Origin of the sequence: Ensifer sp. 22460, from assembly GCF_052044935.1 — a bacterium.
GTDB lineage: Bacteria > Pseudomonadota > Alphaproteobacteria > Rhizobiales > Rhizobiaceae > Ensifer.
Genome location: NZ_JBQENZ010000013.1, coordinates 56,421 through 108,315, shown reverse-complemented (window position 1 = coordinate 108,315; position 51,895 = coordinate 56,421). Strand labels below are relative to the sequence as shown.

Here is a 51,895-nt window from a genome sequence, read left to right as displayed (position 1 = left end):
GGTTCATCCTCAATTTCTGTGATTCAGTGGCAGCATTCTCGCCCTCATCAGTTGTGGGCCGGCGCGACCGTACATTGCTCGCTTCAGCATCTTGAGGCGGTTGATCTGCCCTTCGGCTTGACCGTTGCTCCACGGGAGTTCGATTGCATTTTTGACGGCATCAATATCCCGGCGCAAAACGCTGGCGAAACGCATGATTGCCGTGAGCTCGGTGTCGATGGCATCGTCGATCCATTCATCCAGCGCGTCCGGGCTCCTGCTGCGCAAGATGCCGTTGAAGCGCATGGCCAAGCCACGCATTATGGCGAACGCTCGAGAGCCCTGCTTCAATGCATCGACGTTTCTGGCCTGGCGATCTGTCAGCAAGCCGCGCGGCTTTATGCACAAAGCGGCTGCCACCACAGACGAGATCATATGGCCCGTGTCAGGATCGCGGACGGGTTCTGAAACATCCGTCTCCGGAAGCGGCTCGTCGGGTTGAATGTTTTCGACCTCACGCCACACCTTCAACAGGCGCTCCAGATTGGAGCGGCTGCCCGTGTAGCCGCGGTTCTTGATGTCGTAAAACAGATGGCGCCCAATGCGGTTTCCATTCCTCCAGCATTCAGCCAGAAATGTTTCAAAATACAGTGGCGATGTCGGATTCAATGTCGCTCGGTTTCTGTCTCGAGGCGCATTGGAAGTAAGCCAATTCGCGATGCTGCGGCGCTCGTATCCGGTCCGCCTTGCAATCTCGCTGTAGGTGAGGCCCTGCTGCCGCAAAGCTTGAAACGTGTCGAATATTTCCTGACGAGATTGCCTGTGCGCCAAGCGGGCACGGCGCTGCTGTGACCTGGCGCTGGCGATAGCATCTTCAGAGAGAATGGGTCTAACATTGGCGTGACCGTACACGCTCATCTGTTCCTTGATCGCCTCCCTGAGATTTTGGACCAGATGAAAACGGTCAGCCACCTGGAGGGCCTGCGGGGCGCCCTCTCGGGCTGCCTGAGCATACAAACCACAGCGATCTCGGCTCACGACCTCGATCGTCGGACGTTCTTGCAACCAAGATTTTGCGCTCTCGACGCTGCGGTCCTCCAAAACATCGACGACCGAATGACGCTCAAGATCGACCATGATCGTCCCGTACCGCGAGGAATGCCGCCAGCTCCAATCATCGATGCCCACAACCCGAATAGTGTCTTTTTGCGTGGACGCCGGATTATCGCGCTTCAATTGCCGCAAGATCGTGTCGTCGCTGACCGGCATGCCAAGCCGATGCAGCAAGTGCTCACCTGGGCGACCGCCCATCCTGTGGCCAATCAAGCCCACAATCTCAGCCATCCGTTCAGTTCGTCGCATGTAGGGTGAAGCAATCTCAGGCAACCTGTCGGTGAAGGTTCGTCGCCCGCATTTCCGGTGTCTGCACTGCCACCGGTTCAGTGCGAGCTCGATTTTCACAACTTGACCTTGAACAGGCAAGTCCTGGAGGCGGCGGTTGTGCCAGCCGTGGCGATGCCGGCTTTGCGTTCCACAATCCGGGCAGATACCGACAGGTTTCGCAGCGGCAGAAACAACCCAGTTTTCTTCATCTTGAACGGTAATACCCAGAACCTTGACCCCTGGGCCGGGTGACCATTTCAATTGCGCTCGCATCCCCGCAGATAGCAGTCGAGGCGCTAACACTCTGTTAACCACAGAAATTGAGGAAGAACCCGGTTAAATGCAAAACGACACCAGTCTCCGATGGAGGCGTCCGGTTCGTACCGGACATCGGTCGCCGATCCCCTTCGGGCACAAACATCGCGTTCGTATTCATCCCGCCCCACGACGCCTGGCGCGACGTCGATCTGGGCCGCGGCCGAGCGCTGCACCGGTTTGCTCATGGCTGACCTCGAAAGTTCATGACGGATGCCCTGACGTATTGCGGGATGTTGAGGTAGGCTACCCAAGCTTCTCTACCTTTGTGGCCGCGCAACTTCACCTCGCTCGTCAGCGGATTTTCCGCCGGGTTGCCACAGTCGGGAACAATATGGATCGCGTGAACAATCTTGTTGCAGGCTTCCCGGAAGCTGAGCTTTTGCGAGCCTTTGTCGCCGAGCACATCCGGTTCCAGATCTCCGCATGCGACATCGGCAATTTTGCGTGCTTCGGCCGAGGATCCCGACCGCACGGCGTCCATATGCTCCAGCTGAATGCGGTTGGCGATCGCCGTGCCGATCAGCAGATGGATGATTTCATCCGCGAACAAGTCGTTCCGCATCAGCCGGAGAGGATCCTCCCGATCGTCGCCGGTCAGGTCGAAAATCCGCTCGTCGCCGGCGAACACCAGAAACAGCCGGTAGACGTCTCTCAATGCGGTCGCGGCGTTCAGTTCGAAATTGTTGCGGCCGCTCGGAACCATGCACTCTCCTATCTATGATTGGGATTACGGATCTTCATTTTGGGAGTCGGGTGGCATTGCGTTTACGCAATTTCGCCCGTTCCCCGGCAATTTTCTCAAGCTCCGGGCCGGTCATTGTTTGAAAAGAGTGATCCACAATAACCCACTCGTCCCACGGTGCCGGCTCATGGGCCGTGATCGTATGCCCGGGCAAAAGTTCGCTGACCGCGTTTCGAACGTCTTTCGCGTCGGGATCTTGTATCCAGTGCCGTCCAACAGCTTTAAGGTCATCTACGGCAGCCTCTATCATCGCCGCTCGTTCCTCTTCGGTCATTCGTCGTCTCCATATCTATGATAAAGGACATTATCACATATAATCAGGGCCTTGGTGTCAATCGGTCTACAGGTCTTCGGTTCGTATCCCTTCAAGGCGAAAGGATCGGAGATATCCGGACTGAGCGGCATGTTGCCAGCTTCCAGTCGTCTCAAGCGGATGGAGAGTAAAGCAGTCGACATCGATGATAATTCAGCCTCGAAACGCAATGCACGCCGGGGCGGCTTGGTAACAGTTGAATAAGGTATTGCCGTGGTAGAATTTGCGAGATATGCGCTCGGCGAGCATTGGGTCGGGCGGGTCGTGGATTTGTTGACCTCGCAACTTGGTTCGTCGTTATAGAGCTTCCAACCGCCCCCCTGTTTCGCCTACGTGCACATTTTCATCGTGCACAGAACATACTGAAGGTGATTGCCGCCTTCCTATTCACGGCGGTCTTGATCTGGGCCGTCTGGCAAAAGACGGACTCTTCTCCACCGTTTGTGGTCAAAACCCTGTGCAAGGCCATCGTCGGCGTGAAGGTCGAGAGCGCCAGTGGACAGCGCGTCCTGCCGGGCATCACTGATATCCCCGAAACGCGAGCATGGCGCAACGGTTGCGCAGACTATCTCTCGCAGCCTGAGTAGCATCAGAGCTCCACCCTCGCGCCGCATGCAGCTCAGCCTACACCTGGCCCCTCAACCGTAGCTTGAGGAAAAGATCGGCCCTCGGTATGCTGCTCCGGTAAGGAATGTGGGGTTAAGGCATGCGAATCGAATACCTTCAAATATCAAATGTCCTGAGCTTTCCCTATCGCGCCGATATGGGCCAGGCCGATAAAATAGAATTTGACGATGGTCTAAATATTATTATCGGCGAGAATGGCTCCGGAAAATCGACAGCCCTCGAAATTGTCAACTTCCTCTTCCGAAGGGTCATATATCGTCAGTTCAGCTTCAATCGTGAGCTGTTCGGACGCCGCTCAACCCTTGCACCAGATAATCGGCGGCAGATTCTGCAGCCCGCCAATCACACCAACATCAACGGTTTTCGGCTGGACGCAAACTGGGATACCGAAGATCAAGAGCAGCGCATTCGCATAGCAGTGCGACTCGACGACATCGACCGGCAGAACATTGCTCATATCAGGGCTTACTTTGATGAGCTTACCCAAACGCTTGGATCATACTCTACTTATAATTTCAACGCCCATGGCGAAGAGCGCGATACGTACGTTATTGATGCCATTTTGAACCGTGCTGCGAATAACTTTTCGGTTCAGCTACAGGGTGGAGAACATGATTTTGGCTTCACATATCTAACCGACTATCACCTCTTCAGAGAAGCCATTTCACTTCACAATGCACTTACGCGCGGGGAGCCGATCCCACCGCTCTATGAGAGCTTCACGCTTATCGGTAGCTATCGCAACTACCACGCGTTTCAGCCCTCAATCTCCCTCAGCAGCGCGCCGGCGTCGCAGCAAATTCAGGACATACGGAATCAAGATTTTAATCGTAGCCTCAACGCCACCGACAGCAATGAACCGCCAGTGTTCGCGCTCGTGCGGCTGCAGGTTGCTGAGCGCCATTTCAACCTCATTTCAGAGGCAAAAGACCTTGCGCAGTGTGAGCAAGAAGCGAATGATCTTCCTTTTGTGAGGTCGGTCAATGAGCGACTGCGCGTGGTAAATCTGCGCTGTCAAATAAAGCTTCTGGACCAGCGGACATGGCAATACAGCTTTGAATTCTACGACACCCGTCGCAACAAGCCAATCGGCGACATTAACAGCCTGAGCGCGGGTCAAAAAGCGATTATCCACCTGGTGCTCGAGGCGTATGGGAGGGGTGAGCTGAAGGGTGGCGTCGTCATCATTGATGAACCGGAAATCCATTTGCATTATCAATTTCAGCACGAGTATCTGCAGGTACTGCGAGAGCTGAACCGAACGCAGAACTGCCAATATATTCTCGTTACTCACTCGGAATCGCTCATCAATTCGAGCACCATAAGTTCTGTGCGCCGGTTTGCGCTTAATGCAAACGGTCACACGTCAATCTTCTCGCCATCACTTTCCGCAGATGAAAAAAGCCTCATACGCATTCTTGACAACTCCCGGTCCACTTATGCTTTTTTCTCGAAAAAAGTTCTTCTGGTGGAGGGCGACACCGACCGCTATTTCTTCAGGGCGCTGCTCCAGGAGAGGCACCGTCTGCTCGAACAAGAAATTGCGGTTCTCCATGTCGGCGGAAAGAGAGAGCTGCCGAAGTGGGGCAGTCTGTTTTCAAGCTTCGGCCTCCGCGTTTACGCAATCTCAGACTTCGATTATATCGTGAATTTGCATTATCCCGCCGACAACGGTGTTCTCCTACGAACGGCTGAACAAATCGCCGCATTCAAACAGTCACACTTAGATTGGGAAGGTCATATAGACGCGTCGGCGGCAGACGGCATGTTCGTCCTTCGCGAAGGCGACCTCGAAACATACCTTGGTATTGGGAAAGATCTTAGTCATGTGATCGAATTCTGCCAAAATGGTCTTGAGTTATTTCTGGCAGACGATACTTCCAGCAAGAGCCGCGAAATACGGTCTATCATCGATGCAGTCGCTGAATAATGGAATGACGCCGAGACGCGACAAGGAAGTAAGGGGCGACGTCAACTTCGCCCTACCAAGCCCGAAAGCTGAAATGCGCTTACGGCCCCATGTCATCCGTCCGACGCTTGCGTATCCGAGGTCCGCTTTGAGGCGCAACGCTGCAGTTTACAGACTTAAGCGTGGACGTCGCTTTAGGGGCGGACAGAACCGTGCTCCCACGAACCCGCTACGGCTTGTTGCTGTGATGTTCACGGTTTGGGCTTTCAAGATCGCATAATGTATCGGGCCTTTATCAACCAAAGACAGCGACTGCTGATTTGACGATGATGCCACCATACTGGCTTCTGCGCATTTGACGGCCGGTAGCAGCGCGAAAGATCTGCAGCAGTTGCAGCGCCGGCGGTACCCGTGACCACATTGTTTTCATGCGTTCCACGCCATTTCGGCTTTTCCGCACAGCCTGGCCAGTCACAATGCGCTGTGACCAGCGGAAACCGATCTCGTGGAAATACAGGTCGGCGTGCTGCGGGCTGATATGATGAAAGACGCCCGCAATTGTGCGACGAACGCGGGAATTGAAACCTTCGACCGAATTGACATGAACGGCGTCACGAACGTATTCGCGGCTGGAATGCTTCACAGTGTCATGCCTGGCATAGTTCTCGCCAAGGGCTATGAACGCTGTCGCCTCATCGCTCATCAAGTAGGCGTCGGGATCGATCTGCGCTTCGGCGGCGCGCGCCGCTGCACGTAGCGACAGACCAGTCACCACCGCAGCACGCGCGTCACCGGCCGGAGTGCCGGGTGTGACGTCATCTGGTCGCTGCACGATCACCATGACAGGCGTCTTCTGGGTATTCGGTAGACCTTTTCGGCCTCGTCCAGGCGGTGGATCGTCCGGATTTATTCTCGGTCGCCCACCGAGATGAAAATGGTCGATCTCCACCGTGCCATCAAGCATGCGCTCGCGCGCCGCCATGAGACGCAGCGCGTGTCCCATCCGCCAGGCCGTGGGTTGGCTTACCCCCAGAGCCTCGGCCAGACGCACCGAGGACAAACCTTTATCCGACTGCAGAATAGTGGAATGCAGCGGCGTGTGTGTCGTCACCGTAAACTGGAACCGACACTCGCCGCTGGAGCATTGATAGAGACCCGGACGCGCACGCCGCTTGCCCATATCGCGCCCGGCGATCGCGATCGAGCGCTTGTAACCACAGGCGGGGCAAACTCTTCCGGCCGGCCACACCATGCTTTCTAGCAATCGCCGACACTGCTCCTCATCGCGAAAGGCCACGATCATATCTTCCGCGGTCCGAATGTTGGTAAGCGCTGCAAGCATCGTTTCCGACATTCTCATCTCCTTCGGATCATCCCCGAAGAATCGCACGGCAATCCCTAGACAGCAAGGTTGTTGCTGTCTTTTGTTGATAAAGGCCCAGATCGCATAATGTATCGAGTGGAATGGCCGGCCCGATGTAAGTTTAACCGGTCGATAAGTTTAAGCAGCGGTTGTTCCAACCTTGGTTGTTGCCGCAAAAGCCGCAGCTGATGTGGCGCTACAGGTTTGCTATGTGGTTGTTCAGTCGTCATTGACTGAAACGGTTTGCTGGCAGCCCGTAGGTGCCCGGCCGCAGCGCGAAGACCGCACCCTCATGTGGGTTGCGAGCAAGATGCTCGTCGCTCATCGTGAAGCGCGCCGACGTGACAAACAGGGTTTCAAATTGGGGGCCGCCAAACGCGCAGCTCGTCGGCCATGAACATGGCAGGTCGACAACGCGATCTATCCTACCATCGGGCGAAAATCGGACCACACAGCCGCCGCCTGCGACGCGGCAGTTCCAAATGAAGCCTTCAGCATCCATACAGGAGCCGTCCGGAAGACCCCGATCGAAGCCCGAAAGGATCGATCGCCTGTCGTGAAGCGCCCAGGAATTGGCATCGAGCGCATAGCTGTAGATCACATTGTCTTCCGTGTCTGCCGTGATGAGCCGGCCATTGTCGGTCCATATTAGCGTGTTTGTAATTCCGAACCGATCATCCGAAACCGAATGCAATGCCCCGTGCGAATACCGGTAGAGTCTCCCGGCTTTTGCAGTTGTCGCCTGGGGCGTGTCATCGGCTGCGATATTGTCCTGCATCGTGCCAATCCAGAAAGCCCCGTCTGGTCCGACGATGCCTTCATTCAGTCGATTGCCCGGAAACTCTGGTTCGATCTCGGTCACGACATGAAGCCCACCTCCAAATTCCCATAACGCGATTGATTTCCGCAATCCGACGATCGCGCCGCCGTCGTTGCGAAGACCGATTGAGGTGATCAGGTCGGGGAAACTCCACTTTTCATGCTTGCCCGACCTGGGGCAGAGCCGATGGATCGATTTTCCGACGATGTCGACCCAGCAAAGCTTGTTTTGCCGCTCATCCCATACGGCACTCTCTCCAACGACGTTTTCCGCCGCGAATGCCACGTCAACTTCGATTTTCATAAGCCCTCCGAGCTGTTCTCAAATTGGTTCTTGACACACAGCTTGTCCATAAACTATGACTCGGTTCAATTCAACCTGTCCGACAGGTTTTATCAAACTGGGAGACGAAAATGAGTTTAACTCCAGTCGACGAAGAACAGTTTGCAGGAGGCAATCTCGTCAGCACCGCGATCGGCGCTATCACCCAGCACATTCGGGAGAACGAACTTGGTCCGGGCGATCGACTGCCGAGCGAGGCCACCCTGTCTAAGGAACTCAGCGTGTCCCGCTCGGTGGTGCGTGAGGCTTTCAGGTCGCTTGCGACCATGCGGCTGATTGATCTCAATGTCGGGAAGCGTGCCACGGTGGCTCAACTCGACCACGGCGCAATGTCCTTGATGATCGAGCATGGCGTGCATACGGCCCAGATCAACATCAACCAGGTCTATGATGTACGCCGAACCATAGAAATGCGGACATCGACGCTGGCTGCGCTTCGTCGAAGCGACGCGGAAGCCCACACCATCCTTGCCCATGCAAGAGCGATGGAGACAAATTTCGCGGATGCGGACAAGGTTATGGAGAGTGATCTCGCCTTTCACCTGGAGATTGCTCGCGCCTCCAAGAACCCGATCTTCTCGATCATTGTCGGCGCATTCCAGGGGGTCTCCCGCCAGACCTGGCCGATCGGGTGGCGCAGCCGCGCGTCCGACGCCGACCGGCACGCCATGAACCAGATACATATCGACTTGGCCGGAGCAATTCTGGCTGGCGACCCCCAAGCCGCCAGCCAGCTCATGGCCCGCCATTTCGACGAAAGCGCAAAAGCACTGCTCGCGGCTGGAATCGCATAGGGGAAAACCTGATGAAAATTACGAGACTTGAGACGGTCCGCATCGCGGAACGGCCGAACCTGCTTTGGCTGCTGGTCCATACCGACGAGGGGTTGACGGGGCTCGGAGAAACCTTCTTCGGCGCAGAAACCGTCGAGACCTACATCCACGAGTACGTCGCCCCTCGTGTCATCGGGCGAAACCCGCTGCAGATCGATCTTCTCGCATCTGATCTGGTCGGTTATCTCGGGTTTCGCTCTTCCGGCGCCGAGGTGCGTGGAAATTCGGCATTCGACATTGCGCTCTGGGATATCTTCGGAAAGGCGACGGGCCAGCCGATAGCACAGTTGCTCGGCGGCTTCAGCCGCAATGAAATCCGCACCTACAACACCTGTGCGGGCACGGAGTACATCAAGAAAGCAACCGGTCAGACGACCGCAAACTACGATCTGTCGTCCGCCGGCGCCCGCAACTACGACGACCTCAACGGCTTCCTGCATCGCGCCGACGAACTGGCACTGTCCCTCTTGGAAGAGGGCATTACGGCGATGAAGATTTGGCCGTTTGATATCGCGGCGGAAAAGTCGCGTGGTCAGTATATTTCGATGCCCGACCTGAAATCGGCGCTGGTGCCGTTCCAGAAGATCCGCGACGCCGTTGGCGATCGCATGGACATCATGGTGGAGTTCCACTCGATGTGGCAGCTCTTGCCGGCAATGCAGATTGCCAAGGCGCTCGCACCGTACCAGACGTTCTGGCACGAGGATCCCATCAAGATGGACAGCCTCTCCAGCCTCAAGCGTTATGCAGCCGTCTCGCCTGCGCCGATCTCTGCATCGGAAACATTGGGTTCGAGGTGGGCTTTCCGAGACCTCCTGGAGACCGACGCTGCTGGCGTGGTCATGCTGGATATCAGCTGGTGTGGCGGCTTGTCGGAGGCGCGCAAGATCGCGGCGATGGCGGAAGCGTGGCATCTCCCCGTGGCACCGCATGACTGCACCGGGCCGGTCGTTCTTTGCGCATCGACGCATCTGTCGCTCAACGCACCCAACGCGTTGGTCCAGGAGAGCGTGCGGGCCTTCTACAAGACTTGGTATCGCGACCTCGTTACGGCGCTTCCGGAAGTTCGAAACGGGATGATCACGGTTCCGCCAGGGGCCGGTCTCGGCATGGAGCTTAATCCCGAGCTCGAAAAGGCATTTACGGTGTCCCGTCGAACTTCGAGCGGGGGCTAAGACCGGGTTCTTTCGCAATTTTGCAGCTTAAGGAGGAGCAAGCATGCGAACAGTATTGATTGGGAGTGCATTGGGGTTGGCGCTTTTTGGTTCGACCGCGCTCGGCGCGTCGGCAGAACCGTTGAAGATCGTCTTCACGCATCACTCGTCGGCTTCAAACACATTCTGGCAAGCGGTCAAAAAAGGTTACGATGACGCATGCGAGAAGATCGGCGCAAATTGCCAGATGGTGTTTACCCAGACCGAGGGTTCGGTTGAGCAGCAACTCTCCAATATGGAAGCTGCGTTGGCGAGCAAGCCTGACGCCCTTCTGACCTCCATCGTCGATGACAAGGCGTTTGACGACGTCATCGCTCGGGCCGCCAAGGACGGCGTGGAGGTCATCGGCGTCAACGTCGACGACAGCGAGGGGGCGAAAGGAAACGCGCGGGTTGCTTTCGTCGGACAGGGTTTCCGGCGCGCCGGATACTCCCTTGGGAAGGCCATGTCCGAGAATTTTCCGAAGGAGGGACCGATCAAAGTGTTGGTCGGAATTTCCGCGCCCGGCCAGAACTGGTCGGAGGCACGCGGGCAGGGCGTCATGGATTTCCTTACGGAACTCAAGGCCGCGAACCCCGGTCGAGAAGTGTCCTGGGAACGGATCGACAGTGGCACGGACCTTGCCGTGACATCAGATCGTGTCGGCGCCTATCTCAATGCGCACCCCAACACCACCGCCTATTTCGATACCGGATTCTGGCATGCCGCAGTGGCAAGAGTTCTGAAGGATCGTGGGGTCGCGCCGGGTCAGGTGCTTCTGGGTGGCTTCGATCTGGTGCCCGAAGTCGTCCAGCAAATGCAGACGGGCTATGTTCAGGTCCAGGTCGATCAGCAGCCATACATGCAAGGCTTCATGCCTGTAATGCAGGTCTATCTCGCCAAGAATTTTGGCCTCGCCCCGGCTGACATCGATACGGGGCAAGGGATCGTCCGCCCGGCTGATGCCGACAACATCATGGACCTTTCAGCACAGGGCCTGCGGTAGACGCGTTTCTGCGAAAATCGGAGGGTTTTCGCAGAAAGAGCCTGTTGATGGAAGCATGTGCTTTGCGCGTCGAACACGGCGCGCAAAGCAATGAATTTGGCCGGCAGGCCCGCGAGATGGGCTGCCCTGCCGCACGGGAGCATGCGATGAAAAGAATGCTGAAAATCTACATGGAGAAGCCGGAACTCGCGGCGCTCCTTCTCCTCTTTCTGCTCGTAGTTCTCTTCCAGATCCGGTCTGGAGGCGTCTTCTTGAGCTTTGAAAACCTGCGAGGCTTCTTTGGGATCCTCCCGGAGATGGCGCTGGTTGCCATCGGTGTCACTATTTTGATGATCTGCGGAGAATTCGATCTTTCTGTCGGCGCCGTTTTCGCGCTGATGCCGATGACGATGGCTGTCTTGATGGCCAGTGGGATCTCGTTCCCGATGGCACTAGTCGCGGGCCTTCTCGTTTGTGTAGCGATAGGACTGCTCAACGGCTATTTGACCATCCGTTTTGCGATCCCAAGCTTTATTACCACGCTTGGCATGATGTTTGTGGCCAGATCGCTTACGGTCGTCATCTCGGGGGGCTTTCCGCCGCTCTTGCCGGCCGATCTTCCCACGTGGCTCTTCACCAGTTTTGTTGGGCCGGGCCAATTGTTTCGTATGTCGTTCATCTGGTTCCTGGTCATTGCCGTTCTGGTGTCGCTGCTCCTTAGCCGGACAAATTTCGGCAACTGGATCAGAGCGACCGGCGGTTTCCTACCGGCAGCCGATGCCCTTGGGATCCCGACTGCGCGCGTCAAAATAGCTTGCTTCATTCTTTGCTCGGTGCTGAGCGGCTTTGCCGGGCTCATTCAGGTGCTTCGCCTCGGGTCGCCACTGCCTTCGATCGGCGAGGGCATGGAACTCCAAGCGGTTGCCGCGGCTGTCATTGGTGGTACCGCGCTCAATGGTGGTGTTGGGGCCGTCTTCGGCGGCATCATTGGCGTCATTCTCATTCGCGTGATCGACAACGGTCTCATCCTCAGTCAGGTCGACGCCAATTGGTTCAAATTTGCGATCGGCTCGCTGACGATCTTCGCGGTCGTCGCCAACTCCTGGCTTCGCAAGCGGGCAAAATCGATCAAGGTGGAGGTCTGAGCCATGAACGGTCCTATCGTATCCGTCCGGAACCTGCACAAATGGTACTCAGGCGTTCATGCTCTGAGAGGCGTCTCAGTCGAATTCGCACGCAATGAGGCCGTTGGACTGATCGGCGACAACGGCGCCGGCAAGTCCACACTCATCAACATCCTTTCCGGCGTCCAGAAACAGGACGAGGGCAGTATCTTCGTCGAGGGAAAAGAGGCTGCGATATCGAGCCCGCGCGACTCCATGCGGCTCGGGATCGAGACCATCTATCAGTACAACTCCATGGTCCCGACCATGTCTATCGCGCGCAACCTGTTTATTGGTCGCGAGCCGGTGAAATATTCGCTCTTCGGCCTCGGGGTTCTGGATTTGCGCAAGATGCGCGAGGAAAGCGTCCAGGCCATCGCAGACGTCGATCTTCATCTGCGCTCACCTGACGCCTTGGTCGGCGAACTCTCAGGCGGGCAACGACAGGGGGTCGCGATCGCCCGTGCCATGCATTTCAAGTCGAAGGTGATGATCCTCGACGAACCGACGAACCACTTGTCGGTCAAGGAAACGAACAAGGTCATCGGTTTCGTTCGTTCGTTGAAGGAACAGAATGTTACCGGCATCTTCATCAGTCATAACATGCATCACGTCTTCGAATCCTGTGACCGGGTGGTCGCCATGGCGCGTGGGCAGATTGTGCTCGACAAGCGTGTCAGCGAGACGTCGATCGACGAAGTCCAGTCCGTACTTTGAGGGGAACGCAGATGAAACCACTTCAGGGAAAAGTGGCGCTTGTCACGGGCGGCCTTGGCACACTCGGTCGAGCGCAGGTCCGCAAGCTCACAGCGGAAGGCGCCACTGTCATCGTGCTCGACCGTCCTGGCCTCCAGGTAGATCTGACGGAAAATCTCGGCGAAAACGCGCGCTTTCTCGGATGCGATCTGAACGACCTCGCGAAAACCGAGGATCTCATCCGGTTGGAGGCCGAAGCCTCAGGCGGCATCGACATTCTGATCAACAATGCCGCCCTCATAATCAATAAGCCGTTCCAGGAGTTCAGCTTGGCGGAGTACGAGGACCAGATCCGCGTCAACTCGTCGGCTGCGTTTGCAGCCGTTCGAGCCTGTGCCGACCTAATGAAACGCAAAGGCCGCGGCAAGATCCTCAACTTTGCTTCCATTACGCTCAATGGCCAATGGGACGGCTATGTGCCCTATGTCGCATCGAAGGGCGCAATGATCGGGCTGACGAAATCGTTGGCCCGCGAACTTGGACCGTTCGGGATCAACGTCAACGCGATTTCACCGGGAGCGGTGGTTTCTGAAGCAGAGAACCGGGTATTTGCCGACCGGCTTCAGGAATACAACGACTGGGTCCTCGAGCGGCAATGCCTCAAAACACGTGTTAAGCCTGAGGACGTCGCGGAGCTCGTCTATTTCCTTGTCTCACCGGCTTCGGACATGATTACCGGACAGAACTTCGCCATCGACGGCGGTTGGTAGATGATTGTCGAGCGGATCAATGTCGAAAACAGCAAGGCGCACTTGCAGCTAATCCCGACACTTGGCGGTGGTATCGCACATCTTGATGTACGGCATCCGTCCGGCGCATGGCTTCCTGTGTTCAGGCCGTGGAATGGCCGAATGGAAGATGGTCCGTTCGAACTGGGGTGTAATGTGCTTGTTCCATTCTCGAACCGCATCTCACGAGGCGGTTTCGAATATGAAGGTGTGTTTCATCCCATTCCAGCCAACCTTGTCGGCGAGCCATTCCCCATTCACGGGGACGGCTTCCAGCGGCGCTGGCGATTGCTTGCTCGCAGCTGCGAAACCGTCGAACTCGAATGCGATGGGGAGATCGGTCCATTTCGCTATCGGGCAAGGCAGGTCTTCACTCTTGGGCCCGAAAAGCTGGAAATAAAGCTCACGGTTCAAAACTTGTCAGGCCAACCACTACCCTTCGGCATCGGGTTCCATCCCTGGTTTCCGCGAAATGCGGGCACTCGGCTGCAATTTCGCGCCACGGAGGTATGGCTGGAGGACAGGGAACACTTGCCGACAGGTCGGCGAAAGCTTTGCGAAGTCCCAGATTGGAATTTCGACCAAGGGCGGGTGTTACCTGACCAGTGGATCAACAACGCCTTCGGCGGGTGGGCTGGAGAGGCGGTCATCATGCAAGGAGAGGGAGCGGTCTCCGTTAGGATCTCGGCCTCCGACAATCTTGCTTATGCGCTGATCTATTCGCCGGACGCCAAGGCGGACTTCTTTTGTTTTGAGCCGGTTTCCCACCCAGTAGACGCACATAACCTCGTGGGCCGGCCAGGCCTGAAGATACTTGAAGACGGCCAGGAGCTGACTGGTTCAATGAGTTTGGAATGGGAAGAGACAAATGGAACTCGATAGGAGCGGCGCCTTCGTCGGTCGTGTGTGGTTGTCGGAGGAGAAGGGGCCGGTCCTGGTGACAGTCAGGGCCGGCGTGGTGTTCGACATCACGACAAAAGAAGCGCCAACGATGCGTGATCTCTTGGAGATGGATGATCCTGTCGGGTTCGCCCGGGCACGAGAGGGAAGGGCGATCTGCGAGCTGGCCGAGGTTCTCGGGGCAGCTCCGAGGGTCTCCGAGGCGCCCCGGCTACTCGCGCCATGTGATCTTCAGGCAATCAAAGCCTGCGGCGTGACATTCGCCCGCTCGATGCTCGAACGGGTGATCGAGGAGCGGGCCGCAGGAAACCCCGACCTCGCCTCCAAAATCCGCGAACGCGTGACGGTGCTTGTCGGGGACAGTCTGCGCAACCTCAAGGCTGGTTCGCCGGAAGCGGCCAAGGTCAAGGAGGCCTTGATCGAAGAGGGCGTCTGGTCGCAGTACCTCGAAGTCGGAATCGGTCCTGACGCCGAAGTCTTCACCAAAGGGCAGATTATGTCGGCAGTTGGGTATGGTGATGAGGTAGGGCTGCACCCGATATCGAGGTGGAACAACCCGGAACCTGAGGTCGTCCTCGCCGTGGATAGCAAGGGCTGGGTAAAGGGAGCGACGCTCGGCAACGATGTGAACTTGCGCGACGTTGAAGGGCGTTCGGCGCTTTTGCTTGGTAAAGCCAAGGACAATAATGCCTCCTGCGCGCTCGGGCCGTTCATTCGGCTGTTTGATGAGAGCTATTCGATCGACGATGTGCGCAATGCCGACCTCGATCTGCGGATAGAAGGCGAGGATGGCTATGTGCTGATGGGCAGGAGCTCGATGAAAGAGATCAGTCGCGATCCACTCGATCTGGTACGTCAGACCATCGGCGCCCATCACCAATACCCCGATGGCTTCATGTTGTTCATGGGCACGCTGTTTGCTCCCGTCGAAGATCGGGACGTCCCGGGCCAGGGCTTTACTCACAAGCTCGGTGATGTCGTGACAATCTCAAATGCCCAGCTGGGATCACTGGTCAACACGGTGCGATTGTCGACCGAGTGCAGTCCCTGGACTTTTGGTGCATCGCACTTGATGCGCAATCTTGCGGCGCGTCAGTTGATCTGAATGGAACCGACCATGACATTGCATCAGAACCTGATTGCCGGCGAATGGGTCGGCGGTGACGGGGTTGCCAACATCAACCCGTCGAACACCAATGACGTGGTGGGCGAATATGCCCGTGCGTCTGCTGACGACGTCAGCGCCGCGATCGCCGCTGCCAAGGCGGCATTTCCGGCCTGGTCGCGCTCCGGCATCCTCGAGCGCCACGCGATCCTGAGGAAGACCGCCGACGAGATCTTCGCGCGCAAGGACGAGCTCGGCAGGCTGCTGTCGCGCGAGGAAGGCAAGACGCTTGCCGAAGGCATCGGCGAGACCGTGCGCGCCGGCCAGATCTTCGACTTCTTCGCTGGCGAGTGCCTGCGGTTGGCCGGCGAGGTGCTGCCCTCGGCGCGGCCCAATATCGGCGTCGAGATCACCCGCGAGCCGGTCGGCGTCGTCGGCATCATCACGCCCTGGAACTTCCCGATCGCCATTCCCACCTGGAAGATCGCGCCGGCGCTTTGTTACGGCAACACCGTCGTCTTCAAGCCGGCCGAGCTGGTGCCCGGCAGTTCCTGGGCGATCGTCGACATCCTCCATCGTGCCGGCCTGCCAAAGGGTGTGTTGAACCTCGTCATGGGCAAGGGCTCGGTCGTCGGCCAGGCGATGCTCGATAGCCCCGATGTGCACGCCATCACCTTCACCGGCTCGACCGGCACCGGCAAACGCGTGGCGCTCGCCTCGGTCGAGCACAATCGCAAATACCAGCTGGAGATGGGCGGCAAGAACCCCTTCGTCGTGCTTGACGATGCCGATCTGTCCGTGGCGGTCGAGGCGGCCGTCAACTCCGCCTTTTTCTCCACCGGCCAGCGCTGCACCGCGTCGTCGCGCATCATCGTCACCGAGGGCATCCACGATCGCTTCGTGGCCGCAATGGGCGAACGGATGAAGGGGCTTGTTGTCGACGACGCCTTGAAGGCCGGCACCCAGATCGGCCCGGTGGTCGATGAGAGCCAGCTCAACCAGGACACCGACTATATCGCCATCGGCCGCCAGGAAGGCGCGAAGCTTGCCTTCGGCGGCGAGCTTCTGAAGCGCGACACGCCCGGCTTCTACCTGCAGCCGGCGCTGTTTACCGAAGCGACGAACGCCATGCGCATCAGCCGGGAAGAGATCTTCGGCCCGGTCGCATCCGTCATCCGCGTCAAGGACTACGACGAGGCGCTGGCTGTCGCCAACGATACGCCCTTCGGCCTGTCGTCGGGCATCGCCACCACGAGCCTGAAGCATGCGACCCATTTCAAGCGCAATGCCGAGGCCGGCATGGTGATGGCCAACCTGCCGACGGCCGGCGTCGATTTCCACGTGCCGTTCGGCGGCCGCAAGGGCTCGTCCCACGGCGCGCGCGAGCAGGGGCGCTACGCCGCCGAGTTCTACACCACCGTCAAGACGGCTTACACGCTCGCCTAAGGGGTGATGTTTCGGGGAATTGAACCATTTGGACTTCCGCTTTCATTTTCCAGTCAAGGAAATGCGGGACCTACGGTTCGATTCCCTTCAAGGCGAAGGATAGGGGGAGCGTCTTAATTGGGGCCGGAGGCTGACACTGCACTGCGATGACACGCAACGCGAAAAAGCAGACATGTAAGCGCTCGGCGCCAAGGTCTCCTTCTCTCAAACCAGGATCTGATTGCGCTCCTGAAGCTTGGCCCGGAATGCGGTAGGCCGGAAAACTATCTCGACGAGCGCATTTGGGACATCGTGGTATCGTTGCCCAGATAGCTTGCGGCCTGGCGTGTGCGTTCGCCTTCCACACATCCGTCTTTCATGCCACGACCTCCACGCGCGCTCCGCACAACTGCACGTACTTGTGCCGCGTCAACCAAAGCGCGAATATCACCTTGAGGTAAGCGGTTTTCCTGCTACTTTGATTGTGTTGGGGGCGGAATGTTGGACACAGCAGAAAATAATGACGGCGCGACCGAGCCGGCAGTAAAGGTGAAGTCTGTCGCCGCCACTATCCTTGGCGAGTTTTTTGATGTCCTGCAGGCAGAGGAAGGCTTCGAGGAAGTGACCCCCCGGCTCCGCAAGGTCGTCCTCGAAGACGGCGTCTTAGCCGAGCCTTCGATCCGCGCCGCTCTGTTTCCTGACGCATCATGATCCGGATCGACAGGATTCATATCAAGGAATTCCGCGGCATTCGAGAGCTGACGCTCACCCTCAAGGGTCAGAACTTCGCGGCTTGTGGTCCAAACGGAACCGGCAAGAGCGGCATCGTGGATGCGATCGAATTCGCTCTCACGGGCAATATCTCGCGCCTAGCCGGCACTGGGACCGGCGGTCTGTCCGTCAAGGCTCACGGCCCCCACGTCGATAGCCGCAACAAGCCGGAGGCTGCATCGGTTACACTCGACGTCATCATCCCATCGCTGGGTAACAAGAAGGCGCAGATCAGCCGGTCCGTCAAAACGGTAAACGCGCCGCAGATCAAGCCCGCCGACAAGGACGTTATAGCCGCCTTCGAGAGCGTGAACCTCCATCCAGAATTCGTCCTCTCGCGCCGCGAGCTAATCCGGTACGTGCTTTCGGAGCCTGGAAACCGGTCAAAGGAAGTTCAATCGCTATTGCGTCTCGACGATATCGAGAAGTTGCGCGGCGTCCTGCAGAAGATCGCAAATTCCTGCTCCAGAGACCTGCCTGGCTTCGAACGGTCGGAGAATGACTCCGTCACCAATCTGCTCGCTGTCCTCGACACGCCACAGCTCTCCAAGAAATCCGTTCTGGATTCAGTCAATCCTCGTCGCGAAATCTTAGGTCTTGCACCGCTTACCGACGTGGACGCCGCTACATCACTCAAGGATGGCTTGACGACCGCCACGGCGACTGCACCTGGGCGCGTTCCCAAGGTTCAGGCGACAGTCGACCTCGCGACGCTACGGGAAGCGCTGCAGGCGCTCCAAACGGATCCCTTCAAACAAGCATGCGCTACGGCTGAGGCAAACGCGGCCGAGCTCGGCAAGGACGCGGATAGCATCGATGCTCTGTCTCGTGAATCCCTCCTGAAATCAGCCCTGGAGCTCTATGATGGTTCTGCTTGTCCGGTCTGCGATACCCCGTTCGAGCCGGACGCGTTCACTGGTCATCTGGCTGGAAAGCTCGCGCATCTTGAGGATGTGAGCAAACGACGCGCTGCGATCGAGGCGGAACTGAAGCCGATCCTCGATACGGTGCACGCCGCGGGCACGGCCTTGAACATCATGATCGAGCACGCCGGCTTGTTCTCACCGAAGATCGACGCCGGCGCGCTCGTTGAGTTCAGGCTTGCTCTTCGCGCGCGATATCAGCAGCTCCAGAAGCTCCTGCCGCTCAACGACACCCGTGCGATCCTAACCATAGCCCACAGCGTCCCGGACCTGGAGCCGTCGCTGGCCGCGCTGGCAACTGCGATTGGCGCAATTCCGGAGCCTACCAAGCAGGATGCGGCGCGCGACTTCCTTGTCCTCGCGCATGAACGACTGGATACCTATCGAAAAGCCCGGCAGAAACACGCGGCCGGCCGGGTTCGCGCAGATCGGGCAATGAAAGTCTCGGATACCTATGGCACCGTGACCACGGGCGCTCTCGAAAAAATCTACAAGGACGTCGAGACGGCGTTTGCGAGCTACTATAGCAAAATCAACGAGGACGATGAGAAGGCGTTTTCGGCGAAGCTGATCCCCTCCATCGGAAAGCTAGGCTTCGACGTGGACTTCTATGGTCGCGGCCATTTTCCGCCCGGCGCCTATCATAGTGAGGGTCATCAGGACGGGATGGGGCTTTGCCTCTATCTCGCGCTCATGAACCACCTGCTCTGCCAGAACTTCACGTTCGCCGTCCTCGACGACGTCCTGATGTCGGTCGACTCTGGACACCGACGTCAGGTCTGCACGCTCCTCAAGGAGATGTTCCCGAACACGCAGTTCATTTTCACGACCCACGACGAGATCTGGTTGCGGCATATGAAGTCGGAGGGTCTGATCAAAGGCCGCAACTTCGCGCACTTCAGGACCTGGACCGTGGATCTCGGACCGACCGAATGGGACGATCGCGACGTCTGGACCGAGTTGGAAGAGCATCTCGTCAAAAATGACGTACGAGCTGCGGCGGCGCTGCTGCGCCACTACCTCGAGCACTTCGCCAAAGAGGCTTGCGACCGTCTGCGTGCGAGCGTCGAATTTCGCGGTGACGCCCAATTCGCGCTGGGCGATCTTCTCCCCAACGCGACCAGCACGTTGGGTGACCTGCTGAAAAAGGCCAAGTTCGCGGCCAACTCCTGGAATCAGAAGGATGTTGTCGAGCGGATTAGCGCGATCGAGGCGGCTTACACCGAGGCGAAGGCCAAGACCGGCTACGACAACTGGCAGATCAATACGGCCGTTCATTTCAACGAGTGGGCCGACCTCCAGAAAGCGGATTTCACACCTGTGGTCTCAGCGTTTCGCGGGTTCACCAGTTCGTTTGGCTGTACCACCTGCGGCGAGATGTATTTCGTGGCTCCCGATCGCGGCAAGAAGGAAGCTTTGCGCTGCGGGTGCGGAACCTTGAACCTCAATCTCTTGCAGAAGGGCGGCTAACTACAGCCGCCCGCCGATTCGCGGACAAACCACGATATCTAGCCATTTCTCGCTCGCAGTTCGTTTGTCTTCACTCATGGTTCACTCGTCCGGTTCGTCGGCACGGAAATCCAACTCCGAAAAGTCGGCCGGCGTGTCGCAGTTGAGGCAATGGTACATCTGGGAGGCGTCCTGGAAGTGCATCCCGCAGAAGGGGCAGCACTTGATCAACGTCAGCCCTGCGAGCCTTGTTGCTGTGATGTTCACCCTTTGGGCCACAAAGATCGCATAATGTATCGAGTGGAATTGACGCCTCTCATGCCACCGCCTCGAGCGACCGAAACCCGCGACCTTAGCGCGCCAATCGCACTCCCGGACCGCCGTCCGGTCCGGGACCGCTCTCAAAGAAGATGACGCCTCGATCCTCGTAGACGCGTTTAATCGCCTCAACGGTCACAGGTTGGGGTCCTCTCGGCCCCGCCTCATCTTGCTCAACGCGGCTTACTGTATTCGCCGTGACCTTGGCCAGCTCAGCGACTTCCCGGACACCGAGCTTCAGAATAGCACGCGCAGCTCGAGCTTGGGCAGGATTCACGGAGACCTCGTATTTATTTCGATACACGGTATTGACAAATACCCAGACGCTATATAGATACACTGCATCGATATCTCCTTCAACGATTCCGCGTTGTTCGCTGGGCGTAATTCGTCCTGCGCGAACGCTTGCCCTGTTAGAATGTCGGAGCGTTAAGATGGAACTTCGCCAACTCTCGTTCTTCGTTGCGGTTGCCGAGGAGCTGCACTTCAACAGGGCAGCGGCGCGGATGTGCATCGCTCAGCCGGCGTTGAGTTCGCATATTCAGGCGCTGGAGAAGGAGCTGGGTGTACGACTGCTGGAGCGATCGACGCGCAGGGTCGAGCTGACGCGGGCAGGGGAGGTGTTCTATGACCGCGCAGTCCGGATCATTGGCGATGTCGGACTATCGGCCGAGGTGGCGCGCTCGGTCGCCGGCAAGGCAGCGCGGACGATCAAGATCGGAACCGTCTATCCGGCGACGACCGGCGTGTTGCCGGCGTTTCTGGCGCGCATCGGCCGGAAGTTTCCCGATGTCGCTTTGCATGTGAGGAGCGGCTCGACCAGCGACATCATACGCTCAATCGAAAACGGCCAGATCAATCTCGGCTTCATCCGTCCGGTCGAAAACATCGGCTCGTTGCGGTTCTTCTCGATCGCGCATGAGCGCTATCTGCTGGCCGTCGAAAAGACGAGTCCTCTAGCCCTTCGAAGCGAAATCGACATCGAGGAACTACGCTCGGAAAAGATCATCGCCTTTTCCCGTCAGAACCTTTCTTACTCGGAGCGCTATTTCTCCGAGATGTTCGAGACACACGGTCTGAACGGCAACATAGCCTATAGCTGTGATGACACGTTCTCGCTGGTGTCGCTCGTTTCCGCGGGGCTTGGCGTTGGCTTTGCACCGGAGTGGACGAAGGATCTGCCGAACCGCAACTTCGAGCTCCGGCCCGTGCGCGGTGTCGATCTCAAGATTGGTCTCGGCGTTGCTTGGAACAAAGAGGATCCAACGGCGTCTCGCGACGACATTATCGACATTGCCCGGTCGCTGGCGCGGCCGGGCAGGTGAGTTAAACGGCCGAGATTGCTCGTGTCGCATCAAGAGCGAAACTTGACGCCGGCGGCAGAAGTTCTGCCGCCGGCTACCCAGCCGCTCGGGAGGTGTAACGTTACCAGCGGCCAGATTGCGAGGTATGCTCATTCAGCCGAAAGGTGCCTTTGGAACCATTCCGCGCTCTTGGGGATCAACACGTCGTCGACGGTTTGGGTCGCAGTGGCCGCATTCCAATCGTGGTCGGAATCGATCTCGACCAGATCCTCGACCCCTTCGTGATAGTCGAGCAGACTTTGACCGGCGGCCGGCTGAGGCGTTACAATCGTCTCACGCTTTCCGACGATCACTCGGAGCGGACCTGGGTATTTGCCGATGGCTCCGACCGGCGTGACAGTAGGCAATTCCTTGAAGAAGGCCGCTTTCATTTTGGTCTCGCCGCCCCAGGAGAGTTTCGCCGTCACGATTGCGTCCGGCGATTGCGCGAGCGCGCTTTGAACAGTTTCGCGACCCATGATCGTGGCGTAGGTCGAAAGCGGGTTCGTCACGGGAGCCCATAGCACGACAGCGGAGGCCTCGGGTCGTTTCGCCGCCAAGTGGCTCCCTACAAGACCGCCCTGGCTGTAACCCAAAATGCCGATCTTACTGTTATCGACTGAGCTGAGAGCCTGCAGATAGTCGAACGCAAGAACAGCATCTTGGATCTGCCCGGACAACGTAGTCTCTTCCCACTTTCCGTCGCTTTCGCCGGAGCCGTGGAAATCGATGCGTAAGCTGGCAATGCCAACCTCGGCCAATCGCTCCGCGGTGTATGCAAACAAGCCGGTTTGAGAAGATGCCATCGGGAATTCGTCCTTCTGGCCAGTGAATCCGTGGAGCATCAAGACCACCGGTGGGTTTGCGGCACCATCGGGCAAATTGAGTACTCCGACTATTCCGCGTCCGCCGTTCTCGATGCGAACTTTGTTCTCCGCTGCAAGAGCGCAGGTCGCCGCAAGCGTGGCGGTGACCGATGCAACGATGGACAACCAATTCATTCCCACTGCTCCTCTCAGAGTGATGCATTGCTTCGTCGAGCATCAAACTGAACGCGTGGCGAGACTTCGACAATTTCGCACAAGACGGCTTGGTGACGCTGATAGACGCAATTCGCGCGCACAAAGATGCGCGCTTGCGACCACAGCAGTTTGCGTCAGCTTGCGCCACGTGTTTGCAGAGTGCGAAGTTGCTCTCCATTCCTTGATTGCTAGAAGATCGCCTGCCGCAGAGGCACTAGCTCGCCGAACACCCTCCATTGTCGAGCAACCTGGTTTTTTGTTTAACTGGAACCCCAAAATGATCGGCAGCAGTTCTCCCTACGCGCGCTTGTGAGATCGAGGCGAGTTCGCTGCGGTCTCTTCTTTTTTGCGGGTGGTATCGGCATCGGTGGCTGGGCCGCGAGCCTGCCGCTGCTTTCCGCCAAACTGAACATTGACAAGGGGGAACTCGGCGCTCTTTTGCTGTGCTTTGCTCTGGGCGCGATCGCAATGATGGTGGACATCGGGCGGGTCAGTGACCGGTTCGGCAGTAGCCATCTGCTTAGTCTCGGCGGCAGCGTAGTATTTGGCGTCTCGATCCTGACGGTCCCCTTGGTCGATGGGCTGCTCTACGTGGGTGCTCTTATCGTGGTTGCAGGCGCGGGTTTCGGGACGCTCGATGTTTCCATGAACATCGAGGCTTCAGAAATCGAGCGCGGATCGGGTCGCCACCTGATGTCGTCGTTTCATGCGATGTTCAGCATTGGCAACATCGTCGGTGCCTCCTTGGTTGGCGTAGTCGTATCCTTCGGTGGCCAGATCCACGAGTGTTTGGGAGGGGCTGGGCTCCTTGTCGTCATGACTGCGCTCATCTCTCGTCTCATCGGCCACGAGGCGAGCGGGAAAGTGATGCCGGCGGCCACAAACACAGGCCCCGCGGGAAAGCCGTCGCTCAGCAGACAACAAAGGGTACTGGTACTGACGTTTGGTGCCATCGGCTTTTTGGCCTTTCTTGCGGAGGGAGGCATTATCGACTGGTCCGCGGTATACATGGTGGGAACCTTGGGTGCCTCCGAAAGCGTCGGCGCGTATGCTTTTGCGGTGTTCTCGGCGTCAATGGCACTTGGCCGGTTGCTCGGGGATTTCGTCACGCAGCGGGTGGGGCACGTGAGCATCCTCAGAATTGGTGGGGTTGTCTGCGGATTGTCGATTCTTGCTATGCTCATCGCTCACAATGTAGTGGTTGGCATAGTGGCGCTGGCCATTTGCGGATTTGGTGTCGCCAACATGATACCGGCCGTGTTTGCATCCGCGGGGAAAATTGGCTCGCAGGCTACCGGACGGGCGATGTCGATTGTGACCACTCTTGGATACAGTGGTCTGCTCATTGGGCCTGCCTTGCTTGGATTTATTGCTCAGATTTCCAGCCTCACCATCAGTCTTGCGCTTGTGGCTCTTTCTTTTGGTGTCATCTCCGTAGGCACGGTCTACCTCAAGCGCTTGACTGCGGAGTTTCAGCCAGAGATGAAGGGCACGAAGCACTACGCCTGATGGGGCGTTTCAATGGCATGCCGCCGATGGAGTTTGGCACCAGCCTCCTCGAGCATCCGGCTCAGCAGCGCACCAATATGGGGCTAAAAGAGCGATCCTGGCACACTCTGGGCAACCTTTGCATGACGCGTGGCACTCTCCACCCTATCGTTTTTTGCCGGGTGCGCGGGGCGACGGCGCTCGAAATTAGGCTCCGGATAGGTGTGTTGGGGGTCAATCCAGGATCATTCGCTCCATCAGCGTCTTTAGGTCCCGCGCCACATTGTAGCTGTTGTCTTGATGCTGCCGATTGCAGAACAGTTCGCAGCTCCACCAGCCGCGATAGCCCGTTGCCTTCACGGCATCGACCCAACTTTGGAGGTCGAGAACTCCATTTCCCGTAGGCACGTCGCGTAGCACAGCTTCGTTTGGGAGCCCTCCAGTGTAGGGGAGGGAGTCGCAGACATGCACGCCATAAATGAGATCCTTATCCAGACGCGCAATGCGCTCTGGCGTGTCTCCGGAGGTGTACGAGTGCCAGAAATCGATGACCAAGCGGACGTTGTCCCGTCGGCAAGCCTCGATGATCCGAAGTTGGGCGTCCATTGTATTGAGCGGCGTCCAGGAGAGAGATTCCAGATAGACAATGAGCCCGTGCTCTGCCGCAATGTCAGCGACGGCGCCTAAGTTCTTCGCAGTCAGCGTGATCTGGGTATCCCTCGGCACATCGATCAGGCCACGATAGAGTGTGGGGTAGCGTTGAGCAGAGCCAGGTTCGAAGGCCCTTAGATCGAGTGGCCCAGTAATTGCTTCGATGCCCTTTGCTCCGATCGCAACCGCAAGCCTGCAGAGGTCTTCCGCCTCCCGCAGCATCTCTTCCCGACCGACTTCCTGGCGCTCAAGGTCGATGAGAAAGCCAATGCCAGGAACTTCAAGGGCTTTCAGACTTGCCTTGAGATCGTCCTGTGTGAAGCCGGATTTCAGAAATGCCGCGATTTTCGATCCCGACGTTTCGAGGCCGTCGAAGCCAACTATTTGAGCGATATCGATATCGATCGAGAGCGTGTTGAACTTCGAAGCCATGGAGTGAAATATGAGCTTGTCTCGGCTGGCCATGACTCTGGTTCCTGTTGTTGAATTGAACGGGCTATTTGGATTGGACGGGTACGGTCCGCTGGCGCTTGTTCGAGGCTTGGATCGCCTCCGCCGCCTTCAGGGCAATGACGTTGTCATCGCCTCGACAAAGCCAGTCGGAAGAGGTTCGCGTGGAGGCGAGAAACCCCTCGATCGTGGTTGCATGTAGTTCCCTTTCCCTAACGGGCACCAGTTCGTTGCGCGCGTTTGCGCGCCGCGTCAGCGTGCCCGCCCTGCCGTTCAATGTGCCCTGCGCGATCAAGGCCCCTTGATCGCCGGCCAACATGACAACGCTCTCGATTTCTGCGGTCGTGTAGCTTTCGAACGCCTGGAACATCGCTCCCTCAGACATGCGCATCGCGTATGAGATTTGCTGCCGGCTTTCGCCGTTCGGCGCCGCGGACAGCGCTGAGACTTCGACGGGCTCCTGTCCAGTCAGGAAGCGCGCCAGGTCGACGTCTTCGACAGAGACGTCGAGCAGCAGCTCCCCTTGCCGTGACATTTCCTCACTTCTTCGGTTTGGTGGGGAGTGATAAGGAGCGCCACGGACGATCAAGAGCGATTGAAGTGTCCCGATATGCCCCTCCATCATGAGGCGCCTCATCGTCTGATGGACGATTGAGGCCCGAGAAGGCTGATTTACCGCCAGCGTCACTCCTGCCGCCCTGCACCGCGCAACCAATCCGCTTGCGATTCGGCTGCTGTGGGAAATGGGAGCGTCGCAAAGGATGTGTTTCCGCGCTTCCGCGGCCGCCGATATGTAGTGCTTCCGACGATCTCTGGCGGCGCTCACGTAGGCGAAATCCACGAGCGGGTCGTTGAGCGCCCGGCTAGCTTCTGTTGACGTTTGAGGGATCCTCAGGTCTTCGGAGAAGAATTTGGCATATTCCTTGTTTCGGCTGACGACCCAACGAGCTTCATGGCCGATCGATCGGATCGCGGCCACCATGTGCTCCGTGGCTATGGTGCCAGTCCCCATCACCGACCATCCTGGTTTTCTCGAAGAGGTCACCGGCGTTTCCTTCCGTTGCTGTGCAGAGATTGGCCGGAAGAGTGCTTGTTCACAACTTCGCAAGTTGTTGAAGTCCTTCTCAAGATGAAGTATACTTCGCTTCATGTTGCTTCACTCTTTGAGGATGAGTCTGGATGGAACACTTGGGGAGAGACGCAGCGGCGCTGGCAGCAAACCTCCGCACGCTGTGCGAGCGGCATGGGTCTGTGGCTGCAGTATGCCGGAAGATTAACGTCAACCGGCAGCAATTTAACAAGTATCTGTCCGGAGCTCACATTCCTTCTGCCGCAAATCTAAGGATTATCGCTAACTATTTCGGTCTCAGCGTCCCGATTTTGTTCGCAGATCCGGATGAGTTCCGCACGCTCGTTGACGGGAATTTTTTCCATGCGATGCAGACTGCGCGGCAATTGCCTGAGTTCTCGCGATTTGTTTCCAACATGATCGTTGAGAGCAAAGCGGACCACAACGATATTGTCGGTATCTACGATCGCTACCAGTATTCCTCCATTTACAAGGGCTTTGTGCTGCGATCCGCGTTCTGTATCTATCAGAACAAAGAATTCCTGCAGCACTACTATGTAGAGAGATTTCCAAGTTTCGACGATCCAAGAAAAACAGAATACGTCTTCAAATACTATGGCTTCTGCTTTCCGGTGGCCGATCGTTTATTCACGGCCGATTTCGAGGGAATTCAGTCAAACGAATTGACGTTTGGCGTCTACGCTCAGGTTAAACGCAACGCGAAGAAGTTCATGTTTGGGATTTCGAGCGGGATTGCAGCAAATGTTTTCCGCCAGCCGTATTCTACCAAGGTTGCTCTTCATTACCGCGGTCCCGGTCTGCTGCGCCGCGAACACCTGAAGAACCTCACGGTTATGGATCGCAATGATCCCGCAATTCCGCGAGAAGCGCTTCAATATCTGGGGGATGGCTCTGATATGATCCAGATGAACTGACGCTCTCAGCGCGCCAGTTCGTTCAGTCTCGATGAATGATGATCTATGGGTGAAGCTCGATCGCGAGCCACACGCTGTCGGTGTCGGCGTAGTAGCGATGCCAGGGATACGTCCATTCGTTGTGGCCGGTCACCCGGCAGAAGGGATCGTGCGAGTATCCAATCGGCATCAGGACGTCCTCATAGATGGTCGCCTGATCGCGATGCTTGAATTTCTGCATCCGGCCAATGCCATGGATCTGCGTATGGGTCTCAAGGAACGGATGCTCGTTGTGAATGAAGCAGTCCGTATCGCCCGGCGACCACCACAGATTTAACTTCAGGGTGAACTCCTGGGGCTCCTTCGAGGTCGCGCGTTCGTTAGTGAACACGCGGGGGTCCAGCGAGACCTTTCCGATCTCATCCTGCGCAGAGATGTACAGCGGGGTATCGCGGGGAAAGCTGCGGATGCGATTTCCAAGCCAGTCCCAACCCCGGAACATGCAACCGCCAAGATTTGTAGGCTTCACGACCTTGATGAGGGCGGCGCGTTCGGCGGACTTGATCTTTCCGCCTTTCAGCCATGTCGATTTCCAGGCCGGCACGATCGTAGGGTGTTCATCGCCTGTGACCATGACCGTCGGGCTCAGGTTGACGACCACCGCATCGTGCACGTCGTAGTCAACCGCATTCTCAACGAGCTTCGCGACGATGAACTCATCTGCGAAGGCAAGGTTTCTGGTCGCGTTCTGCACGTCGGATGTCCTTCCAAGCATTTAGATTTTTTACAGGAAGCCACATCGCATTTCGTTACATAATTGCGCGCCTTTATGAATCTGTACGCGTCTTGAAGCGAACTCCGCGTCATATTGCGAAGTGCTTGGTTCCTCCGCCAAGCGTGCGATCGGTTGACAATGCTCTCTCGCTGGGCCGGCGGCCATGCAATTCGGCGATTATCGTATGAGGTTGGCTTTCCCCCCGTTGGGTATTTGATGCACTTGGAAACCACGAGTGCGTCACCCTGCGTCGGTGATTCAACTCCTGCGAACTTGAAGCTTCAGCCGTCTGGTCGAGAATAGTGCCATCGTTGGGGCGGGTGCTTACTTCCAAAAGCCCTCCCGTTGAGAAGCATAACAATCAGAGGGTCGATCAAATGAAGCTCACAGGTGGCCAGGTAGTCGCGAAAGCGCTGAAGGAATATGGTGTTGAATATGTCGCCGGTGTGCCTGGGCATGGCATTTGGTCGCTGTTCGATGCCTTTTTGCAGGAAGGCTCTGAGATCCCGTTCATCCAGGTGATGCATGAACAGAGCGCGGTGCACATGGCTGACGGCTACTATCGCGCATCGGGCAAGCCAATGGCCTGCTCAACCTCGGTTGGACCGGGTGCCGCCAATACCATCATTGGCCTGGCAACCGCCTATTGTGACTCGACGTCGCTGTTTTACGTCTCCGGCTCGCCGCAGACCTATATGCATGGCCACGGCACCATGCAGGAACTCGAACGTCAGCAAGACAACGCCTTCCCGCGCATCACCGAACAGGTAACCAAGCGCGCTTGGCAGGCCAATTCCGTAGAGGTGCTCCCGAGCATCATGCACCGCGCTTTCAGCGAGATGCTTACTGGCCGTCCCGGACCGGTTCACGTCGAAGTCCCGATGAACGTCCAGGTCGAAGCGGCCGACGTCGCCATTCATCCCCTTCAGAAGCGCTTGCCGATCGGCGTTGCCTATCCCGATCCGAAGGCGATCGAGGCTGCTGTAAAGGTCCTGCTTTCCGCCGAGCGTCCGGTCATCGTGGCCGGCGGCGGTGCGATCACTTCGGGTGCGTCCAAGGAGTTGACGCGTCTCGCCGAAAAGCTCGGGGCGGCCGTCTCCATTACCTGGAACGGGAAGGGCGCCATTTCCGAGGACCATCAGTTGTTTGTCGGTGCGGTCGGCCAGACGGGAACGACGTGCGGCAACAAGGTGACCGCCTCTGCAGATGTCGTGGTATCGGTTGGTTGCCGGTTTACCGACTGGTCTGCTTCGTCCTATGCGAAGGGTGTGTCCTTCTCGATCCCTTCAGCGAACCTGATCCACATCGACTTGGATCCGCGCGAGATTGGCAAGAACTATGAAACCGAGGTTGGCATCGTCGCGGACGCGAGGGTCGCTCTTGAGGCTATCCTCGCGCTGATTTCCGACACCGATAGCAAGAAGATGATTTCGCGCCGTGAAACGTTCTTGGCCGACGTCCAGAAGGCAAAGGCGGATTGGCGCGCCCAAGTTGAGCCGCGGGAAAACAGCCGCGAAACCCCCTTCACCTCCCAGCGGCCGCTTATGGCGCTGCGGAAGGTGCTCGACAGGGATGGTATCGTCGTGGTCGGCTCCGGTAATACGCAGGGCTCCGTCAAGCAGAGCTTCCCGGTTTACGAACCCCGCACGCACCTCACGTCGGGCTCGTACTCGCCGATGGGCTGGGCCGTGCCCGCGGCGCTCGGCGCAAAGCTCGCCTGCCCGGATCGCCAGGTCGTAGCCATCGTCGGCGACGGGGATTTCATGATGTCACTGCCGGAAATGGGCACTGCTGTCATGAACGGCATCAACGCGGTCTTCCTTGTGCTCAACAACCAAGGATACATGTCGATCCGCGGCGGGCAGCGGAAGTTCATGGGCCGCCACATCGCCTCGGAATTCAATCACCACGCTGGAAACGGCGCGCCGTACTCGGCCGATATCGCGGCTTCTGCCCGCGCATTCGGACTGGCGGCCTGGAAGGTCGAAAGGGACGAGGATCTCGAAAGCAGCCTCAAGGCAGCTCTCGAGTGCGGCGGCCCGGCGCTCGTGGAGGTAATCGTGTCTCGCGACGCAGCCGGACCGTTCGCCACCGGTTGGTGGGACTTCCCGTCGCCTGCCTACTACGAAAAGGAACAGGCTGCGTACGCAGAGATGCGTGCACGTGAGCAGCATCTGTAAGTAACTGCAAAGGGGTGCGTGCCCTAGCGCGCACCCCGCCCATTCCATCCACATCCCCTCGGATCGCGGAGCATGGTGCTTCCGCAAACGAAGAGCTATTGTCATGATACGACACATTAAAACCGCGCAAGCTTCGGTCACCGGTAGCACCGATAGCGCAGTCACCAAGACCGTAGAGGCCCTGCTTGCAAAGGTGGAGGCTGGTGGCGACAAGGCGGTGCGCGAACTCTCCGTGCAGTTCGACAAGCTCGATCGCGAGTCCTACCGCCTGACAGAGGGTGAAATTGCCAACTGCATCAATTCGCTCACAAGGCAGGAGCGCGAGGATCTCGACTTCGCGCAGGAACAGGTCCGCAAGTTCGCGGAGGCGCAGAAGGCCGCGCTGCTGGATATCGAAATTGAATCGCTCCCAGGCGTAATCCTCGGTCACAAGAACGTACCTATCCAGAACGTCGGTTGCTACGTTCCAGGCGGCAAGTACCCGCTGCTGGCATCAGCACACATGACCGTTCTCACCGCCCGCGTCGCCGGATGTGAGCGGGTGATTACCTGCGCTCCTCCGTTCCAGGGGAAGCTCGCCGAGAAAATTGTCGCAGCCCAGGCGCTCGCGGGTGCCGACGAGATCTATTGCTTGGGTGGTGTCCAGGCCATCGCGGCAATGGCCTATGGGACCGAGACCATTGCTCCCGTTGATATGCTCGCGGGGCCTGGCAATGCCTACGTCGCCGAAGCCAAGCGACTGCTCTTCGGCAAGGTTGGCATCGACCTGTTCGCCGGTCCGACGGAGACGCTTGTTATTGCCGACGACAGTGTCGACGGCGAGATAGTGGCGACAGACCTTCTCGGCCAGGCCGAGCATGGAGCCAACTCTCCAGCCGTACTCATAACCAACTCGGAAAAGCTTGCCCGTGAAACGCTGTCCGAGATCGACCGTCTCCTCAAGATTTTGCCGACCGCGGCGGTCGCTGCCAAGGCCTGGGAAGACTACGGCGAGATCATTTTCTGCGACACTCTCGAAGAGATGGTCGAGGAAGGCGATCGGGTCGCTTCCGAGCATGTTCAGGTCATGACGAGTGACCCCGACTACTTCCTGAACAACATGAAGAACTACGGCGCATTCTTCCTCGGCGCACGCACGAACGTCGCTTTCGGGGACAAGGTGATCGGTACCAACCACACCCTGCCGACCAACAGGGCCGCCCGCTACACAGGCGGCCTCTGGGTCGGGAAGTTCCTCAAGACCTGCACCTATCAGAAGATTCTCACCGACGAGGCGTCCGCCATGATCGGTGCATACGGCTCGAGGCTCTGCCTCATGGAAGGCTTCGCCGGACATGCCGAACAGGCAAACATCCGTGTTCGTCGCTACGGCGGAAAGAATGTCGGCTACGCGATGCCTGCCGACCCCAACTAATGAGTTCGCCCAAGAGCCTGTGAAAGGCCGGCGATTTAAACCCAACCAGAGAGGAATGTCTAATGTCAAAGTTTTTCTCCGCCCTCATCGCTGCGACGATGCTTGTTCCGGCGGGAGCACGCGCAGAGGGGTCGATCGAAGTTCTTCATCACTGGGTCTCGCAAAGTGAAGTTGACGCTTTGAACGTGATCCGCAAGGACCTTGAAACCAAGGGCTTCCAATGGAAGGATTCCGCCGTCGGCGGCGCAAGCGGCGCGAACGCGCAGCAAGCTCTGCGTGCTCGGCTTACGGCGGGAAATCCTCCGGGGGCGATGCAGTTTCTCGGTTGGGAAGGCGTGCAGTGGGCAGAGCAGGGTGTCGTCCGCGACCTGAACGATCTCGCCGCAGCAGGTGGCTGGCGCGAAGCGCTCGCTCCGCAGCTCCTGCCTTTCGTGACTTCGGGCGACGCCTTCATCGCCGCGCCGATCAACATGCACCGGCAGAACTGGGTCTGGGCCAACAAGAAGCTCTTTGACCAGGCCGGAGTATCGGTTCCAAAGGATTGGGCAGAACTCATCGACGCGGGCAAGAAGCTCAAGGAAAAGGGCGTTGTCCCGATCGCAATGGGTGACGAGCCCTGGCAGATCGGCATCATCTTTGACGCCCTTCTGTCGGACATCAACGGTCCGGAGTTTTATCAGAAAGCAGCCATCGATCTGAACCCGGAGACGCTCGCCAGCCCCGAGATGGCAAAGGTGTTCGACACGTTGCGCGAAGTGCGTGGTCTCGTCGACAACAACTTCGTTGGCCGAGACTGGGCCGTTGCCACGGGCATGGTCATCAATGGCGAAGCCGCCATGCAGTTCATGGGCGACTGGGCGAAAGGCGAGTTCCTTGCAAAGGGCCTGAAGCCGGACCAGGACTTCTACTGCTTCGCGACGCCCGGCCAAGTCACCGCTTTCCAGTACATCATCGACAGCTTCGGCATGTTCACGGTGAAGGACGAAAACCTGCAAAAGGCCCAGGCCGCACTTGCCGAAACAATCATGGACCCAAAGGTCCAGAAGGGCTTCAACCTTATCAAGGGCTCCATTCCTGCACGTATCGATGTGTCGGTCGACGAGTTCGATGATTGCGCAAAGCTCGGCTACAGCGAGCGGACGGCGGCGATCGAGAAGGGCAGCATGCAAGGCGCCATGACCCATGGCTTTGCCGCGAAGCCGGAGTTCGCCGCGGTCTTCAGCGACGTTGCCGCGCAGTTCTTCGTTGGCAACATGAGCTCCGAAGACGCGGTCAAGATGCTGGTCGAAGGCATCGACAACGCCCGCTAACCCGAACTCACCTTGAGAGCGGGCCGGGGCGTGACAACCCGGCCCGACCATTGAAATTCGCCATCGGAGCAGATCCATGAGCGCCTACAAGCGCATGTCCTCACGATTGGCCAGCTGGCTTCCGCGCCTTGTCGTTGCTCCCAGCCTGCTGATCGTCGTCATAACAGTCTACCTGTTCATTCTTTGGACTGGGCTGATTTCCGTCACTTCCTCGAAGTTCGTGCCCGTCTACGACTTTGTGGGCCTGGAGCAGTATGTGCGTCTTTGGGCGACGCCGCGGTGGCACACCGCGGTAGCCAATCTGTTCATCTTCTCCGCGCTGTTTCTGGCGCTATCGACGGCTCTTGGCCTTCTCCTGGCCATCCTGCTCGATCAGAACATCCGCGCTGAAGGGGCCTTGCGGGCGATCTATCTCTATCCAATGGCGCTATCGTTCATTGTGACCGGCACGGCCTGGAAGTGGATCCTGAACCCGGGGCTCGGAATACAGAAGGTCGTCAATGACCTCGGCTGGGAGACGTTTCGCTTCGACTGGATCACCGATCCCCAAATGGCGATCTACACAGTCGTAATCGCCGGCGTCTGGCAGTCCTCGGGTTTTGCGATGGCCATCTTCCTGGCAGGACTGCGCGGGGTCGATAACTCGGTCATCAAGGCAGCGCAGATCGAAGGCGCGAGCCTTCCGCTCATCTATCGCCAGATCATCATTCCGATGCTGCGTCCGGCAATGCTCAGCGTCATCGTGCTGTTGAGCTACATCGCCATCAAGAGCTTCGACCTGGTGTTGGCGCTGACGAATGCCGGGCCGGGTGCTGCTACCGAACTGCCTTCAACCTTCATGTTCGCTGCCACCTTCCGTCGCAACCAGATGGGAGTGGGGGCTGCTAGCGCCGTGATGATGCTCATGACGGTCGCGGCCATCATCGTGCCGTACCTCTATTCCGAACTTCGGGAGCGCAACAATGGCTGAAGCACTTTCACAATCCGGAAAGGCGCGCCTGGGACGGTTGGTGGTCTACGCCTGCCTTCTCACTGTAGCGTTGCTCTACTTGATGCCCTTGTGGGTTATGGTGGTGACGTCTCTCAAGTCGCTCGACGAGATCTACGCAGGCTCCTTTATCGGCCTTCCGAAGACCGTGACCCTTGACGCCTGGCGCGCCGCCTGGTCGCAGGCCTGCATCGGAACGGAGTGCACCGGGCTTAAGCCCTACTTCGTGAACTCGCTGCTGATGGTGATCCCCTCGGTAGTCCTTTCAACGGGCATCGGCGCCATCAATGGCTACATCCTGACGAAGTGGAAGTTTCCCGGTGCAAACTTCGTGTTCGGCCTGCTCCTGTTCGGCTGCTTTCTGCCTTACCAAGCGGTCCTGATCCCGATGGCACGCACCCTCGGCCTACTTGGGCTCGCCGGAAGCATACCGGGCCTGATCTGCGTACACGTCGCCTATGGCATCTGCTTCACGACCCTGTTCTTCCGGAACTACTTCGTATCGCTTCCGGACGAATTGACCAAAGCAGCGATGGTGGACGGCGCGGGCTTCTTCCGGATTTTCTGGAGCGTCATCCTTCCGACGTCGATCCCCATCATCGTGGTGTCTTGCATCTGGCAGTTCACCCAGATCTGGAACGACTTCCTCTTTGGTGTCTCGTTCACATCAGGGGCAAGCAGTCCGATAACGGTTGCGCTCAATAACATCGTCAACGTGACGACCGGGCGCAAGCAATACAACGTCGACATGGCAGCTGCCATGATCGCCGCGATCCCCACCCTCTTTGTCTACATCGTCGCTGGACGCTACTTCGTCCGCGGGTTGACCGCTGGCGCTGTGAAAGGCTGATACCATGTCTACTCTTGAAATCGATCGCGTTCGCAAGGCCTACGGGAGCCTCGAGGTTCTCAAGGAAGTCTCGATATCGATAGGCACCGGTGACTTCCTGGTGTTGCTCGGCCCTTCCGGCTGCGGAAAGTCGACGCTTCTCAACATGATTGCCGGACTTGAAACGATCAGCGGCGGCGACATTCGCATTGCTGGGAAGGTCGTGAATAACCTGTCTCCGAAAGACCGGGACATCGCCATGGTGTTCCAGTCCTACGCGCTCTATCCCACGATGACAGTGCGCCAGAACATCGAATTCGGCATGAAGATCCGGGGGCTGTCGCAAGCGGAACGGGATAGGGCCGTGAAGACGGCCGCTGAGCTGCTGCAGATCACACATCTTCTCGACAGGAAGCCGTCACAACTTTCGGGCGGGCAGCGGCAGCGCGTCGCGATGGGGCGGGCCATCGTGCGGCAGCCGAAGCTGTTTCTGTTTGATGAACCGCTGTCCAATCTTGACGCGAAGCTTCGCGTCGACATGCGGACGGAGATCAAGCGCCTGCATCAGCGTCTTGGCACGACCATCGTCTACGTGACGCATGATCAGATCGAAGCCATGACGTTGGCCACGCGCGTCGCCGTCATGAAGGACGGTGTGGTTCAGCATCTGGATGAGCCACAGTCCGTCTATGACCGCCCGGCCAACGTCTACGTGGCGCGCTTTGTTGGCTCGCCAGCCATGAACATCGTCCCGGGCGTTCTGGAAATGCAAGGTCAGAATGTGACAGCGGTAGTGGACATCGCCGGCAAGCCGTCTGGAAGGATTTCGGGCATTCCGCTGTCGGCCGAAGCGGCGCGCAAGTACGCCGGAAAGAAGGTCCTCATAGGCATCAGACCAGAGAACTTCTCAATTGCTAACGGCGGGGCGGGCGCAATGCTCTCCGTCAACGTCGACGTTGTCGAACCGACGGGTCCGGACACACTTGTCGTCTTCCATCTTGGCGGGGTCGAAGTCACGGCCCGGTTGCCGCCTAAGCAAGCCGACGCTGGCCGAGAAGCCACCTTATCGATCGACACGTCCAAGATTGTTCTCTTTGACGCAGACACCGAAACTCGCATCGATTGAGTGAATGTAATGACACAGACCGCTGACATCGTCATCATTGGGTCGGGCATCGGCGGCGCATCGCTTGCTTACAGCTTGGCACCGTCTGGCAGGCGCATCGTTATCCTCGAGAAAGGTGACTTCTTGCGTGATGCCCCGCAAGCCAGGGACGACATAGAGATCTTCCAAAAGGGCTTTTACCGCAACACCGAGGAATGGTACGGGACAGACGGACAGAGCTTCCTGCCTGGCAATTATTACTACGTGGGCGGAAACTCGAAGTTCTTCGGCGCGGTGATGTTTCGCTACCGCGGGGAGGATTTTCTTCCACGAAGCCATATGGACGGGGTATCACCGGGCTGGCCAATCTCTTACGACGAATTGTCACCGTGGTATGATGCGGCGGAAGCTGTTTTCCGGGTGCGCGGAAGCACCAACGACGATCCGACGGAGCCGCCTCACGCTAAGCCTTACGGCTTTCCGCCTGTTCCCGACGAGCCGGCAATAGCTTCCGTGCGCAGGCGACTTGAAAAGGCGGGTGTTCATCCGTCGCCCCTGCCGCTTGCGATCGACATCGAGGCATGGCTACGGCGAGCGAAAACCGGATGGGACGCGTTTCCGAATACGGGAGATGGCAAGATCGACGCGGAAGTCGGGCCGCTTTCGCAAGCGTTGTCGTATCCCAACGTCACCCTGATCACAGGGGCGAACGTATCCCGACTGGAAACAGACGGGAGCGGAAGCAGGGTCGAAGCTGCGGTTTTCACAAAAGATGGGGTGGAGCAACGGATTTCGGCAGGCACCTTCGCGGTGGCTGCTGGGGCGGTGCAATCCGCGGCTCTATTGCTTCGATCGGCGAACGGCGCCCATCCTACGGGTCTCGGCAACAGTTCCGACCAACTTGGCCGCAACTTTATGAACCACAACACGAGCGCGATGCTGACGATTGATCCGTTTGCGCCCAACACTAGCGTCTATCAGAAGACGATCACCTTCAATGACTTCTATAACGCAGACAATGATCTCGGTTTTCCGCTCGGCAACGTTCAACTGCTTGGGCACATCACCGGTAACATCCTGAAGGCCAATTTCCCGGTTCCGGCTCCTGCCTGGTTTACCAGGGTCCTTGCGCGCTACGCCTACGGCTGGTTCCTGACGAGCGAGGATCTGCCGAATCCGGAGAGCCGGGTGATGGTCCGCGACGGCCGAATTGTCATGAATTGGGTTCGCTCGAATATGCGGGCCCACGAGGCACTGATCAAGGAGACCCGCGCTGCCATGCGAAAGGCGGGCTTTCCAATCGTGCTGACACATACGTTTGGTCGGAAAACGACGTCTCATCAATGCGGCACTGCACGCTTAGGCAACGATCCGAAAACTTCAGTCGTCAATTTGGATTGCCGCAGCCACGACGTTGAGAACCTGTACGTCACCGATGCCTCCGTTCTGCCGACGTCGGCTGCAGTAAATCCCGCGCTTACAGTAGCAGCCCTGGCCATCAAGGCCGGCTTTTCCATCGCGAGGTGACCCTGATGTCGTTTTCTGATTGGGTATCAGCGCGGTTGGGAATATTGCCTCCCGAGCCAGACGAACTCTATTCGTACGACTACATCGTGGTCGGCGGGGGATCGACGGGATGTGTCATTGCCGCTCGCTTATCTGAGGATCCGAGCGTGAACGTCTTGCTGCTCGAGGAAGGCCCCAGAGACCTCAATCCCTACATCCATATTCCTGGTGCGTACTACAAAACAGCCCAGGGCTCGCTTCTGAAGCGCATCCCATGGGAACCGATGCCCGAGCAAGGCCGCACTGCCCATCCGACCATGGTACAGGCAAGGGTCCTCGGCGGCGGAAGTTCCGTCAACGCAATGATTTACATCAGGGGCGTACCCTCGGACTATGACCAATGGGCCCAAATGGGGGCGGATGGCTGGGCCTATTCCGAAGTGCTGCCCTATTTCAAGCGCGCGGAAAACAACAATCGGTTCTGCAACGAAGCGCACGGCGTGGGCGGTCCGCTTGGCGTATCCGATGTGGACTACATCCATCCTTTGACGCGCGCATGGCTGCAAGCCTGCCAACAGGCTGGCCTGCCGTACAATTCGGACTTCAATTCCGGCGACCCGACTGGCTGCGGCCTGTACCAAATTACCGCTCAGGATGGCCGCCGCAGCTCGGCGGCAATCGCCTACCTCAAGCCAGCCCGCAACCGCCGCAACTTGCGTGTTGAAACAGGCTCGACCGTCACTCGAGTAATCATCGAGAAGGGACGGGCGGTGGGCGTCGAATGCATGCGCGGTAAACACAAGGTCACGCACAAGGCGAAGCACGAGGTGGTTCTCTCAGCCGGCGCGATTGCGACGCCGAAACTGCTTATGCTGTCGGGCATCGGGCCAGCCGAACAGATTCTGCGCCAAGGCATAGACGTTCACGCCGACCTGCCCGGCGTTGGGCAGAACCTGCAGGATCACATCGAAATATCACTCGTATACCAACTCAACGGCCCGCACAGCTACGACAAGTACAAGAAGCTGCATTGGAAGGCGGCGGCCGGATTGAACTATGCGCTGTTTCGAAACGGCCCGGCCTCCTCGAACCTCATCGAGGGAGGCGCGTTCTGGTGGGGAAACAGGAACGAAACGGTTCCCGACATTCAGTACTTCATGGTGGTCGGAGCAGGTATCGAAGAGGGCGTTGACGCAGTGCCGGGCGGCAACGGCTGCACTGTAAACCTCGGGCAGATAAGGCCGAGATCCAGAGGCGAAGTAACTCTCGCCAGCTCGGACCCGCTTGCAAATCCGCGCGTCGCTCCACGGTACTTCTCGGATCAATACGATCTGGAGGCGATTACTGACGGGACGATGGCCGCGATTGATATCATGTCGCAGCCAGCTATCGCGAAATACGTGGCAGCGAGGCATACTCCACAGTCGAGAATGAAGACGCGCGAAGAGATCAGGACTTTCTGCCAGCAAGATGCGCACGCAGCACTGCATCCGTCAGGAACGTGCCGGATGGGCAAGGACGAAATGGCCGTCGTCGACCCCCACCTCCGTGTACGTGGCATTGAAGGTCTCCGCGTTGCAGACGCTTCAATCATGCCAACACTTATCTCCGGGAACCCGAACTCCGTTTGCATCATGATCGGTGAGCGGGCGGCAGACTTCTTGCGAGCCTAGAGGTTCTCGGCGGGCCTCGTCGGTCTCTGGCCGGGGACAGGGGCTCTGTGCGACAAGTCGGCTGTCCGTGGGGCAGTCTGTCCGCTTCGCCGAGACACGTTGGGCGAAGAACTTCCGAGTTATGCCCGGGACGGGCCGCGACCGACTGGACGCGCCGTCTCCATCACGCGGCGGAGATCTCTGCGAGCACCCCGTCGCCACTTATTTCACCGCAGAGCAGGATTGTCTTTCCACAGAGTTCCAGCGGCAAGCTCGGCGTACCCTAGATTGTAGACTGCCCGCATGTATTCGGTATTGAACGGGTCGGACATCGAATAGGGGAGTTGGACGTCGATGGACGCGAGATGGAAACGCGCCCCGGTCAACTTGGAATAATTGTAGAGGGCCATCAGCGCGCCCTGTGTCTGCGACTTCACGAAGATCGAGTACGCCCTTGCGATAACGGACAGCGTTTTGTCTGGTGTGGTGGCAAATTCCGGCATCAGCGCATTGTTGACAATTACGTAGAAGTTGACGCTCTGCCGTCTGGATGGCACGAGGCTCTTGTCGCTCGCCAAGAGAACCTGCGGAAGCATTAGGACCTGCGAAGCGGAACCGCCATCCGAATGCATCTCCTTGAATTTGCGCCCAGTCGACTCGGCCTCGATCATCACCGCAGGGTAAATGCCGGGGATACTCGCCGACGCCACCAGAACGTCCTGAAACAACTTCAACGCCTCTGGGCGACCACTGTCGGCGATGGCACCCATGTTCCAGATGACGGCCCGCTGTGTGTCAAGGTTGGTCGTTAGCACGAAAAGGCGGCGACCTTTCCGGTGTTCGACCGCAACCTGTGCCAGGATCGTGGGGGTAATGATCCGCGCGACCATCCGCGTGAGCGGATCGGAACTCAACAGGCTGGGACCCAACACTCCAGCTAGGCTCTTGCTTGCAGCGAGACCCTTCGCAACGCCACTCGTGTACAAATGCACCAGTGTGCCGTCATAGGCGGACCCGAGGAACGCCAGCGGTGCGATGAGGGCTCCTGTGCTCACCCCGGTGACGATGTCGAACTTAGGGCGGGTCTGCGCAGCGCTCCACGCAGAAAGAACGCCCACACTGAAGGCTCCGCCCGAGCCGCCGCCAGAGATCATGAGGACGTCGAGGCCACCCGGCTTAACCGCAGGTGCCCACTGCTCGCCATTGTTGGGAAACTCACTGAACTGGGCGTCGAGGTAGCTGCGGATCTCGCCGTAGCCGGTGATGGAGGCCTTTGCTGCCTCCTTAGCGTCAACGGCTCGGTCCAGCGTCTGCATGCAACCAGTGAGGAGGAGGGCGGCCGGAGCCACGACCATCAGCAGTCTGACCATATCGGCCGCCAAACGTGTGGCGGCCATGACCACCGCAAAAGCGGGCACTAAGCCGAAGTCACCTCGACCACGGAGAATTTCTTGCCGAGCCGTGATCATCTTTGGGCATAACCTCGGTTCGTTGCGCCGCGCTCGAAGGCGATAGGCTCGCGAACGTTGGGTGGGTCGGCTTCCGGCGCAGGGAGATCGTTTACAGGCTTTGTCAATCGTACAAGGCGTTTGACTACCTCGACTCCGTCGTCGATGAGCGTGAAGATTATCGGAATGACAATGAGGCTAAGCAGCGTCGATGCTATCACACCACCAATCACCACAATTGCCATCGGTTGCCGGAAACTTGAATCGCCACCCGTCAAACTGAGTGCGACAGGAAGCATGCCCGACGCCATGGCGATGGTGGTCATGACGATGGGACGCGCGCGCTTGTGGCAGGCGTCTATGAGAGCATCGAACCTGGACATGTCCTGACGGCGCGACATGATTGCGTACTCGACGAGGAGGATCGAGTTCTTAGTCACCACGCCCATCAGCATGAGCAAGCCGATGACGACCGACATGGAGAAGCTCGTTCCGGTTGCCACCAATGGAAGCAGTGCGCCACCGATCGAGAGCGGAAGGGCCATCAAGATGGTGAACGGCTGCAGGAAGTCATGGAAGAGCAGAACGAGTACCGCGTAGATGCAGAACACACCGATCGCCATTGCCAGGGCGAAACTCTGCATCATCTCTGAACTGCGTTGGAGTTCGCCCTGCTGCACCAGGGCCACACCCGCTGGCAGGTTCTGGAGGGCGGGAAGCCCCATCGCCTCGCGATTGACATCTCCCAGGATGCGGCCGTTCAGCTCGACCGAAAGAGTGACGTTGCGCATTCGATCAATGCGGTCGATCTGCGAAGGGCTGCCGCCGATACGGATGTCAGCGATCGATCCGAGATCGACGCTACCACTCGTTCCGACCACCCTGATATTCTTGATGTCGTCGAGAGTGGTGCGTGCCGCGGGGGCGAACCGGACGACTATGGGGACCTGCCGCTGCGGCAGATTGAGCTTTGGCAAGGCTGAAGAATAGTCGCCGCTTGTGGCCACGCGCACGGCCTCGGCGATGGAGCTCGATGTCACTCCCAGGGCCGCTGCCCGTGCGAAATCGGGCACAATCTGAACTTCTGGAGCCTGCCTCGACGCAGACGACGTCACCGCCCCGATGCCGTTCAGCGTCCGTAGCTGTTCCTCCACCACCGTGCCTACACCATCAAGTACGGTGGAATCGTCACTGGCTAGCGTGATGTCGAGCTTGGTTCCGGATGCTCCGCCACCGGTTTCGACACGGATGCCGGGGAGGACCGAGAGAGATTGGCGGATATCCTTTTCGACTTCCGACTGCTTCCGGCTCCGCTCCTCGATCGGCGTCAACGTGACAACAAGCGTGGCGGTGCCGACACTGCTCGTCGTTGTAGCATCAGGACCGCCCCCGGAGGCCGCCGAGCCGACCGACGCAAAGACATGCGTCACTTCATCGATCTTGCCGACGATGTCAGCCGCCTTGCGGGTTGTGGCTTCTGTCTGCTCGATGGTTGCGCCGGGCTGCAGAGTGAGCGTGACTTGTGTCCGAGCTTCATCGGCGGCGGGCAGGAAGCCCGACTTCAGGAATGGAATGGCAGAAAGTGACAGCGCAACGACGGCTGCCGTCAAGCACATCGAGATCTTCCTGTGTCTTAGCGCCGCCTTCGCGATGGCCATGTAGACGCGCATGATGCGGCCATCCTTCTCTTCAGTCGGATGGGCCTTCATGAAATACGCGGCCATCATCGGTGTCAGTAGCCGGGCGACGACGAGCGATGCGAGCACGGCCACTGCCGCGGTAACCCCGAATTGTCGAAAAAGAAGTCCTGGAATGCCGCTCATGAAGGCGGTTGGCAGAAAGACGGCGACGAGCGTAAAGGTGGTCGCGATCACAGCTAGCCCGATCTCGTTGGCGGCCTCGAGCGCGGCATCGAGTGGGCTCTTGCCCATCTTGAGGTGACGGGCGATGTTTTCGACCTCAACGATAGCGTCGTCAACGAGAATACCGACCACGAGCGACAGAGCCAGCAACGTCACGATGTTGAGGCTGAAGCCGGCCAGATACATCGCGAGAAACGTTGGAATGACAGACAACGGGAGCGCCACGGCCGACAAGATCGTGGCGCGCCAATCGCGAAGGAAGAGCCAGACGACGACGACCGCAAGGATTGCCCCCTCGAACAGCATGTGCATCGAGCCGCTGTAGTTGTCGAGGATGGGGCCGACTGTGCTATAGGCCTCGTCAATCCGTACGTTGGAGTGCGTTGCTGCAAACTTCCGCATCGCCGCTTCGACGTCAGCGGCAACCCCTGTATCGGAGAACCCGTTCGAGCGTTTGATCTCGACCGCAATCACGGGTTGGCCGTCGAGGTAGGCTGCGGATGATCGGTCCGCAAAGCTGTCTGCGACAGATGCGACCTCGTCCAGGCGAACTTGTTGCCCGTTGGCGAGGGGAATTCGAAGTTCTTTCAGGTCGTCGACAGAAGGCACGGCACCCAGTGTCCGCAGCGTCTGACGGGTGCCGCCGATCTCTCCGAGACCTCCCGAGGTGTCCGTTTGGACCGACTTCAACTGCGCTGATACGGTGGCCGCGGTGACCCCGAGCGATGCCATGGTCGTAGGAGCGAGATCGACATGAACCTCGCGGTCGATCCCGCCAACACGGCTGACCTGTCCTACCCCCGGCACGGACAGGAGCGCCTTCGTCATGTCGTTGTCGACAAACCAGGATAGCTCCGTCTCGTTAAGATCTGCAGAGCGGATCGCGTATGTCACCAAGGCCGCGCTCTGCACGGTGACCTTGGTCACGCTCGGCGTCTCCATCTGGGCGGGCAGGTCAGCCTTGGCACTGTCCACGGCATTGCGAACCTCGTTCAGCGCCTCTTCACTGTTCTTCTCCAATTTGAAGGAAACCCGAATCGAGACTGTGCCGTCGGTGACCGTCGTCGTGATGTGGTCGAGGCGGCTCAGGGAAGAGAGATTATCCTCGATTACGCGGGCAACTTCCGTCTCGAGTTGCGTCGGCGCTGCACCGTCTAGCGAGGCGACGATACTGATCGTCGGAAGGTCCATGTCGGGGAAGTTCTGGACCGGTAGATCCTTGAATCCCAGCAGTCCGCCGACGGTAAGCATCGCGAACAACAATATCGCCGGAACAGGGTTGTGAATGGACCATGAGGAGAAGTTCATCAGCGTTCTCCTGCGATGGTCACAAGGGCGTTATCCGAGAGAAACGCCCCGCCTGCCGCCACGACTTTCGCTGACTGCTCCATGCCGGAAACGATTTCGACTTCGTCGTTCCTGCGCCGCCCCGTTTCGACACGCACCCTTCGCACGCGGTTGTCCTTGTCCGCTGCAAACACGTAAGTTATCCCGTCACGGAAAACGATTGCCGTCTCGGGTACCGTGAGGGCCGGTGTGAGCTGGAGCTCGATGCTACCAGTCACATAGAGTCCAACGCGCGACTCGAGGTCGGCGGGAAAAGCGACGTAGACGATCACGCGACCGGTGCCGGTGCTGACCAAGGGGCCAACGAGCCTCACCTTGCCTTGAATGCGCCGTCCACCAGGCCCGCGGATCTCAACGGACTGTCCCTCTGTGATGCTTGCAAGGTAGTCCGCCGACACTTCGGCCTGCCACTCCACCCGCTGTTGGCGGACCAGTCGGAATAGCTCCGTGCCGGTCGACACGACCGCACCGAGATCGGCGGTGCGCGAAGTGACAAGTCCGTCGTCGACGGCCGTGATGGTCGTCTGATCGAGCTTGATCTTCTGGCTTTCGAGGGCCGCCTTTTCTGATTCAAGGCCTGCAATTGCAGTTTGCTCGTCGGTCAGCCGCTCGGCGATCTTTTCGTCAGAAAGCGCCCCGGAAGGGCGTAACTGCCTGGCGCGATCCGCATTCGCCCTGGCTTTCGCCAAAGTCGCCTTGGCGGTTTCGACTGCGGCCTCCTGCTTGCGAATATCTGCCCGGACGGTGTCCTGTGAAAGGCGGACAAGGGTCTGCCCCTTTGTCACAACGGAGCCGACGTCGACCAGAACTTCGGTTATGCGAAGGCCGCCCGTCTCGGAGGCTATGATTGCTTCTTGCCAAGGCTTCAGCCAGCCGCTTGCAGGAATTGTCTCTGGCCATTCTCGCTGTTTGGGAATCACCAAAGAAACGGTGAGGGTGGGGGCGGCGGGCTGATCCGCCCCTGCACTGCTGCTGAACGGCAACAGGAGCGCCAAGCCAAAAATGGCGGAGACAGAGACAATCGGCTTTCTCAACGATGCTTTCCTCGTGGTTTGCCGCATCCGGAGAGCCATTTCAACTCTGCAACCGATGCCACCGCGCCACGAGTAGCGGGACGAACGTAAAGTGCGGTCAAGTTAGTGTTAAGCTAAGTAAAATTCGGCCTCAGACCTGCATTTGTGCGATATGAGTGACCGGGCTGAATGACGGGCAAAGGTAAATGAACAAGGTTCTCCTCATCGACGACGACATCGAGCTGACGACACTTCTGCAGGAGTACCTGACGGAAGAGGGGTATGATGTTGCAACGGACACGGACGGCCGCGCAGCTATTGCGGCTGCTGCTGGCAACGCGGTGGACATAATCGTTCTGGATATCATGATGCCGCGGATGAACGGGATCGAGGTGCTGCAGAGGATAAGAAAGCTGAGTCAGGTTCCCGTCCTCATGCTCACTGCCAGGGGCGACGACGTCGATCGGATATCCGGGCTGAACCTCGGAGCGGACGACTATGTGCCTAAGCCCTGTTCGCCGGGAGAACTCGCGGCGAGGTTGCGGGCAATCCTGCGCCGAGCAAGCCAGCCTTCGGTCAACGCATCTACCGACACGCTCAGAGCGGGACATCTCGCGATGCATCCAAGCAGCAGAACCGCCGAGTGGCGCGGGAAGCCTTTGGATCTCACCGGAACGGAGTTCAGCCTGCTCGAGGTTCTCGCCCGCAACGCTGGCCAGCTTGTGTCGAAGCAGGACATCTCGAGGCGGGCCTTTGGAAAGCCGCTGACCCCGTTCGATCGTCGGATCGACGTGCATATCAGCAGCGTTCGCCAGAAGCTTGGACTTAGAGACGACGGACAGCCCTGGATACAGTCGGTCCGTGGTCAAGGCTATCAACTGCTTCTGGACTGATCCATGCCCCGGCTTTTTTGGAAGTTTTTCGCGACCATTTGGCTAACGCTCGCGACAACTGTCGCGGTCATCATCCTAACGGTCTACCTCTTTCAGATCCCGCCTCCCGCGGGGGAACAGGAACACCAGGAGCGAACCGTCATCCTGAACCTTACGGCGAGCGTGCTGACAAGAGATGGCGAGGATGCCGCCGAGCGCTTCGTCCGCACAAGCGAGGACACCGTGCCGGTCGGCCTCACGCTCTTGAAGAGCATGGACACCGGTGCATGTTCGGACGAGACCACGGCAGACACGAGATCCGTCCTGAAGGACGGACGTTGCTACCACATTTCTGTTGCCGCTCACGCAAACGTCGTCTTTGACTATCTTGCACTGTCAATGCCGTGGATCGCGATATTCATCTCCAGCACGATTTCAGCCGCTGCGCTCGCCAGATATCTTATTCGCCCTGTCGTTCACCTGCGCGATGGCCTGAGCGCCCTCGCGCATGGCCGTTTCGAGGTCCGTATCGGGAACGAGATGGCTGGGCGCAGGGACGAGGTCACCGCGCTTGCGCATGATTTCGACTCCACTGCAGCCCGGCTGCAGGAGCTTCAGGATGCACAGCAGAGGCTCTTTCACGATGTGTCCCATGAGTTGCGCTCGCCGTTGTCCCGATTGCAGGCCGTCGTTGGTGTTCTTCGACAAAGCCCGGCAAAGCTCAATGTGATGCTGGATCGAATGGACCGGGAGGTCGAGCGGCTCGATGCGCTCGTCGGCGAGGTCCTGACGCTAGCGCGCCTGACAGCCAAATCTACCGCCCCTCTGAAAACGCAGACCTTGGATGTCATTGACCTCCTCAACGAAATCCTGAGCGACGCAGCATTCGAGGCACAGGCGCGAAACATTTCGATCACCAAGAGCGTTGATGGCGTCTTCCCTGCCGAGGTCGAAGGCGAACTGATATACAGAGCGATGGAAAACATCGTCCGCAATGCCGTCAAGTACACCGCTGACCAGTCGCGGATATCGGTTTCATGCGCGACGACCGCCGACATTCTCAAGATCCGCGTGGTGGATCAGGGGCCGGGCGTCATACGAGACGAACTCGAGCGCATTTTTCAGCCATTCTCCCGCGGGAACGATGCCGGGCCGAGAGGGGGATATGGTCTTGGCCTCGCGATCGCACGGCAGGCAGTGGAGCGGCACGGCGGGCGAGTCTACGCCTCGCTGCCGGAGACAGGTGGTCTGGCCATCACCCTCGAACTCCCCCGCAGGCCGACCCCTCAAGGTCCGTCGGGCGATCAAAGCCCGATCCATACCAATTGAGCTGGGGGGACCCGGCGAGCCGCAGATGGTGCCTTTTAGATTTTACCCAACTTTACACTGCCTTTACGGCCATTAACGCTGGCAGCGCTAAAACCTGAGCCACGATCACGACTCAGAGATTTGGCAAATGACGTTCGGCCTCCAGATACCCGAAATACCTCCGCGCGCAGTGCTCTGCGTGATACTTCTGTCGTCAGTTTCCTCCTGTGCAAACGTGCCATTGCAAGCAGGAGCGACGCTTGGATCCTACGCGGGGATGACAAAGTCAGGCGGCGCTCTGACGAAGGCGAATCTCCGCGTCGATGCATCGCCGCTACTTGCTGCGCAGACGGTGCGGATCGTGCCGACGGCGGCGCAAGTACGCAGCGCCGGAGCCATCGGACCCGAAGACTTCGCGCTTGTCACCAACAATATCGACCGAGCCCTCTGCACCGGTCTCAGCGAACGGTTCAAGGTCGTGGCGGCGAACCAGCCGGCAGACCTGATCGTCCGCGCGACGGTCACAGATATCGTCAAGACGAACCGGGCGGCTGCGGCGACCTCGACGGTTGCGTCCCTCGGTGTCGGTGCGGTGTTCGCCGTTCCAGTTCCGAGGCTTCCGATTGGGCTCGGCGGTCTTTCGGTAGAGGCCGAAGCGGTTGGCCAGGACGGGTCGCAGGCGGCCGCCATGGTCTGGGCGCGCGGTGCGAACATGCTTACGACAAGGGCGCGGATATCTATGATTGGGGATGCCTATTCCCTCGCGTCCGCGTTCGGCAACGATTTCGCCCGCATGCTCGTCGCTGGCCGTGACCCGTTTCATGGATCAACGACCGGGCTGTCATTGCAGAAGATGAAGGCGTCCCTCGGCGGTGATCCCAAATACGAGGCCTGCAAGGCATTCGGATCCGCCTCCGGTCTGAAAGGGGCTGTTGCCGGCCAACTCGGTCTACCGCCAGCCTGGACCGACAAGGGTGCCGAACCCGTCCAGGCAGCACATGCGATCGGCGCGTCCGCTGCGGTCGCTGTTCCCAACGGCATGCTGGCAGCTCCATCTCAAACCAACCAATAGAACCCTGAAAGGATATCGCATGAAGACGAATCTCAGGCTCGCAGCCATGTGCGCCGCAATTCTTGCCGCTGACGTCACTTTTGCTGCAAGCGCCCCGACGTTCCTGCAGTCCCAAGAAGTCGCGGCCGTGTTAGCCGATGGCCAGCCGTGGTCGGCGCTTACACCGGATGGCAAGGCACTTAAAGTCACCCTCAAGACTGATGGTACAGGAAGCATCCGCGGACCTCTGCCCTTTACGCTTTCTGTCACCTGGGTTGTCAGCGGCGAGACCCTCTGCATCGACGGCAGGATGGGGAAGCGGTGTCTGCGGTTTAGCAAGGTCTCCGGCGGCCTGCAGGGTTGGGACGGCAACAAGCCTGATCTGAGGTTTAGCCGCTAGCGGCATGGGACCAAAAGCATTGCGTCCCATGAATTCCGAGAAAATCTATGGTGATCTCGATGAAGTGCACAACGATCTTGATGTCGCTGTCAGTTACGCTGGCAAGCCAGTCGGGTGCGGTGGCCCAGGTCCCGCCTCCCGTTCTGCTCCCGCCGCCTGTGTTGCTCCCTATTCCCGGGCCTCCCGCTCCTCCACCACTTTTAGTGCCGCCGCCACCGCCGGACTATGTCCAACGATACGATCTCGACCGGTGCGCGTATGGCCATCGCTACTCAGCCGACAACGGTAGGTACCAGCCTCAGGATGGCCCTCGAGGGCATTGCTCCTTCCCCTGAAAACGGAGCGGTGAGAGGCGATGAGGCGAAGCCGTCGGACCCCACAAGCTTTCACGGTACTCCCTCGCCGTGGAGGCGGAGGGGGTCGTGACCCGCGCTCCGGCAGGACGCCTGCACCCAAACCCGTTCATGGCCAACTGAGAAACGACGACATGAGAAACCGCCCCGCAAGGCGAATTTTGCTCTCCTTCAGGAACAAAGCGCTGAAGACCGTGCTCGGTTTCTTGGGGCTCTTGCTGATTGCGGGCTGCGTGGTTGGCCCTGACTACGAGCGACCTCAGCTTGCCGTTCCAGTTCAGTGGGGAAGTGGCAAGCCACAGAAACCAGCCAAGCAGCCTGATTTATCGAGGTGGTGGCGACAACTCGACGATCAGCTACTCGACAGTCTGATCACCGAGGCCGTCGGAGGCAATCTGGACGTCGCTGTTGCCAAGGCTAAAATCCGTGAGGCGCGTGCAACCTATCGGCAACAGCAGGGGGCACTCCTTCCTGCGGTCGAGGGGGCCGCGTCGGCAACGCGCACGCGTTCGGGGGCGTCGGTTGTCGGCTCTGAGCCGACCGTCTACAGCCAATATCAGGCTGGCTTTGATGCGAGTTGGGAACTCGACCTCTTTGGGGGAAATCGGCGCGCCCTTGAAGCGGCACGGCATGGCGCGGAGGCTGCCGAGGAAGACCTGCGCGACACGCTGGTCACGCTCGTTGGAGATGTCGCGTCCTACTACGTTCAGGCACGGGAATACCAAGCACTCCTTGCGCTCGCCCGGCGGTCTTCCGAATCCCAGGTGCAGACCGCAAGGCTGACACGAGAGCAATTCCGGGCCGGCGAGGCAACCGGCGTTGACGATGCCAAGGCGAACGCTCAGGCTCTCTCTACCGCGGCCGACATACCAACGTATCAAATCTCCTACGCCCAGGCCGTACATCGCCTCAGCGTCCTCCTCGGTCAGCCACCTACAACGCTGGAGGCGAGGCTGAATGGTGGTGGTCCGGTCCCGTTGCCGAAGGAGCCCGTTGCGACGGGGATTCCGGCCGATGTTCTCCTGAATCGCCCGGACGTACGCTCAGCAGAGCGGAACCTCGCGCAATCCACCGCGAAGATTGGGCAAGCAGAGGCTAACCGCTACCCGTCGATCAGCTTGACGGGAAGTATCGCATCCTCGGCGTTGAGTCCGAGCGACTTGGGCAAGAAATCGACGCTCGGTTGGAGTATTGGCCCGACCCTCGTTGTGCCGATCTTCCAGGGCGGGCAGCTCAGGGCGGCCGTCGACGTCGCAAGGGCCCAGCGTGACCAATCCTACGTCGCCTACCAAGCCGCTGTACTGAAAGCTATGGAGGAGGTCGAGAACGCGATTGTCTCGCTGTCCCAGACGCGGACGCGCTATGCGAAACTCGGTTCCGCGACCGCATCGTACCGCCGGGCCACTGATCTCTCGCGTACGCTGAATGAGGCGGGTGCAGCCGATTTCTTCGATGTTCTCGATGCAGAACGCTCCGTTTATGCTGCCGAGGAAGCGATGATCCGCAGCCGCGCGGACATCGCCGCTTACTTCATCGCCCTTAACAAGGCACTCGGCGGCGGCTGGGACGGCGGCATCGACGTGTCAAAGCCCGCCGTCGTCGATGTCGATGCGCGGCCCCGCCTCGCGCACTCCAGGCCGAAGGTAGGCGGCTAGACTTGCATGGACTCCACATGGCCGCGGTTGACTAGCCGGGCTCTCTCGATTGACGCGCCCTGTTTGGCCACGGCGGGGTAGAAATGCACGATGGTGCATCATTGTTTGCTCCATATTGCATTAATACGCACACTCGTGCATATGTGAGCAAAGATTCATGCAGCGAGGTTACAAAAATGAGTCCAACCACTGTGGTTTTCGACATCGGCGGCGTGTTGATCGATTGGAACCCTGCCTATCTCTATCGCAAGCTCCTTCCAGACGATGCGACCGTTTCTAAATTCCTAGCCGAGGTCTGCACATCCGCTTGGAACGAGCAGTTCGACGCGGGTATGCTCTTCGCCGATGGAATTGCCGAACTCAGCGCTCGCTGTCCGGAACACGCCGAGTTGATAGAGGCGTACTGGAGCCGCTGGCACGAGATGTTAGGTGGGGAGGTGGAGGGAACGCCTCAGATTCTGGCGCGACTGAAATCGGCCGGTGTGCCTGTTCACGCAATCTCCAATTGGTCGGCTGAGACTTTTACACGCACGCAATCGATGTTTCCGTTTTTAAACGATTTCGATGTTCTGGTGGTTTCCGGACGGGAGCGGCTCGTCAAGCCAGACTCAGCAATCTTCGATCTGTTCTTGAAGCGTGCAGACGCGCGTGCGGAGGATTGCATTTTCATCGACGACAATCCCGCAAACATTGCTGCAGCGTCGAGACTCGGATTTCAAACCGAACATTTTCAGACTGCTGCCAAGCTAGAACTCAGATTGACAGCCCTTGGTGTTCTTGCCCCGCTCGAGGAGATCGCGGGATGAGCCCCGAAAAGGAGGAACTGGCAGCCCTTTCACCAGTTGAACGTCAGGCCATCATTCTGGAAAAGGTCAATGCCTCCGGCCGCGTAACGGCTGTCGCGCTGGCTCAGGAATTCGAGGTCTCAGAGGATTCAATCCGGCGCGACCTGCGTGAGCTCGTCGATGCAGGGCTGGTCCAGCGGTTCCACGGAGGGGCGTCGCGCCTCGTGACTCCGGCCCTCGACTTCCATCGTCGTGAAACACTCGGAACTGAGGAGAAGCTACTGATTGGCCGAGCCGCTGCCGCGGCTATACCAAACGGTGCGACGCTGCTCGTTGATTCAAGCACCACCGTGGTTCAATTCATTCGTCAATTTCCGGCGGCGCTGTCGGTACGCATCATCACGAGTTCGGTGGACGTTGCGGGAGCAGGGCTCGATCATCCGCTCGCGGAAGTCATCCTGCTTGGGGGAAGGCTAAGTAGGTTCACACGTAGCGCCACAGGAGCCAGCGCAATCGAGGCGGTGCGCGAGCTCAGAGTCGACTTCTGTGTGCTGGGAACCTGCGGCATCGACGATGACCTGATGCTTCGCGCAGACGACTTCGAGGACGCCTTCTTTAAGAGGGCAATGATCAGGGCGTCGAACAAGACCTTGGTGCTCGCATCATCTGACAAGCTCGGACAGGTGGCCACGCACGAAGTCGCGCCGATCGCCGCCGTATCCCAGCTCTTCACCACAAGCCAAGACAGTTCGATGCTAAC

The 51,895-nt window shown here is 58.6% G+C and carries 43 protein-coding genes (1 of these 43 running past the window's edge); 31 read left to right on the top strand and 12 right to left on the bottom strand.

Going from position 1 to position 51,895, the window contains the following annotated elements:
• Nucleotides 1–9 precede the first annotated feature (9 nt).
• The 3 genes from ACTJKM_RS17720 to ACTJKM_RS17710 form a co-directional block, all read right to left on the bottom strand.
• Complete coding sequence (locus ACTJKM_RS17720; RefSeq protein ID WP_246812924.1) at nt 10–1,635, bottom strand: ISL3 family transposase; 1,626 nt, start codon at nt 1,633–1,635, stop codon at nt 10–12.
• 226 nt (nt 1,636–1,861) lie between these two features.
• On the bottom strand, nt 1,862–2,383 hold the full coding sequence (locus tag ACTJKM_RS17715; RefSeq protein WP_440660693.1) for a hypothetical protein: 522 nt from the start codon (nt 2,381–2,383) through the stop codon (nt 1,862–1,864).
• Nucleotides 2,384–2,417: 34 nt separating this feature from the next.
• Entirely contained in the window at nt 2,418–2,696 is a 279-nt protein-coding gene (locus ACTJKM_RS17710; protein ID WP_440660692.1) for a hypothetical protein, read from the bottom strand.
• 407 nt (nt 2,697–3,103) lie between these two features.
• Here ACTJKM_RS17710 and ACTJKM_RS17705 point away from each other — a divergent pair, with 407 nt between their 5' ends.
• Nucleotides 3,104–3,322, top strand: a complete 219-nt coding sequence (locus ACTJKM_RS17705; RefSeq protein ID WP_440660690.1) for a hypothetical protein — start codon at nt 3,104–3,106, stop codon at nt 3,320–3,322.
• A gap of 119 nt (nt 3,323–3,441) precedes the next feature.
• Nucleotides 3,442–5,292, top strand: a complete 1,851-nt coding sequence (locus ACTJKM_RS17700; protein WP_440660689.1) for an AAA family ATPase — start codon at nt 3,442–3,444, stop codon at nt 5,290–5,292.
• 274 nt (nt 5,293–5,566) lie between these two features.
• Here the strand turns inward: ACTJKM_RS17700 and ACTJKM_RS17695 are convergent, their stop codons facing one another.
• Together ACTJKM_RS17695 and ACTJKM_RS17690 are read right to left on the bottom strand one after the other, a co-directional pair.
• Entirely contained in the window at nt 5,567–6,625 is a 1,059-nt protein-coding gene (locus ACTJKM_RS17695) for an IS1595 family transposase (protein WP_440660687.1), read from the bottom strand.
• Nucleotides 6,626–6,860: 235 nt separating this feature from the next.
• Nucleotides 6,861–7,757 (bottom strand): SMP-30/gluconolactonase/LRE family protein, encoded by an 897-nt coding sequence (locus ACTJKM_RS17690; protein WP_089045383.1) that lies wholly within the window; start codon nt 7,755–7,757, stop codon nt 6,861–6,863.
• A 110-nt stretch (nt 7,758–7,867) separates the two neighbouring features.
• On the opposite strand from ACTJKM_RS17690, the gene ACTJKM_RS17685 reads away from it, so the two are divergent.
• The 12 genes from ACTJKM_RS17685 (at nt 7,868) to ACTJKM_RS17630 (ending at nt 21,670) form a co-directional block, all read left to right on the top strand.
• A complete protein-coding gene (locus tag ACTJKM_RS17685) occupies nt 7,868–8,590 on the top strand; it encodes a FadR/GntR family transcriptional regulator (RefSeq protein ID WP_058330197.1) in 723 nt (240 codons plus the stop codon).
• Between the two features lie 11 nt (nt 8,591–8,601).
• On the top strand, nt 8,602–9,804 hold the full coding sequence (locus ACTJKM_RS17680) for a mandelate racemase/muconate lactonizing enzyme family protein (RefSeq protein ID WP_058330198.1): 1,203 nt from the start codon (nt 8,602–8,604) through the stop codon (nt 9,802–9,804).
• 43 nt (nt 9,805–9,847) lie between these two features.
• Nucleotides 9,848–10,828: a sugar ABC transporter substrate-binding protein gene (locus ACTJKM_RS17675; protein WP_440660685.1), complete on the top strand. Its 981-nt coding sequence runs from the start codon at nt 9,848–9,850 to the stop codon at nt 10,826–10,828.
• A 146-nt stretch (nt 10,829–10,974) separates the two neighbouring features.
• A complete protein-coding gene (locus ACTJKM_RS17670) occupies nt 10,975–11,952 on the top strand; it encodes an ABC transporter permease (protein WP_058330200.1) in 978 nt (325 codons plus the stop codon).
• A 3-nt stretch (nt 11,953–11,955) separates the two neighbouring features.
• Nucleotides 11,956–12,687: an ATP-binding cassette domain-containing protein gene (locus tag ACTJKM_RS17665; protein ID WP_060520100.1), complete on the top strand. Its 732-nt coding sequence runs from the start codon at nt 11,956–11,958 to the stop codon at nt 12,685–12,687.
• A gap of 11 nt (nt 12,688–12,698) precedes the next feature.
• On the top strand, nt 12,699–13,436 hold the full coding sequence (locus tag ACTJKM_RS17660; protein ID WP_058330202.1) for an SDR family oxidoreductase: 738 nt from the start codon (nt 12,699–12,701) through the stop codon (nt 13,434–13,436).
• Complete coding sequence (locus ACTJKM_RS17655) at nt 13,437–14,336, top strand: aldose 1-epimerase (RefSeq protein WP_063893450.1); 900 nt, start codon at nt 13,437–13,439, stop codon at nt 14,334–14,336. It abuts the gene before it with no gap.
• Nucleotides 14,323–15,459 (top strand): fumarylacetoacetate hydrolase family protein, encoded by a 1,137-nt coding sequence (locus ACTJKM_RS17650; protein ID WP_058330205.1) that lies wholly within the window; start codon nt 14,323–14,325, stop codon nt 15,457–15,459. The genes ACTJKM_RS17655 and ACTJKM_RS17650 overlap by 14 nt, the downstream gene beginning before the upstream one ends.
• Nucleotides 15,460–15,471: 12 nt before the next feature.
• On the top strand, nt 15,472–16,905 hold the full coding sequence (locus ACTJKM_RS17645; protein ID WP_440660683.1) for an aldehyde dehydrogenase family protein: 1,434 nt from the start codon (nt 15,472–15,474) through the stop codon (nt 16,903–16,905).
• 477 nt (nt 16,906–17,382) lie between these two features.
• On the top strand, nt 17,383–17,595 hold the full coding sequence (locus ACTJKM_RS17640) for a hypothetical protein (protein WP_440660682.1): 213 nt from the start codon (nt 17,383–17,385) through the stop codon (nt 17,593–17,595).
• On the top strand, nt 17,592–20,048 hold the full coding sequence (locus ACTJKM_RS17635; RefSeq protein WP_440660680.1) for an AAA family ATPase: 2,457 nt from the start codon (nt 17,592–17,594) through the stop codon (nt 20,046–20,048). The genes ACTJKM_RS17640 and ACTJKM_RS17635 overlap by 4 nt, the downstream gene beginning before the upstream one ends.
• A gap of 731 nt (nt 20,049–20,779) precedes the next feature.
• A complete protein-coding gene (locus tag ACTJKM_RS17630) occupies nt 20,780–21,670 on the top strand; it encodes a LysR family transcriptional regulator (protein WP_440638975.1) in 891 nt (296 codons plus the stop codon).
• 128 nt (nt 21,671–21,798) lie between these two features.
• On the opposite strand, the gene ACTJKM_RS17625 is transcribed toward ACTJKM_RS17630, so the two are convergent.
• Nucleotides 21,799–22,689, bottom strand: a complete 891-nt coding sequence (locus ACTJKM_RS17625; RefSeq protein ID WP_058329016.1) for an alpha/beta hydrolase — start codon at nt 22,687–22,689, stop codon at nt 21,799–21,801.
• Between the two features lie 330 nt (nt 22,690–23,019).
• Between ACTJKM_RS17625 and ACTJKM_RS17620 the strand changes: the two genes are divergently transcribed.
• A complete protein-coding gene (locus ACTJKM_RS17620; RefSeq protein ID WP_440660679.1) occupies nt 23,020–24,219 on the top strand; it encodes an MFS transporter in 1,200 nt (399 codons plus the stop codon).
• A gap of 213 nt (nt 24,220–24,432) precedes the next feature.
• Here ACTJKM_RS17620 and ACTJKM_RS17615 read toward each other — a convergent pair whose 3' ends face one another.
• Nucleotides 24,433–25,314 carry a sugar phosphate isomerase/epimerase family protein gene (locus ACTJKM_RS17615; RefSeq protein ID WP_058329015.1) on the bottom strand — a complete coding sequence of 294 codons (882 nt, stop codon included), beginning with the start codon at nt 25,312–25,314 and terminating at the stop codon, nt 24,433–24,435.
• Nucleotides 25,315–25,345: 31 nt separating this feature from the next.
• Nucleotides 25,346–26,344, bottom strand: a complete 999-nt coding sequence (locus tag ACTJKM_RS17610; protein ID WP_245296240.1) for a Gfo/Idh/MocA family protein — start codon at nt 26,342–26,344, stop codon at nt 25,346–25,348.
• Between the two features lie 134 nt (nt 26,345–26,478).
• Here ACTJKM_RS17610 and ACTJKM_RS17605 point away from each other — a divergent pair, with 134 nt between their 5' ends.
• Nucleotides 26,479–27,303 (top strand): helix-turn-helix domain-containing protein, encoded by an 825-nt coding sequence (locus ACTJKM_RS17605; protein WP_058329013.1) that lies wholly within the window; start codon nt 26,479–26,481, stop codon nt 27,301–27,303.
• Between the two features lie 43 nt (nt 27,304–27,346).
• Here the strand turns inward: ACTJKM_RS17605 and ACTJKM_RS17600 are convergent, their stop codons facing one another.
• The gene (locus ACTJKM_RS17600; RefSeq protein ID WP_156437030.1) at nt 27,347–28,036 is read right to left on the bottom strand and encodes a hypothetical protein; all 690 of its coding nucleotides are present in this window, start codon (nt 28,034–28,036) and stop codon (nt 27,347–27,349) included.
• 398 nt (nt 28,037–28,434) lie between these two features.
• Between ACTJKM_RS17600 and ACTJKM_RS17595 the strand changes: the two genes are divergently transcribed.
• The 8 genes from ACTJKM_RS17595 (at nt 28,435) to ACTJKM_RS17560 (ending at nt 39,062) form a co-directional block, all read left to right on the top strand.
• Nucleotides 28,435–30,237 carry a thiamine pyrophosphate-binding protein gene (locus ACTJKM_RS17595; protein WP_058329011.1) on the top strand — a complete coding sequence of 601 codons (1,803 nt, stop codon included), beginning with the start codon at nt 28,435–28,437 and terminating at the stop codon, nt 30,235–30,237.
• Between the two features lie 103 nt (nt 30,238–30,340).
• Nucleotides 30,341–31,651: a histidinol dehydrogenase gene (hisD, locus tag ACTJKM_RS17590; protein WP_058329010.1), complete on the top strand. Its 1,311-nt coding sequence runs from the start codon at nt 30,341–30,343 to the stop codon at nt 31,649–31,651.
• Nucleotides 31,652–31,713: 62 nt separating this feature from the next.
• On the top strand, nt 31,714–32,961 hold the full coding sequence (locus tag ACTJKM_RS17585; RefSeq protein WP_058329009.1) for an ABC transporter substrate-binding protein: 1,248 nt from the start codon (nt 31,714–31,716) through the stop codon (nt 32,959–32,961).
• A 76-nt stretch (nt 32,962–33,037) separates the two neighbouring features.
• On the top strand, nt 33,038–33,931 hold the full coding sequence (locus ACTJKM_RS17580; RefSeq protein WP_058329008.1) for a carbohydrate ABC transporter permease: 894 nt from the start codon (nt 33,038–33,040) through the stop codon (nt 33,929–33,931).
• Complete coding sequence (locus tag ACTJKM_RS17575) at nt 33,924–34,799, top strand: carbohydrate ABC transporter permease (protein ID WP_058329007.1); 876 nt, start codon at nt 33,924–33,926, stop codon at nt 34,797–34,799. The genes ACTJKM_RS17580 and ACTJKM_RS17575 overlap by 8 nt, the downstream gene beginning before the upstream one ends.
• A gap of 4 nt (nt 34,800–34,803) precedes the next feature.
• A complete protein-coding gene (locus tag ACTJKM_RS17570; RefSeq protein ID WP_058329006.1) occupies nt 34,804–35,904 on the top strand; it encodes an ABC transporter ATP-binding protein in 1,101 nt (366 codons plus the stop codon).
• A gap of 9 nt (nt 35,905–35,913) precedes the next feature.
• Nucleotides 35,914–37,410: a GMC oxidoreductase gene (locus ACTJKM_RS17565; RefSeq protein ID WP_058329005.1), complete on the top strand. Its 1,497-nt coding sequence runs from the start codon at nt 35,914–35,916 to the stop codon at nt 37,408–37,410.
• Between the two features lie 5 nt (nt 37,411–37,415).
• On the top strand, nt 37,416–39,062 hold the full coding sequence (locus ACTJKM_RS17560) for a GMC family oxidoreductase (RefSeq protein WP_082663688.1): 1,647 nt from the start codon (nt 37,416–37,418) through the stop codon (nt 39,060–39,062).
• A 206-nt stretch (nt 39,063–39,268) separates the two neighbouring features.
• Here the strand turns inward: ACTJKM_RS17560 and ACTJKM_RS17555 are convergent, their stop codons facing one another.
• From ACTJKM_RS17555 to ACTJKM_RS17545, 3 genes are all read right to left on the bottom strand, one after another.
• A complete protein-coding gene (locus ACTJKM_RS17555; RefSeq protein WP_245296239.1) occupies nt 39,269–40,411 on the bottom strand; it encodes a patatin-like phospholipase family protein in 1,143 nt (380 codons plus the stop codon).
• Nucleotides 40,412–40,506: 95 nt separating this feature from the next.
• On the bottom strand, nt 40,507–43,659 hold the full coding sequence (locus ACTJKM_RS17550) for an efflux RND transporter permease subunit (RefSeq protein ID WP_058329004.1): 3,153 nt from the start codon (nt 43,657–43,659) through the stop codon (nt 40,507–40,509).
• Nucleotides 43,659–44,759 (bottom strand): efflux RND transporter periplasmic adaptor subunit, encoded by a 1,101-nt coding sequence (locus tag ACTJKM_RS17545; protein WP_058329017.1) that lies wholly within the window; start codon nt 44,757–44,759, stop codon nt 43,659–43,661. The genes ACTJKM_RS17550 and ACTJKM_RS17545 overlap by 1 nt, the downstream gene beginning before the upstream one ends.
• Before the next feature lie 158 nt (nt 44,760–44,917).
• Between ACTJKM_RS17545 and ACTJKM_RS17540 the strand changes: the two genes are divergently transcribed.
• From ACTJKM_RS17540 to ACTJKM_RS17510, 7 genes are all read left to right on the top strand, one after another.
• Nucleotides 44,918–45,604 (top strand): response regulator, encoded by a 687-nt coding sequence (locus tag ACTJKM_RS17540; RefSeq protein ID WP_058329003.1) that lies wholly within the window; start codon nt 44,918–44,920, stop codon nt 45,602–45,604.
• Between the two features lie 3 nt (nt 45,605–45,607).
• Entirely contained in the window at nt 45,608–46,912 is a 1,305-nt protein-coding gene (locus tag ACTJKM_RS17535; protein ID WP_058329002.1) for a HAMP domain-containing sensor histidine kinase, read from the top strand.
• A gap of 127 nt (nt 46,913–47,039) precedes the next feature.
• A complete protein-coding gene (locus tag ACTJKM_RS17530) occupies nt 47,040–47,963 on the top strand; it encodes a DUF3313 domain-containing protein (RefSeq protein WP_082663686.1) in 924 nt (307 codons plus the stop codon).
• A gap of 19 nt (nt 47,964–47,982) precedes the next feature.
• Complete coding sequence (locus ACTJKM_RS17525) at nt 47,983–48,342, top strand: hypothetical protein (protein WP_058329001.1); 360 nt, start codon at nt 47,983–47,985, stop codon at nt 48,340–48,342.
• Nucleotides 48,343–48,829: 487 nt separating this feature from the next.
• Nucleotides 48,830–50,350 carry an efflux transporter outer membrane subunit gene (locus tag ACTJKM_RS17520; protein WP_058329000.1) on the top strand — a complete coding sequence of 507 codons (1,521 nt, stop codon included), beginning with the start codon at nt 48,830–48,832 and terminating at the stop codon, nt 50,348–50,350.
• 176 nt (nt 50,351–50,526) lie between these two features.
• Nucleotides 50,527–51,156: an HAD family hydrolase gene (locus ACTJKM_RS17515; protein ID WP_058328999.1), complete on the top strand. Its 630-nt coding sequence runs from the start codon at nt 50,527–50,529 to the stop codon at nt 51,154–51,156.
• Nucleotides 51,153–51,895: the 5' portion of a DeoR/GlpR family DNA-binding transcription regulator gene (locus tag ACTJKM_RS17510; protein WP_058328998.1), read on the top strand. Its footprint extends 40 nt past the window's final position; the window shows 743 of its 783 coding nt (coding positions 1–743); the start codon lies at nt 51,153–51,155; the stop codon falls past the right edge of the window. Before ACTJKM_RS17515 ends, ACTJKM_RS17510 begins: the two co-directional genes overlap by 4 nt.

Bases quoted from the DNA above. Each gene is read 5' to 3' on its own strand.
- ACTJKM_RS17715 (WP_440660693.1), bottom strand. From the start codon at position 2,383: ATGGTTCCGAGCGGCCGCAACAATTTCGAACTGAACGCCGCGACCGCA.
- ACTJKM_RS17515 (WP_058328999.1), top strand. From the start codon at position 50,527: ATGAGTCCAACCACTGTGGTTTTCGACATCGGCGGCGTGTTGATCGAT.
- ACTJKM_RS17660 (WP_058330202.1), top strand. From the start codon at position 12,699: ATGAAACCACTTCAGGGAAAAGTGGCGCTTGTCACGGGCGGCCTTGGC.
- ACTJKM_RS17580 (WP_058329008.1), top strand. From the start codon at position 33,038: ATGAGCGCCTACAAGCGCATGTCCTCACGATTGGCCAGCTGGCTTCCG.
- ACTJKM_RS17640 (WP_440660682.1), top strand. From the start codon at position 17,383: ATGTTGGACACAGCAGAAAATAATGACGGCGCGACCGAGCCGGCAGTA.
- ACTJKM_RS17555 (WP_245296239.1), bottom strand. From the start codon at position 40,411: ATGGTCAGACTGCTGATGGTCGTGGCTCCGGCCGCCCTCCTCCTCACT.
- ACTJKM_RS17570 (WP_058329006.1), top strand. From the start codon at position 34,804: ATGTCTACTCTTGAAATCGATCGCGTTCGCAAGGCCTACGGGAGCCTC.
- ACTJKM_RS17615 (WP_058329015.1), bottom strand. From the start codon at position 25,314: ATGGCCAGCCGAGACAAGCTCATATTTCACTCCATGGCTTCGAAGTTC.
- ACTJKM_RS17595 (WP_058329011.1), top strand. From the start codon at position 28,435: ATGAAGCTCACAGGTGGCCAGGTAGTCGCGAAAGCGCTGAAGGAATAT.
- ACTJKM_RS17675 (WP_440660685.1), top strand. From the start codon at position 9,848: ATGCGAACAGTATTGATTGGGAGTGCATTGGGGTTGGCGCTTTTTGGT.
- ACTJKM_RS17655 (WP_063893450.1), top strand. From the start codon at position 13,437: ATGATTGTCGAGCGGATCAATGTCGAAAACAGCAAGGCGCACTTGCAG.
- ACTJKM_RS17575 (WP_058329007.1), top strand. From the start codon at position 33,924: ATGGCTGAAGCACTTTCACAATCCGGAAAGGCGCGCCTGGGACGGTTG.
- ACTJKM_RS17605 (WP_058329013.1), top strand. From the start codon at position 26,479: ATGGAACACTTGGGGAGAGACGCAGCGGCGCTGGCAGCAAACCTCCGC.
- ACTJKM_RS17520 (WP_058329000.1), top strand. From the start codon at position 48,830: ATGAGAAACCGCCCCGCAAGGCGAATTTTGCTCTCCTTCAGGAACAAA.
- ACTJKM_RS17540 (WP_058329003.1), top strand. From the start codon at position 44,918: ATGAACAAGGTTCTCCTCATCGACGACGACATCGAGCTGACGACACTT.
- ACTJKM_RS17645 (WP_440660683.1), top strand. From the start codon at position 15,472: ATGACATTGCATCAGAACCTGATTGCCGGCGAATGGGTCGGCGGTGAC.
- ACTJKM_RS17635 (WP_440660680.1), top strand. From the start codon at position 17,592: ATGATCCGGATCGACAGGATTCATATCAAGGAATTCCGCGGCATTCGA.
- ACTJKM_RS17550 (WP_058329004.1), bottom strand. From the start codon at position 43,659: ATGAACTTCTCCTCATGGTCCATTCACAACCCTGTTCCGGCGATATTG.
- ACTJKM_RS17545 (WP_058329017.1), bottom strand. From the start codon at position 44,759: ATGCGGCAAACCACGAGGAAAGCATCGTTGAGAAAGCCGATTGTCTCT.
- ACTJKM_RS17650 (WP_058330205.1), top strand. From the start codon at position 14,323: ATGGAACTCGATAGGAGCGGCGCCTTCGTCGGTCGTGTGTGGTTGTCG.
- ACTJKM_RS17585 (WP_058329009.1), top strand. From the start codon at position 31,714: ATGTCAAAGTTTTTCTCCGCCCTCATCGCTGCGACGATGCTTGTTCCG.
- ACTJKM_RS17670 (WP_058330200.1), top strand. From the start codon at position 10,975: ATGAAAAGAATGCTGAAAATCTACATGGAGAAGCCGGAACTCGCGGCG.
- ACTJKM_RS17720 (WP_246812924.1), bottom strand. From the start codon at position 1,635: ATGCGAGCGCAATTGAAATGGTCACCCGGCCCAGGGGTCAAGGTTCTG.
- ACTJKM_RS17680 (WP_058330198.1), top strand. From the start codon at position 8,602: ATGAAAATTACGAGACTTGAGACGGTCCGCATCGCGGAACGGCCGAAC.
- hisD (WP_058329010.1), top strand. From the start codon at position 30,341: ATGATACGACACATTAAAACCGCGCAAGCTTCGGTCACCGGTAGCACC.
- ACTJKM_RS17565 (WP_058329005.1), top strand. From the start codon at position 35,914: ATGACACAGACCGCTGACATCGTCATCATTGGGTCGGGCATCGGCGGC.
- ACTJKM_RS17560 (WP_082663688.1), top strand. From the start codon at position 37,416: ATGTCGTTTTCTGATTGGGTATCAGCGCGGTTGGGAATATTGCCTCCC.
- ACTJKM_RS17700 (WP_440660689.1), top strand. From the start codon at position 3,442: ATGCGAATCGAATACCTTCAAATATCAAATGTCCTGAGCTTTCCCTAT.
- ACTJKM_RS17710 (WP_440660692.1), bottom strand. From the start codon at position 2,696: ATGACCGAAGAGGAACGAGCGGCGATGATAGAGGCTGCCGTAGATGAC.
- ACTJKM_RS17690 (WP_089045383.1), bottom strand. From the start codon at position 7,757: ATGAAAATCGAAGTTGACGTGGCATTCGCGGCGGAAAACGTCGTTGGA.
- ACTJKM_RS17630 (WP_440638975.1), top strand. From the start codon at position 20,780: ATGGAACTTCGCCAACTCTCGTTCTTCGTTGCGGTTGCCGAGGAGCTG.
- ACTJKM_RS17525 (WP_058329001.1), top strand. From the start codon at position 47,983: ATGAAGACGAATCTCAGGCTCGCAGCCATGTGCGCCGCAATTCTTGCC.
- ACTJKM_RS17625 (WP_058329016.1), bottom strand. From the start codon at position 22,689: ATGAATTGGTTGTCCATCGTTGCATCGGTCACCGCCACGCTTGCGGCG.
- ACTJKM_RS17665 (WP_060520100.1), top strand. From the start codon at position 11,956: ATGAACGGTCCTATCGTATCCGTCCGGAACCTGCACAAATGGTACTCA.
- ACTJKM_RS17530 (WP_082663686.1), top strand. From the start codon at position 47,040: ATGACGTTCGGCCTCCAGATACCCGAAATACCTCCGCGCGCAGTGCTC.
- ACTJKM_RS17695 (WP_440660687.1), bottom strand. From the start codon at position 6,625: ATGTCGGAAACGATGCTTGCAGCGCTTACCAACATTCGGACCGCGGAA.
- ACTJKM_RS17535 (WP_058329002.1), top strand. From the start codon at position 45,608: ATGCCCCGGCTTTTTTGGAAGTTTTTCGCGACCATTTGGCTAACGCTC.
- ACTJKM_RS17685 (WP_058330197.1), top strand. From the start codon at position 7,868: ATGAGTTTAACTCCAGTCGACGAAGAACAGTTTGCAGGAGGCAATCTC.